Here is a 57,671-nt window from a genome sequence, read left to right as displayed (position 1 = left end):
TTGAGGGGCAGTTGGGCGTCACCTTTGGTAAATTGCTGCATTTACTGGAGAAGTTGGCTAGCTATGGTGATTCCATTAAACGTTCGCGTACTATGGATGAATGGAAAGTGTTTCTCTTTGCGATGAGAGATAATTTATTTGATGCCAGCACTGTCGAGCAATACGCTTCGCAAACCATTACAACAACATTGGGTCAATTTTTTGAACACTACCAAATGTCATTTTTTGATAACCTAGAGGTCTCTGCAACTGTCGATATAGAGACAGATAATGTTGCCCCGCCAGATAGAAAGTGGAGTTACCAAACACTTCGTCAAGCCCTGCAAAACGCATTTACCTCGCCGGATAGTCAAAATCAGTTCATGACCGGGCAAGTGACTTTTTGTTCGATGATGCCAATGCGCAGTATACCGTTTAAAATTATTGCGGTTTTAGGTTTGAACGATGGTGAATTCCCTCGGCAATCGACCTTTGTCGATATGGATTTGGTTAATCATTTAGGGCGTCAAATTGGTGATAGATCACGCAGAGGCGACGACAGATATTTGTTTTTAGAAGCCATCTTGTCAGCGCGCAACGCTTTATATCTTAGCTACCAAGGCAAAGGGATACGAGATAACAAAAACAGAGAGCCCAGTTTGGTATTAAGTGAATTTTTAGTTTACTTAAAAAAATACCATCAATTTGATCAAGTCAGCCAGCAGCCGTTGCATCCGTTCAGTATTAATGGTTTTTTGTCACAACAAAGTAGCAGTCAACATTTGTCACAACAAGCACAACAAGCACAACAAGCACAACAAGCACAACAAAACTTTGATAAGGGTTGGTATAGATTGATGGCCAGCTTGCATTCAGCAGATAATGCGCTGCCGGCGATCGTGCATGCTTTACCTGCTGATCCAGTCCAGCAGGTAAAGCATGATCAAGACGTGTCAACAATACAGGCAACTATGGATGAGCCTGACCAAGGGGAGTTGATTGTAAGTAAAAGCCCTCTATTAGCCGCCAAACTATACTCCAAACTAGCCGTCAAACAAAAAGTGAGACTGGCTGATTTGGTGAGATTTTTCAAAAAGCCTGTCGAGTTTTTTGCAAATAATAGCCAAGGCCTTTGGCTGGATGATATTGAATCAAGATTATCTGATACTGAACCCTTCATTGAAAATGGACTGGATGTTTATTTAATGAAGTCTGATTATATTGACTGTTTGCTGGAATGCGAGAAATTTGGTTTCCCACAGGAACAAAAACAAGACGTTTTGAATACAATGAAAACCAGCTTGATGTTATCAGGCAAGTTTCCTGATTATCCTAATTCGGAGGTACTCATTGATGAAAACGCCGAGCACAGCCAAAAACTGGTTAAGGAGTTGTCTAAGTATGTATCAGAGGAAGTACTCAGTGGGCAATTGAGTATTTCAAATGCGTTGATTGATTTCCATTTTGATTTATCAAATTTGGGCGGTGCAGTCGACTATAGCCTAACTGGTAATAGTACTCGCCATCTTATCGGTACATGGATCAAGCATCTTATTGTGTGCGCATTTGCTCAGCCGATTAGTTCATCTAGCAACAAATTGGCTAACCAAATCGACGTTGCTGGGCTCAACTTAAGCAGTTATACAATTTGTATTATCAAAAACCCACAGTCGAAAGTAGTGTCAATAAAAACAGAACAATTTACCTTTATCGAACAAGAGGAGGCAAGCGCATATTTGTCTACTTTGCTAGATGTTTTTAATCGTGGCAATGCAAGTCCTCTGCTCATTTCGCCTGACCTTGCGGACAAATTAATGTCAGGTATAAAATCAGATCCTGATTTTATACCTGACACTGCAGGCACTGACAATTATTACCAACACCCTGAAATCGCAAATAGATGGTCAACGTTTTTCGATGCAGGCAATTTTCCTTCACAGTTTGTGATTGATAAATATTTTACGCATTATTTTCCTCATTATGTTGAAAAAGATAAACAAACTATACGCGACCTGTTATCTATCTATCAGCCTTTAAAAAAACACATGGTCACTAGAAGTGCCAAAAAGGCGAGGACATAATTTATGTTGCAACTTGATCCTCTTAACCTTGAATTACACAGTCGCCATTTAATAGAAGCGAGTGCAGGGACAGGTAAAACCTTTAATATCACGCGTCTGTATGCTCGGTTAATCCTTGAAAAAAGGTTGTCAGTGCAAGAAATCTTAGTGATGACATATACGCGAGCAGCCACTGAGGAAATAAAGGGCCGAGTCGCCGCATTTTTGCTGGAAATACACGATGAATGGTATGCCGACAAGCAATCTGATTTCACACAAACGCTAATCAGTAGAGTGGGCCTTGAAGAGGGGGATGCTTTGCTAACGGCAGCACTTTTATCACTCGATGAAGCCTCTATTTTTACTATACATGGTTTTTGTCAACGTGTATTGAAGCAATTTGCGGTCTCACTAAAAGCCGATTTAGAATTGGAGTTAGTCACCGATTCAACAGAACTACTGTTGCAAGGTGTGCAAGACTATTTAAGAGTAGCGACCAAAAATAAAGCCAGTTTTGCGTTGTTATCAGCAAAGAATTGGCACATCCCTGATAATTTCTTTAACGAATTCAGGTCAGCAATTTCTTCAGATCTAGCATTGACTCAGGTGACAATGGCTCAAGTGCAGACAGATGAAAATGCAAACTTAGCACGTCAACTGCATGAGCAAGTTGATTTTATTAAACAGTTGTTTAAGCACTTACAACAAAACCAAACTGTGCTTTTTGAGGCAGCCGTTGTCGGCCATAAGGATGAATGCAAACGCACACAAGAGTGGCATTTGATCATGGCTTGGTTTGAAACGTTATTAACTTACATAGCCCTCAATGAGAGCGCGGATATTACTGCAACTATAACAAAACAATCATCGCAACAAGGTGCTGGCTGTTTAGAGAATGAGAATGCAGAGGATGAAAGTGTCGGAGATGATAGAGTCGAGGATGAGAGCGTTCAGGATGAGAGCGTTGAGGATGAGAGCGTTGAGGATGAGAGCGTTGAGGATGAGAGTGTCGATTTACTGCAAGTGTTAACTATGCCGCCAGAAATGGGCGATTTTATTAATGGCAATCGCTTTCGATCCTCACCTGAGGCTAAAGCCATGTTGGAGCCACTAAAAGCACTTCGATCTGAGATTAAAAGGTGGCTTGAACAAAGCACCAAGCAATTAGAAAGAAATGCGCAATTGACGGCAGTGCTTGGGGTTGTGAAAGAGGGAGTTTACGCTATTCGTGAACGGGTTGAGATGGCAAAGAAGAAGGCACATGTTGTGTTATTTGACGATCTCATTAGTGTGTTTTCAAATGCCCTACAAAGTCAGGATGTAAATTTACTTGATTCAATCCGACGTCAATTTCCAGTTGCATTAGTGGATGAATTTCAAGATACGGATCGCCATCAGTACCAGATACTTGACAAACTTTATCCGAAGGCAGACAAAAATAGTTTGTTATTGATGATAGGTGATCCCAAACAGGCTATTTATGGTTTTAGAGGCGGTGATATTTTTGTTTATCTTGCTGCCAAGCAAGACGCTGATCATGTTTGGTTGATGGACACCAACTGGCGTTCTAGTGCACAAATGGTAACGGGTTATAATCGATTATTTTACGGACATTCATTGCTACAAGAACAATCACGACCGGTGTTTGGTTTTGACATTGACTATGAAGTTATAAAATCCACGCCATTCTCAAAAGCGGCCAGTTCACCTCTGTTTGACCCTTTAGCTTCAAGAACAGCAATGACCTATATGTTATCTTCGGACGGCGCTGAAACCTCAATTGGTAACAACAATACAAAGAGGAAAAAGGTTGAGTTAGAACAACAAGTATTAGACTGGAGCTCACTTGAAATAATGCGCTTACTCGGTGACGCTAAAATTGGTGATAACAAGGTTGTGCCAGCCGATATTGCGGTATTAGTTAAAGACAGGATAGAGGCAACACTGGTTAAAAATAGCTTGGATGCGGTTGGCTTAAAGTCGGTTTATTTAAGTGATAAAACGCCACTGTTTTCAAGCCCTCAAGCGACGGAGTTGTATCGAGTATTGGATGCGATTTTACACAGTACAAACAGATCAACTTTAGTTGCGGGCGCGAATAGCTCGTTGTTAAGTGGAGTTATTGCTAACCATATGTCACCGAAGGATCAGCAAAAAACATTGCTTGAGTTACACAGCGACTTAATGCATCCCGAATGGGAAAAACTGGTCGTTAGTTGCTTTGAATTTAAAGCAAAGTGGGCACAACTTGGTATTTTTAGTCTTTTGCTGACACTAATAAAAGAAAACTATGAACCACAAACCTCACCAGAGCGAAGTTTAACAAACATGATGCATTTGGCTGAGGCGATGGCAAAAAATGCTGTTCTCAATAAGCTGCCCGAACAACAACTGGCTTGGTTGAGCCACCAAATATTTGATCACGTTGCCGATGAAGAGGTGCAATTACGTCTTGAGAGTGATGCCAATTTAATAAAAATTGTGACTCAACATGGTTCAAAGGGATTGGAGTATCCTATTGTGTTCGTTCCTTTTGGCAATAAATATAAAGATCCACGTAGAAGAAAAACAAGCACCATTCAACATTTTAAATACCAAGATATGCAAAGCGCACAATCGATTTATCAATTAGGTGCAACGCACGCGAGCTTGAATGAATATGCTAAGCAAGAGCATGCCGAAAAAATGCGCTTAATGTATGTCGCGGTGACTCGAGCAGAGTATCGCTGTTACTTGGGGGTAGTAAACGACATCAGTAATAGTGAGTCAGCGCTAAATTCAGCCTTGGGCATTCCAAATGAAAGCCTGAACGATTGTAAATCTGAAGACCCTGCTCATTCAAAGATAATGAATTGGCTGACTACGCATGTGTTTGAAACCAACGATGCAGCATCTGTGAATGGCGCTTTGCACAGCAACAGCAGTGCCGTGAATGTTGATATACCCCCCGTCATGTCAAGTGCTTATCAAGCCGATGATGAAATTATAGTGCCTGCTTTTGTGGACGCAAAATTAGCTAAACGGTCGGCATGGATAATCAGCTCATTTTCAAATTTGTCGCGCTTTCACAAAAGCGATAATAACAGTTATTATGATGTGGCATCGCCGAATCAAATTTCCTTGCATGCAATTGAAACAGCAAGCGAACATAAGATTGTTAGCATTGAGACGAGAACAGATGAGCTGCTAGATCAGGCCTCAGCGCAAACATCACAGAATATCAGTGAAAATTCGTTGGTCATAAGGTATCAAATCGAAAAAGGTGCGGATACCGGAAACCTGTTGCATGATATTTTAGAGCAAGTTGATTTTCATTCACCCGATTGGGAAAGTGCGTCAATTGTCGCATTGTCAAAGTATAAGGTCTTGCAAGAAAAAGAGCTTGTGGCACTTTTTGAGTGGCTAGATAGCTGTCTAAAGACGCCGCTTATTAATGACTTCTGTTTGGCAGACTTAACCGTTAAGCATACGTTACGAGAAGCCGAATTTTATTTCCCAATGCCGCATTTAAAAGTGAGGCACGTGGCAAAAGTACTGCAACAATACCGCCAGCACTTACGGAAAAGTAGAGGCTTGTCTGCGCTAAGTATATCAATGGCTGATATTCCTGAGCTCAGCGGGATGATGCATGGGTTTATTGACCTCATATTTGAGCATGACGGTAAGTACTATGTTGCCGATTATAAGTCGACTCATATGGGGGATTCGCCAAGGCACTACAGCACCGAGAAACTGCATGAAAACAATCAACAGCATTTGTATGACTTACAATACTTACTGTACTCATTGGCTCTGCACAAGTATTTAAAGCAGCAGCTTGGCGACTATTCTTTCGAAACCCATTTTGGCGGGGTTTTCTATTTATATCTGCGTGGTATGTCGCCCGACAGTCAATTCGACGGCGGATCTAGCGGAGTGTTTTTTGATAAAGTAGATAAGCAGTATATCGACTTGCTCGAAAACCTGTTTAAGCCAACTAAAGAAGAGGCTTAAAAGCATGTTGTTTTCTCTTCCTCCGTCCATAGCAAAACAGACCGGTTATTCGTCGTGCTCTGATTGTTTGCTAGCGTTGCATGATATTCAATCTATCGACTATTATTTTGCTAATAATGCAATCATCCAACGGTTTGAGCTCGATGCCGAGAATGACTTTTTCAACGATCAAAAATCACTTGGGCAACTCTTTCATGTGCTGTTGGCTCTCTCCTATTTCCAAAGGCAAGGGCACAGTTGCCTTAACATTGCAGCCATCGCAGAAAAGACCTGTTGGTCAGAGGCCGATGTTACTCAATATGGATCAAGTTTCAGCAAACAGAATGCCAAATTGAAAGCTGGTTTTGTATTTGTAAGTGCAGCAAAGCTGAGCGATGTTATTCAACGTTTTGATAACATTTGTCCATCAAGAAACGATATACAATGGGATGAACCCAATTTATATAGTGGACGATATGCAAATTACGAAAATGAAGTCGCTGATTTTTTTAGGCAACAACAAACACAGCTCTTAGTTGATTTTGAACCCGCGTTTGCAAGCTTACAACAATGCGCCGATGAGCTTTGGCCAACGTTATTCCCTGCGAAAAATGGGCAGGATATTGACTGGCAGCAGGTATCTGCAGCCAATGGACTTATTGCACAAACCTCCATTATAAGTGGGGGTGCAGGAACCGGTAAAACCTACACGGTTGCTCGACTATTATTATCTTGGCTGTATACACAAAAGAAGGACTCATCAACTCAGGTAAAGTTGATGCTAGCGGCCCCAACAGGAAAGGCAGCACAACGCTTAAATGAATCTATTTTGGCCGAATTTACGCAATTACTTAATTCGAATAAAGAAAACCAAGTTGCGACATTGATTACCGACTTAATGCCGATGATCCAAGCAAAAACAATTCATCGTCTACTCGGTATAGGTATGTATGGCATAGACCCAAAATATAACCACAAAAAGCAATTAGATTGTGACTTTTTGGTAATAGACGAAGTGTCTATGATTGATTTAGCCATGATGGCTAAGTTGTTACGTGCACTGCCTAAAACGGCAAAATTAGTATTAATTGGAGATGCAAATCAGCTTCCGTCAGTTGAGAGTGGCGGATTGTTAAAGGACTTGGTTAATCAAGCCGATTGGCAGTATGCTGCAATATTAGGCGATTATTCAGGAGTTTATAGTCAATCACATAGGCAATTACTGAATAAATTACTGCCTGGTTTTGCAACTAACAATAGTCAGAACAAAATGAATGCGAACGACCATAGTGAACTTGAAGTGAATAGTGAAGCGAATAATGAAAGTTTATTCCACTATAATCACGTTACGTTTTTACAAAAAAGTATGCGTTCGCAAAATGAAATCACGCAACTGGCACACAACATATTACTGGGTCAGTCAGCACAGTTTGCAGGGCTGTTGACAAGCGCTAAAATTAACAGTGAAACGTCAAATTTGGAAAACAAGAAAACAACACAGCAATTATCACTGCTAATAACAGAGCCAGAAACATCCGTTATAACATGGCATGAAGATGCCTACACGCAGGCAGGGACATTAAAAACCATATTATTAGAGCAAATTGCGCAGCGTTACGCGTGTATATTTGAAAGTCGTGATGTTGACCAAGCGATCCAGCAATTAAAGCAATATAGATTGTTGTCTGCGACTAAAAAAGGTCGCTTAGGTACAGAATTTCTGAATACTCAAATTGAACAACAACTAAGAAAACGTTTTTCACACATTGATGCAGGGCAGATGTACCATGGCATGCCAATCATGATTGTTCAAAATGATTACCGTTTACATTTATTTAATGGCGATATTGGTGTTGTTTGGAGCAATGACGATGGTCAATTGCGTGCATGCTTCCCAGATCCAGATATTCCCGGAACTCACTTGGCATTCAGTTTTATTTCGTTACCTGCGTTTGAATTGGTTTATGCAATGACAATTCATAAGACTCAGGGCTCGGAGTTTGAGCATGTTGATATTTTACTACCCAATATAGTGGTCAACAACGCTATGTTTTATACTAGCCAGCATTTGAGCCGAGAATTACTTTATACAGGGGTCACTAGAGCAAAACAAAGTATTGGCATTATCGCTAGCTTACCGGCGCTTAACGATTGCATAGAAAAAACATCAACGCGATTTAGTGGCTTAAAACGAAAGTTGACTAGCTAAGTTTAGAGACTGATTTGGCCGCCTAATTAAACTCCTAACCTTTTATTTTTACCACTCCTAACCTTTTATTTTTACCACTACTGGGCTCTTCGATGCAGGCACAATGGAAAAGGTAAGAATTTTTTTAGAATTATTTAAGTCAGTGTTCACGGTATGCACTTTCACGGTTTTAGAAAAGAATAATTGGTTTTGTTTAACTCGCATAAAGTGCTGAGCATCAAAATAGTGTTGTTGGTTTAAACAAGCCAATTTAGTCAAGGACGAGCAATCTATCCAACCGATAAGTTGGCTTGGGTCAACAATACTATTTTGTAAAGTAGCGATATCTTCTCTGAAGGTTAGACTAGCGCCAAACACAGGTAGATCTGATAATGTTATCTCGGTCGTTTCGTCTGCAACCAAAGATAAGATTTTGCATTTTGACTTTTCTTCTAAGTTGTCATTAGCTTCTGAGTGAGGCATAGTTTCTATCCCTTAGACACCTGTGATTTTACTTCTAGGCATACGCAGTCAGATTTGCGACAACGCATCTTAGTTGTGAGAGTAAATAAAAAGGTGTTGTTAGCGTCATAAGTGAGATTAAATTCTAGGTTAAATATCCATCTTTGCTGATGATTCAGATCAAGCAATGTGCAGACAAAATAATAAATAATAAATAACAAAAATATAGAAAATATAGAAAATATAAAAAATATAAGGAGTGGTAACAAATGAGTTTGACGAAGTGCATGAGTTCTGTCTTTTTTTTAGTTTTGCTATGCTTATTACAAGTAGTTCAGGCGCAAGATAAAGAAGACTTTTTACAGGCTAAACAAGCAATGTCTGGCTTTGTAGAAATTGTATATTCTAATAGTGACGACAAAGTTTACTTGGCATTGGATGTTGCGCAACTTAATCAACAAATGCTATTTCAAAGTAGCTTACCGCACGGCATTGGTTCAAATGATATTGGACTAGACCGAGGTCAGTTAGGAGACACTCGTTTAGTTGAGTTTCAACGTTTTGGCAATAAAATATTATTAAAGCAGCTTAATACTGATTATCGCGCAAGTTCAAGCAACGTTGCCGAACGTAACAGTATTGATGAAGCTTTTGCTGATTCAGTCATCGCTGGGTTTGAAGTGGCACATGAAAGCGTTGGTAAAATCTATATTGATTACACCGCTTTTTTGTTATCCGACGTGCATGGTATTACCGAGCAGTTAAGTCAAACTGGACAGGGTAGTTATTCGATAGATAGTGCTCGTTCTGGCATTTATTTACCCAAAACAAAAGCATTTGAGCGTAATACTGAACTTGAAGCACTAGTGACTTTTGCCGGCACGCCAAAAGGTCGATATATTCGACAAGTAACGCCCGATGCAAAAAGTGTTTCTGTGCATCTACACCATTCGTTTTTCGCTTTACCTGACGATGGCTATAAAACACGTGTTTTCCATCCTTATTCAGGATTTTTGAAACACAGTTTCTATGACTATTCAGCACCTTTAGATGCTGAAATGGAACAGAAGTTTATTCCACGTCACCGTTTGTCAAAAATGAATCCTAATGCAGAGGTAAGTGCACCGGTAGAGCCGATTATTTATCATTTAGACCCGGGGATCCCAGAGCCAGTTATGACCGCATTAAGAGAAGGTGCGTTGTGGTGGGATCAAGCATTTGCGGCTGCCGGTTATAAGAATGCATTTCAAGTCAAAGTACTACCTGAAGGTGCCGATCCTATGGACGCGCGCTATAACGTGATCCAATGGGTTCACAGAGCAACGCGAGGTTGGTCTTACGGCAGTTCTGTTATTGATCCGCGAACAGGTGAAATCATAAAAGGACATGTGACTTTAGGCTCGTTGCGAGTAAGACAAGATTTCTTAATTGCACTTGGTATGACAAGTCCTTTTGATGATGAAAGTACAGGAAAAGCCAATACAAATGCACAGCTAGCGATGGCGTTGGATCGTATTAGGCAATTATCCGCGCACGAAGTTGGCCATACCTTAGGCATCGCACATAATTTCGCCGCAAGTGAAAATGATCGTGCGTCGGTGATGGACTATCCACATCCACTTATCAGTTTGGAAAATGGTGAAATTTCACTCAAAAATGCTTACGACAAAGGGATCGGTGATTGGGACAAATATGTCATTGCTTATGGTTATCAGGATTTTGCTGATGCCGATGAAAATAAAGCGTTAAGCGCATTAATCTCGCAAGCAAGGAAAACCGGCTTTTTATATAAATCAGATCCTGATACTAGAACTAGCAAAAGAGCGTCAAGTGATGGCCATTTATGGGATAACGGTAAGAGCCCAGTTGACGAATTTGCAAGAATAAGTGCGGTCAGAAAGTTTGCGCTAACGCGTTTCGGTGCTAATTCATTACCAGTCGGTGCCGACTTGTCTTCGCTCGAGGAACGCCTCGTTCCGATATATTATTCACACCGATATCAGTTGGATGCGCTAGTAAAACAAGTATCTGGCGTTATCTATGAATATGAACAAAAAGAGCTAAACTTACCACTCAAAGGCAGTGCGTTTGTAACCGGGGAAACGCAACTTAAAGCAGCCGAAATGGTTGTCAATGCAGCGTCAGCCGATTATCTAGCCATACAACCATCGCTAGCAAAACTGATTAACCCCAAAGCTTACGGTAGCAGCCGAAACAGAGAAAGTACCAATGGTAGAATGGGGATTGTGTTTGACCCAGTCAGCGCAGCAGAGGCAGCATCAGCTTATGCGATCACGACTTTGTTGGAGCCAATAAGGTTGAACCGATTGGCATATCAACATTCTTTGGATACTCGCATTCCAAGTGCTCAAAAAGTGCTTAGCTTGGTATTTGAGACTTTAGTGAAGACGAGCTCTAAGGATATTTTAGAACAACGTATTAAGCACGTTGCGCTAAATATTTTCTTTGATGTGCTGAAAGCAGATGAATTGTCACCCGAAGTCAAGTTAGCGATGCAAGGCGAATTGTTAAGTTATCAGAGTTGGTTAGCCAAGAAAGACAGAAGTGCTCAAGGCAAGGTATTACTGAAGTACATTGAGCATTATTGGACGTCGAACGAATGGTTGGGGAGTTTTGCGGTTAAGCAATTGCCACCGGGTTCTCCCATTTAGTCGTTTTGAGCACTCAAATAACTCGGCTGTAGCGCATATTATGCGTAGGCTGAGATAAGTGTTGATCAAAACTCATACAAATATTGCGGACCAAGAGCCTGCCGCGGTCTGCAATTCTGATATGAGTGTCATTCATTGAAACTAAGCCATCAAGCTCAAATCCACTTAAATCTGCAATGGATTTAGCAAAGTAATCATCAAAATTAATTCCAAACTGTTCAGATATTTCTTTTTTACTAAGCTGAAAATTACACATTAAGGAATGAATGACAGCTCTGCGTGCTTCATCATCAACATTTAACACTAGTCCTTTTACTAACGCTGATTGTTTGTTTTCAATTGCCTCGTAATACGTTTTTAGATCCTTGCTGTTCTGCGCATACATGTTCTCAATGCTACTGATTGAAGACACGCCTAAGCCCAACAGTGCATTATGTTGTTTTGGCGTATAACCCTGAAAGTTTCGATGCAGGTGACCCGCTTTTAAGGCTTTACTTAATTCGTCATTGGGTTTTGCAAAATGGTCCATGCCAATAAACACATAACCTGCTTTAGTTAAAAACTCGATACCGAGGCGCAATAAATCAAATTTTGCATGTGCGTTAGGTAACCATTCATCTTTAATTTTGCGCTGTGCAGGGAACTGCTGAGGCATATGTGCATAACTAAAAAGCGAGATTCGGTCGGGGTCAATTTCGATGACTTTTTGCAAGGTCGTTAAAAAGGTATCGAAGGTCTGCATAGGTAAGCCATAAATCAAATCTAAATTGATTGATGCAAAACCAAACTCTTTCGCTCTAGTCACTAATGCGGTAATAAATTCAGTGCTCTGTACCCGGTTTATTTTTTCTTGCACTTGTCTATTCGTGTCTTGCACACCGATACTTAAACGGTTGAAGCCAACGTCAGCTAAATCATCAATGTAACTCAATTTAATCTCGCGAGGATCAATTTCAATACTGGCTTCGACATCTGCATTAAAACGAAAGTTATGTTGCAAGTGCGCCATCAGTCTGGCTAATTGCTGTTTGTCTAAGAAACTGGGTGTACCGCCACCCAAATGCAATTGACTTACTTTATAGTTAGTAAACTGAGCACCACGGTGGCTAATTTCTTTAAACAGAAATTCAAGATATTTGTCTGCCTTATCCTCGTGACGGGTCACTATTTTATTACAGCCACAGTAATAACAAAGAGAATGACAAAAGGGAATATGTAAGTATAGGGATAAATGCTGGGCGCTTTTACTGTTGGATTTTTGCTTAATCTGAAACTCAAAATCGGCATCAGTAAATTCGTCATGAAATGACAATGCGGTAGGATAAGACGTGTATCTTGGTCCTGCTGTATTGTATTTATTCAGTACTTTTTTATCGAAATACTCAAGATCTGCCATATCATCACCTACATTATCAATTGATTGATGCAGATTATAGGTCAAGACTGTTAGTATGAAATTGATCTCAAGCAAGTTTCCATACAATTCATGAATAACCCTATATCACAACAATCAATTACCCTTATGCCACCAAAGCACATAACATTTTGTTTACACTTAAAAGGAATAATACATGGCTCAATTATATCTCGTTCGTCACGGTCAGGCGTCCTTCGGTGCAGCAGACTATGACAAGTTAAGTGACATCGGACATAAACAGTCGTTGTTATTAGGACAGTACTTTGCCGAGCGCGATATTACATTTGATAGCGTGGTAACAGGCGATATGCGCAGGCACAAAGAAACGGCCGCAGGCATACAGAAAGGTGGTGAAACTGCGATACCTGTTATTACCGACTCGGGTTGGAACGAATTTGACTTTGACGCAGTTGTGAGTGCCTATTTAGCCGTTAATCCTCTGATACGTCCTGCCGCTGATGCGCCAAGATCCGAGTTCTATCGCTTATTAAAGAGTGCGATGTTCGCTTGGTCTCAACAGGAAATTGGTAGCAACCTACCTGAATCATGGGATCAATTTACAGGCCGCGTTGCAGAAGCAGTAGAGCGTATTTGTGCATCAGGCGCTAAGAATGTGTTGGTGGCAAGTTCAGGTGGTGCAATTGCGATAACGATGATGAATATGTTGGGGTTAACTGTAGATAAAACGGTTAACTTTAATTTGCAAATTAAGAACACGAGTATTAATCACTTTTTCTTTAACCGTGATGGTATTCAACTAAGCAGTTTCAATAATGTGGGGCATTTAGATTTGCCTGGACATAAATCATTAATTACATACAGTTAATAAACTAAATAACCAGCTTAAGCATGGGGCGAATATGAACTTTGATTACACTGAAAAAACGCAAAATTTGATTGATAAATTGCAGGCCTTTATGGATGAACATATTTATCCAAATGAAGCGATTTATCATGACTTGGTGCACCAATCCGAAAATCCATGGGTCACTCCGCAATTGATGCATGATCTAAAGGTAAAAGCCAAAGAAGCCGGTTTATGGAATTTGTTTTTGCCAAGCGAATATCTACCTTATGGTGCAGGGTTAACTAATCTTGAGTATGCACCACTTTGTGAATTGATGGGCCGTGTATTATGGAGCTCAGAAGTATTCAACTGCAGTGCCCCTGATACCGGTAATATGGAAGTATTGGCAAAGTATGGAAATTCAGAGCAGCAAAAAAAATGGCTAGAGCCCTTGTTAAATGGTGAACTGCGTTCGGCATTTGCGATGACAGAACCCGCAGTGGCATCTTCTGATGCAACTAATATTGAAACGTCAATTCAGCGTGACGGCGATGAGTATGTTATCAATGGTCGCAAATGGTATACCAGCGGTGCAATGAACGAAAATTGCAAAATAATGGTGGTAATGGGTAAAACCGATACCACAGCGGCGAGACATGAACAGCAATCTCAAATTTTAGTTCCATTAGATACCGCCGGCGTGACTATTGTTCGCCCGATGTCCGCGATGGGCTACCTCGATCAGCCAGTTGGTCATGCCGAAATCCTTTTTGAGAACGTACGGGTGCCAGCCAGCAGTTTACTCGTAGGTGAAGGTAAAGGTTTTGAAATTGCTCAAGGTCGTTTGGGTCCGGGTCGTATTCACCATTGTATGCGCCTTATTGGTTGTGCTCAACGAGCACTAGATGAAGCATGTGCGCGAGTTGAAGAACGCATTGCTTTTGGTCAGCCCTTGAGTAAACAGCAATCTGTACGCGAAAGTTTAGCGCTGATGTATTGCAAAATTGAACAAGCTAGATTACTGACCTTAAAAGCGGCAGACCATATGGATAAGTATGGCAATAAAGTTGCGAAAAATATTATTGCCGCAATTAAAATTGTTGCTCCTAAAATGGCCTGTGAAGTTATTGATGAAGCGATTCAAATTCACGGTGCAGAGGGGACGTCACAAGACACAACCTTGAGTGAAAAACTAGCCTACGCGCGCACTATTCGATTGGCTGATGGCCCTGATCAAGTGCATATGATGCAATTGGGTAGGAATTTAGTTCAGCAAATGTCAGCTAAAAGTCAGTAAATAAAATTGATGAGCTTTAAAATCACACCAAACCTAACGACTCTTCAGGCATATTGCACTAGCAATGTACCTGAGGTCGGCAAGTTATTAACCCTCGAAAAATTCAGTGGGGGCCAATCTAATCCAAGTTTTAAACTGACAACAACGACAGGTGAATTCGTATTACGCAGACAACCATTGGGACATTTGTTAAAGTCAGCGCATGCTGTTGACCGCGAGTATAAGGTTATTTCTGCTTTGCAAGGTAGCGCCGTCCCGGTGCCAAAAGCAATACATCTTTGTACCGACAACGAGGTTATTGGAAGCCAATTTTTTATCATGAGCTTTGTGTCTGGTGATATATTTTGGAATGCCGCATTAGCGATACTGGATGAACGCCCCTGTTTTGGTGAATCGCCTAATTCAAAACGTGCAAAGATATACGATCAAATGAATTTAGCATTGGTGAGTTTACATAGTCTGAACCCAGAGGATGTTGGGCTAGCTGACTTTGGTCGTCCGGGAAACTATTTTGCTCGTCAGTTAGATAGATGGACAAAACAATATATTGCGGCAAAAACAGAAGAAAATCACAACGCAGAATTTCTTATTAAATGGTTAGGTGAAAATTTACCAGATGATGATGGTTTAACTTCGATTGTGCATGGCGATTTTCGTTTGGACAACATGATATTTTCGCATGATAGTCAAGACCTATGTGCGATCCTTGATTGGGAATTATCAACGCTCGGCCACCCTTATGCAGACTTAGCCTATCAATGCATGCAATTAAGGCTACCTGCAAATATGGGTAATGTGCCTGGTTTGGGTGGAGTATATAGAGAAGAGTTGGGTATACCGAGTGAAGAAGAGTATGTGGCGCTTTATTGCGAACGTGCCGGTATCGATAAGATAGACAATTGGCAGTTCTATATCGCATTTAGCTTTTTTCGACTACTCTCAATAGTCCAAGGCGTTGTGAAACGTGGTAAAGACGGTAATGCGTCAAATCCAAAAGCATTAGAACTAGAACAACTATTAACACCATTATCAAATCTCGCTGTGCGAGCTATAAAGGAAGACTATTAACATGAAAGCGATTGTTTGCAATGAGTTTGCGCCTGTTTCACAACTAACACTACAAGATATGCCTGACCCTAAAGCATCTAGAGGTAAGGTTGTAGTTGATGTCGCTGCAGCGGGTGTTAATTTTCCTGACAGCTTGTTAGTTCAAGGTCTGTATCAGATGAAACCTGATTTACCTTTTATTCCTGGTAGTGAAATTGCAGGGACTATATCTGAAATCGGGGAAGGCGTTCCACACTTGAAAGTGGGTCAAAAGGTCATTGGTTTATGCATGTTAGGTGGTTATGCTGAAAAAGTTGTATTGCCTGCATCTCATGTCATTCCATTACCAGATGGCATTCCGTTAGATGAAGCGTCAGCTTTAGTAACAGCTCATGCAACGGCGCATCATGCGTTAAAACAAAGAGCTGATTTATCAAGTACTGATACATTATTAGTCACGGGTGCTGCTGGTGGAACGGGTTTAGCAGCGGTCCAAATCGGTAAGTTGATGGGTGCTACAGTTATTGCTGTTTGTTCAACTGACGAAAAGTGTCAAGTAGCAAAAGACAATGGTGCTGACATTTGTATTAACTATACTGGCATAGATTTAAAAGCCGCTATTAAAGAGCATACGAAGGGCAAGGGTGTCGACGTTGTTTATGAATGTGTAGGTGGCGACATGTTCCATATATGTTCTCGCAGCATGGCATGGAACGGCCGACTGCTGGTAATTGGTTTTGCTGGTGGTGAAATTCCTAAATTTCCAGTTAATCTTTCGTTAGTAAAAGGGTTTTCAGTGGTTGGCGTATTCTGGGGATCATTTACCCAACACCAACCGCAAGACTTTATGGCGAATATGAAAGAACTTTTAACATGGTATGTTCAAGGTAAAATTAAAGTCATTGTAGATGAGCGATTTGCATTAGCGGATGCAGTTGATGCAATTAATAAAGTGACAGATAGAAAAGTAAAAGGAAAAGTGGTTATTACACTTTAGGTTAGCCGTTAAACCGTTGAGTAAACAAGCAAAAAAAGCATTGGTTTAATTGCTTAGTAAAAAAGAACATAAAAAAGGGCGACTCTCGCGAGTCGCCCTAAGTGACGAAGTAATCTTCGTCTACCATGTTGAACTGGTCTCCAAAATGGCTACTAAAAACGTATTAGATACGTTCTTGAAGAGCGATGGCAATTGGATTGTCAGCCAAGCCCTGTTCATTTATCCATGCTTGTAAAGTTTTGCCATCTTCTTCTGGAGACGATAAATCTTTCTTCGGCATTTTTTTAACTAATAGCGTTCCTGCTTCAACTGAATTGTTTAGCACAGCCTCACGTATCATACTATTACCATTGCATTTTATACCCGTATAGTAATCTTTTAGCTGGAGTCTGAAGTTAGAACGTACAATTTTAATCTTTTTACGTAATTCACTTTTATCGTCAGCAACAACGATATTACAAATATTAGCCAATGCTTCTTCAACCTCACTTGCTTGAGATGGTGCTGACACTAAAACAAACGGCAGAGCCACTGCAAGTGCGTATAATTTCGTTTTCAACATGATATTTACACCTTTTCAATAAATTATTTCCGCCTGAATATACTGACTAAGAACGGATCGTTCAGTCAGTAGCTGAATACTATAGTATTAATATCCATACTTAATATTTAAACTTTAGTATAAAAAACATATAATTAACAACGTCTTATGTTTTTAATTAAATCTAGACATAAGTCTAGTATTTGTCATTATTAATGCTTTCAGGCTAGTAAGGACGTGACTTTAGTAGAAACTTACATAACTTGTAAATTCGTATACGTATTTGCAATGTTAGTAGTAAAACACTGTGTTGACCCTTTTTGCGGATAGCCCAAAAACGTCATTGGTGAGGGTTTGGCTAGCACAGCTCGTTATGCTTCAGTATTTATTTCTGCTAAATACATAATAAAGCTTGGCTAAATAATGGGCATATCGCGTCAACGGTAAATCGACTATCAAAAATGGATCTGCCAATTCAATATGCAAACTTAATCAGTCAAACTTATTTTGCTATATAAAATCAATAAAGTGGGCTGATAGCAACATTTGCCATAGTCTTACCATATTAGTCAAATTTGGGAAAAGTCATGTCGAACGAATCTACTTCAGTAAGTCCAATTACTTATGTTCAAGATCAGCATCTCGCACTCGTAGGGTTAAACAGCGCTCCTGTAAACGCTTTATCAAAAGCGGTAAGAGTCGGTATTATTGAAAGCGTTGAGAAAGCCTTGAGTGACGATAAGGTAAAAGCAATCGTACTGCATTCGCACTTACCTTTATTTAGTGCTGGCGCGGACATCTCAGAATTTAGCGGCGGTGACTTGTCTCCGATGTTGCCAGAAGTTCTGGAGGTAATAGAACAATCAACCAAGCCAGTTATTGCGATTGTGGGGGGAAATGCATTCGGTGGTGGACTCGAACTCGCGTTGTCGTGCCACTATCGAATAACTCACGCTAAAAATAAAGTGGGTTTGCCTGAAGTACATCTTGGTATTTTACCCGGTGCCGGTGGAACGCAGAGATTACCTAGATTAACAGATCCGAAAACCGCATTAGATATGATTGTATCTGGCGCACCGACCCCAGTTACTGCCCTTGGTAATGTATTCGATCTTATTGTGGATACTGCAGACGAACTGCAAAGCGCCGCAATGAGCTTTGCGAATGAGGTTGTTGAAAAGCTTATGCCAGTGAAAAGAGTGTGCGATATTGACTTAGAGATGAGCAGCGATATCGAAACATTGTTTGCGCAATATAGCCAAGGTGTTGCTGCAAAATCAAAAGGGTTTTTTGCGCCAGGTCAGTGTGTATTAGCAGTGAAAGCTGCTTTTACGCATGATTTTAAAGCCGGTCTTGCTCGCGAAGCGGAATTATTCATGGAGTGCATGACAACATCCCAAGCCCGAGCACAACAGCATTTCTTTTTTGCTGAAAGAGCGGCATCGCATGTTCAAGGGATTTCAAGGGACGTAAAAGCCCGTGATATTAAACAAGCCGCAGTGATTGGTGCCGGCACAATGGGTGGCGGTATTGCGATGAATTTTGCCAATGCAGGTATCCCGGTGATAATGCTTGAGTTACAACAAGCGGCTCTGGATAAGGGGCTTGCGCTTATTCGTCGAAATTATGAAAATTCAGCTAAAAAAGGAAAGTTAACTTCTGAGCAAGTTGAGCAGCGTATGTTGCTATTAACGGGCACGACCAGCTATGCCGATTTGTCTGATGCGGATTTAGTTATTGAAGCGGTATTTGAAAAAATGTCGGTTAAAAAAGAAGTGTTTAGTATGTTGGACAAGGTATGTAAACCGGGCGCCATCTTAGCTTCAAATACCTCTACACTTGACTTGAATGAAATAGCTGCTTCAATCTCTCGTCCGCAAGATGTCATTGGTTTGCATTTCTTTTCACCGGCAAACGTCATGAAACTGCTTGAAATCGTACGCGGAGAGAAGACCAGCGATGAGGTTATCAAAACAGCAATGAAATTAGCTAAAACGATCCGTAAGGTTGGCGTTTTAGTTGGTGTTTGTTTCGGTTTCGTTGGTAATAGAATGATAGAGCCATATGGCAGAGAAGCTAACCGCCTCATGCTTGAAGGAGCAACGCCTGAGCAAGTTGACAGAGTCATTGGTAAGTTTGGGCTTCCAATGGGGCCTTTTACTATGGGAGACATGGCAGGTTTAGACATTGGTTATTTTGTGCGCGAGTCGCGCCGGGAATTTATTGCGCATGATCCAAGCTATTGTATTGTGGCTGACAAGTTGGTTGCACAAGGTCGAGTTGGATTAAAAGTAGGCAAGGGTGCTTATTTATACGAGCACGGAAGTCGTCACCCAATACCTGATCCTGACGTTATCGAGATGGCGAAGCAAGAAGCTAAGCGATTAGGTATTGAGCAACGTGAAATTTCAGATCAAGAAATTTTAGAACGTTGTATATACCCATTGATTAATGAAGGAGCAGATATTCTTAAAGAAGGCATCGCCGCGAAATCCAGTGATATCGATGTTATTTACGTATACGGTTATGGATTTCCGGTGTTTAGGGGCGGTCCAATGCAATTCGCTGATGAGATTGGCCTAAAGCAAATTCGTGAGCGCATGAATCATTACAAAGAAACACTAGGTGAGTATGGACAACACTGGTTTACGCCTTCACCACTATTAAATGAACTTGCTGATGCTGGCAAAACGTTCGCTTCAGTGAAGTAAGTTAAGTAAAATAAGATGAATAACTGACATTAGTAGTTATTTAAAAGAACACAGAGGATATTATGCAGAATTTTAAAGCACCACAAAGAGACACCTTATTTGTAACCAATGAATTATTCGGTTTTGAAGCGCATTACCAACGTCTAGGCTTCGAAGATGCCACTGATGACTTAGTTCGTGCAATTTACGCTGAAGCAGCTAAATTTGCTGAAAACGTGCTAGCACCGATTAACGCGTCAGGTGATGAAGAAGGTTGCCAATTTAACGATGGTGTAGTGACCACACCAACAGGCTTTAAAGAAGCTTATAAGCAATATGTAGACGGCGGCTGGCCCTCAATGTCTCACCCTGTTGAGTACGGTGGTCAAGGGCTTCCGTATTCACTTTCTACTTCAATGGCAGAATGGTTTTCGGGTGCTAACCACAGTTGGGCAATGTACCCAGGCCTGAGCCAAGGTTGTATGGAAACACTTAAAGCTCATGGTACTGAAGAACAGAAAAAAATCTATCTTGAAAAGTTAGTAGAAGGTAGCTGGACCGGAACGATGTGTTTAACTGAATCACACTGTGGTTCTGATTTGGGTATGCTTAAATGTAAAGCTGAACCAGCAGAAGACGGTACTTATAAGCTGACCGGAACGAAAATTTTCATTTCCGCAGGTGAACATGATATGTCTGACAATATTGTGCACATTGTATTGGCTAGATTGCCTGATGCGCCAGCGGGGACGAGAGGTATTTCATTGTTCATTGTACCAAAATTTAATGTTGACGCGAGTGGAAATATTACCGATCGTAATACGGTTAAATGTGGCTCAATTGAGCACAAGATGGGTATCAAAGGCAGTGCAACTTGCGTTATAAACTTTGACTCAGCAAATGCTATTTTGATTGGTGAACCTAACCGTGGTTTAAACTGCATGTTCGTTTTCATGAACATGGCAAGAATCGGCACCGGTGTTGAAGGTTTGTCTGCAACTGAAGCCGCTTTCCAAGGTGCATTGGCTTATGCGCAAGACAGAACACAATTTCGTTCAATGTCAGGTGTGAAAAATCCAGATGGACCTGCTGACCCTATTATCGTTCATCCCGATGTTCGACGTATGTTGCTAACGCAAAAAGCATTACGTGAAGGTAACCGAGCACTTGCCATTTATTGTATGCAACTTGTTGATATAACGCAGCATGATCAATCGGTAGAAGAAAAGAAATTAGCAGAATCAAAACTGGCATTATTAACGCCTATCGTAAAGGCGTTTTTAACTGAAACAGCACAAGAAACAACAAGTTATGGCATGCAAGTATTTGGTGGCCACGGCTACATAAAAGAATGGGGCATGGAGCAGTTGGCTCGCGACACTCGTATTTGTACAATGTATGAAGGCACAACGGGTATCCAAGCTATTGATTTGTTAGCGCGTAAGATTATGGGTTCAAAAGGTGAACTTTTGAACGTATTCACTAGTGAAATTAAGAGCTACTGCGCGACTATTCGTGATAAGAAGCAATTTAATCATTGGTCAAATGCAATTGAATCACACGTTGATGAATGGCTGCAAATGACTCATGACATCGGTTTGACCGCGGCAAAGAATCCAGATGAACTAGGCGCAGCGTCGGTTGACTATCTTATGTATTCTGGTTATGTGACTGTGGGTTATTTTTGGTTAAAAATGGCAGTAGTGGCACAGCAGAAAATTGACGACGGGACTTCTGAGGTCGATTTTTACAATGCTAAATTACAAACTGCAAAATTTTATTTCGATAGAATGTTAACACGCACTAGATCATTAGTTTCAGCGATTAACTCAGGCTCAGAAAACCTAATGCAGATGGATGCCGAGCACTTTTATCAAGGCTAAGTAGGCTTTTGTAAAGAGCTTTTGTAAAGAGCTTTTGTAAAGAGCTTTTGTGAATAGCTTTTGTAAAGATAATATAAAAAGACGAACACGTTAATGTGCTCGTCTTTTTTTTAAACTCAAATACGTTGGCTTTGTTTTTGGTCAAATTTAAAGGTGACCCAATGATCTCAGAATATGAAGTCGTATTCCCAACCACGACTATTCAATACCTTAGTGCCAACATCGACGATATTACCACTAAGCCTATGCTGTTATTTTTTCATGGTTTTCCAGAATGCAGTTGGGCTTGGGAAACGTATTTGCACGCTATGTCTATCGATTACTGTGTCATTGCGCCTGACTTGCCTGGTTATCGATACTCCAATGGTTTCGAAAGCGCGGATGATTACAATATAGGAAATCTTATTCAGTTGATGGCAGCGTTCATTGAGCAGATGGTAATTAAGAGGGCACAGAAAATTGATTCGAGACCACAAAAAGTCCATCTTGTTGCGCATGATTGGGGAGGCGCAATTGCGTGGCCACTAGCCGCTTTTCATGGCGCATTATTACACAGCCTCACCATTATTAATGCAGCGCACCCAAGCGCTTTTACGCGTGAAATGAGGGACAACACAATTCAACAGGAAAAGAGTGAATATATTGCAGATTTTATGCACCCCGATGCTGCAAGCAAAATAAAAGCCAATGACTTTAGTATGTTCAAAAAGTTGTTTGGCCCTCAATTTTTTGCACCTGAACTCGAAGATACGTGCACTATTGCCGCGAATTCGAATAACAATGTGTCCAGCAGTAAAAATAAGACACATGGTTTATTTTCTGGGCGTCAACTTACTCAATATATCAGCCAGTGGAACCACCCAAAATCACTTGAAAATATGCTTAACTATTACCGTAAAATGCCGCAAATTAAAACTAAAGGTTATGTAAGCCAGCAAGCACCTTTAAAAATACCCAACATCAGAATTAACGTACCGACACTCGTTATTTGGGGGGAGAACGATTCGGCATTTGTTATCGATAACCTACTTGGACTTGATAAATGGGTTCCCAATTTGCGTGTTTTTAAAATACCAGGGGCAACGCATTGGGTGCATCATGAGCAACCAGAATACGTTATGAACCTGCTAAGTGAGTTTTTAACGGGCGTAGTGGTCGATAATGAGATTGATATATGAAGATTAAAAAAACGTAAGCGACTAATGAACCTACGTCCTTATGCTGCCTATTAATCTGCTGCATAATTTACTCATCATCAATCTATGAGTAAAACGAAGTGCAATCGATCCAAAATGCAAACCAAGCCCCACCGTTCTGGTCAGAGCATCTATCGAAATGGCGTGACTCAGGTTTAAGTCAAGCCAACTATTGTCGCCAGTATGCACTCTGTCAAGATAGTTTCAGCTATCACAAAAGCAAAATCTCCATTGGGTTGGTGCTAACCAAAGGCGAGTTAGCCGGTTTTGTTCGTGTTCGTGTTCAGGTGATACCCCAACTGCAAATCCTTATCCGACAAATTACCCCGCCATCATGTGTTGGCTTATTTGACCGAAGAAGAGAAAGTCGATGCCATTGACACGCTCAAAAGGGTGGGGGGATGGGCTGTGTAATTTAGGCACTGATTCTTCTCAAAGTCAGTGCCTAAATTGAACAATTACGTCGTTTCAGATTGCTATCATTTAATGACTAATAAACATTAGTCTAATAACTTCGGTGCTTTACCCGTAAAATCAATCCACGAGTTAGTACCTAAAAGTTTCGCGCCTTCAACACTTTGCTCTTCATATCGCATAACGAAGTTTTTAGGACCATGTGCGTGTGCCACTATAAGTCCGTATTCAGAATCCATATAGCCGCCATGTGGTACTAAGCCAGGGTAACTAATGCGCCATGCTTGTCCGCCAATGCCTACGTGACCTAATGTTAATTTACCGATTACATCATCAGGTAGTAAAAAGAACCAAGTCCAAGGGCCACCTGAAACAATAGTCATAACCTCATCAATGCCTACACCGTCTTCTGAACTATTTACATGAAGCTTGCCAAACTTGTCTTGTAGAAATGACATAATTTCTGGTGTCATTGCTTTCATGTCATACACTTTTGGATACGGTGCTAAACCAATTTCAGAGATTGATAAAAATCCACCTCGATGCGCTTCAGGTTTACGGCCAGCCTTCTCTATTTGTTCAAGTAATTGTCCTCTATGTAATGAGAAGAGAGAAATTAGCTTTTTGCTTTCCGCTTCAGTGATTGAGCGTGTTTCTGATGCTTCTAGTATTGGTGTTACTTCTTCTGGCAAAAGTAAGGTACTGACACGTATTCCAGCAGATTTTAATACCGAATTTACTTTGTCTACGCCCGTTGTTGCTTTTCTGCCATCGCTATAGGAAAGCCTTAACTGACCTTCTGTTGAAATTGTATTTGCAACACTTTGGGTTGCCGCTGCAGTGGATAGCACTGTTATAAATGCTAGGTTAAGCAATTTTTTCATGACTCGTTTTTCCTCAGGTAGATTTCAATGTTTTCATTTGTCTAAACTTGATTAACGAAGCAAAGTCTACGACACAAATAATTTTTGAAAAACACCATCTTAGTGAACTTATTGTCTACTCTAAGTAAACAAAAAGTTCAAATTAAAGCATAAGGCACTAAATAAGAAATAGTTATATTATTAAGAACGATAACGCTTTGAATCAAGAGCCTAATTATCAGCAGATAAAGGCTAGTTAGAGAACTCACCTATAGCAAAACAGTTCACTGTCAGTAGATTATAAAGCCACTGAAGTGATGTTTATCTCTCCTTTGAATGCATATACCTTTGTCTCTCAAGAATATATCAAGCTCCTCTGTGAGCAATTCGATTACCAAAATATAAAGAAGGTTGGTTATGAAAAATTTACGATACCATTTCCTATCATTACTGGTGACTCTCTTAGTTGCTGGCTCATTTCTATCATTGGCAAAATTGTCAGGTGTTATTAACTCCTTTTCGTTGACACTATTATGGTCTGCTATTGCAGCGACGATAATTTCACAATTATATGATAGAGAAATTAAAATTCCACCTAAACCAATTTCAATAATAGTGCTAAAAAGCGAGAAAACTTTATAACTGCAATAGTGAATTACAATTTAGTAATCACTATTTCTTATCTTTTCATTTTAAATACGTTTTAGGAGCATGCTATGAAAGTTATTGCCTTTGCTGCAACGAATCACTCTAAGTCCATTAATAAACAATTAGTTGAGTATGCAGCTAGTTTATTAACTAAAGTAGAAGTTGAAATAATAGACTTGAATCATTATGAATTACCCCTATACGGGCAAGACAAAGAAGAAGAATTGGGCCATCCCAAACTAGCCAAAGCCTTCATTGAAAAAATAGCCAATAGTGATGGAATCATTATTTCTTTTGCTGAGCACAATGGCTCTTACACGGTAGCTTATAAAAATATTTTTGATTGGTGCTCGCGCATTGAACCAAAAGTTTACCAAAAAAAACCAATGGTATTATTAGCTACTTCTTCTGGCTCTGCGGGCGCTTCAAGTGTTTTGACTACTGCGGTTCAATCTTCCCCTTACTTCGATGGAGAGGTGAAAGCTAGCTTATCGATACCCAGCTTTTTTGACAATTTTGATAGTAAAAAGCAAAAACTCAAACACGGAGAGCTAGATGAAAAATTAAGAGATGCGGTTAGTCACCTCAATCTATTAAGCGACAATCATTCGAAGTAATAAGGCTATCAAGATATCTAAGCAGTAATCTCTAGCTCATTGAGCAAAATAGTCGATCAGAAAATCAATAAAGGTACGCACTTTTTGCGATTGCTCTTTGTGATAAGGGTAAATGGCATAAAGTGCATGCGACTCTGCTTGCCATTCAGGGAGTAACCTAACTAATTCTCCTGATTTTAATTCTCTATCAACAAAAATCTCAGGGGTAAGAGTGATGCCAAGTCCCGCGATAACGGCTTGTTTTAGCGCTAAGCCATTATTAACAACATAAGAACCGGGTGCTAAGTCGATTGCCTTCTTTTCTTTTTGCTTGCGAAAGACCCAATGTCTTGGTGAGGACGATAAGCTGTAAATCAGGCTGTTGTGTTGATTAAGTTCATCTAGAGATAATAACTGTCCGGCTTGTTCAATATATTTAGGAGAAGCACACAGCACACGTTTCATATCGAGAAGCTTCCGCGATTTAAGGCTAGAGTTTTGTAACGCTCCTCCACCACGAATGGACACATCTAAACCTTGTTCAATGAGATCTACGTAGTGATCATTCAGTATAACTTCAATAGAGATTTCTGGATGAAATTGCATAAATTCGCATATTGCAGGATTTAATTTCAAGATCCCTAAAGACATCGGAACACAGACTTTTATTAAGCCGCTGAGTTGGTGTGAAGACTCAATAATAGATAAATCTGCATGTGATAACTCATCCAAGATGGTGCGCACATGGTCGTAATAGCGTTGCCCATTTTCAGTGATATGCATTCTTCTGGTGGTGCGATTGATTAAGGGGCTTTTAAGATAAACCTCTAATTCATTGATATTTTTGCTGATAGCTGCCTTTGATAACCTCATATCTTCAGCAGCCGCTTTAAAGCTACCCAATTCAATAACACGACGAAAAATAGTAATAGCTCTTAATTTGTCCATGTTTGCCTCATAACCACAGAATAGTTTACTAACAGTAAATTATAATATCACTGAAGCGATTTTTATCCACTAAACAAAGCCAGCTAGAGTTAGTTCAAGTTAAAACAATTTGTAAATACTTTAAATAAAAACAAATAAATTAGTGAGTTTATTCCTATGGCTGTTTTAGATAAAGGGATATGGTATTCAAATAAAGACGTACATGAACTAGCAGAAGAAGATAGCTTCCATCTTCCAGAGGTTGAAGCAGCTGACAGATATCACTTATACATGTCATATGCATGGCCGTTTGCACACCGTTCTTATTCAGAGATTCATTTTCTTGGCTTAGACCATGTGATCACCACGTCATCAGTTGCAGCAAAACGCTATGAAGATGGTTGGTGATGATTCATCTTTTATGGCGATGGATTTAGCGACAAATTAGTTGCCTCTAGCGAAGAGTTTAATTGAGCTTGTGCCCGATAATCTAAAAGGTGAAATCACATTCCTAAATGATTGGCTGCACCAACATGTTAATAGAAAAGTCTGTCATGTGGGTTTTGCAACTAACCAATTTTCCTATGATGCATCCAGTGAAGTGCTATTTGAAGCACTCGAGCAATTGAACACCAGGCTAGGAAAATATCGATGATCTGCTACTTTGGAATTTCAAAAAGACCAAACCCACTTGTTTACCCGCGCACGTTCATTCAATGAGCGCTTACAAAAAAAGAGCTAAATAAGCTCGTTCTTTTAAGTCAGGCGCATCTATTAATGTTTGTATGTTTTAGCTACTTCCATGATTTGTTCACGCATCCAAATATGAGCAAGGTCATGATCGGCGCTAACGTGCCAGTACAAGTAATATTCTACGGGTGCAATTTCAAATGGCATTTCGTAAATTGCCAAATCATAATGTTTGGCCAAGTGATAGGGTAGACAAGCAATTAGGTCGGTTTTAAAAATGGTACTTGGAACAGTTAAAAAGTGTTGACCACGCATCACTTCTTTACGCTTTTTACCTAGTTTATCCAATTCCATGTCGATCGGGCCAGCTCCTTTCTTACGATGGGATACATTAATATGTCCCAACTGCAAGAATGTCTCTAAGTCCAAACCATTTTTAAGTAAAGGATGGTTTTTTCTCGCAAGCACGACAAAACGATCGGATGCAATTTTCTGCTTCAGTAAATGCGGGTCGGTGAATGCAGACGCGTCAGCAAAAAAGTCTAGGCTACCACTTGCCATCGCTGAGACCACGCCGGTTCTTGCAATCTCATAGTTAGTTAGCGTGATGTTAGGGGCGCGATCCTGCAAAAGACCCATGAGTCGCGGCATAATACTCACCTCTAATAAATCACGACTAGCAAAGTTGAATGCCTTGTGAGCTGTAGATGGTTCAAAGGTGTGTGAATCTTGCACGCTTTTACGCAAAAGACCGAGCGCCTCGCGCGCAGGTCCAATGATATTCTGTGCTACTGGTGTTGGGGTCATACTATGACCTGTTCTTACAAACAACGGGTCGTTCAACATTTCTCGAAGGCGGGCGAGGGAGTTACTTACCGCGGGCTGGGTAATACACAACACGTCTGCAGCCTTAGTTAAGCTGCCAGCGGTGTAAATGGCATCAAATACACCAAACAGGTTGAGGTCAATACGATTCAAATTCATCTTATAATTGTTCCCTATAATGCGATATTGTTATTTTCTATTCGACAAAACTAATTAAATCTATCATTAATGACCATATACATTAATATAATTGATAGTATAAATCGAAATCAATACAAATTAGTAATAAAAATAGGAATAATATGGAATTTTCACAATTAAGTGTTGGTGACAACTTACCTGAAACTACTTGGTTTAAAATTACACAGCAACAAATTAATGAATTTGCAGTGGCCACAGGGGACCATCAATGGATCCACATTGACCAAGAACGATGCGCAAAAGAAAGTCCATTTGGCACCACGATCGCACATGGGTTTTTGTCAGCGTCATTAATGCCAATGATGTTTGAACAAATCATTACTCTCGATCCGACACGTAATACAATGCTTAACTATGGCATCGATAGTTTACGATTTCTTGAACCGGTTAGAGTTGATGATTATATAAAATATCAGTTTAAGGTGGCAGATGTAGAGCAGAAACCGACTGGGAAATTGTTCAAAGTTGCCGCACAAGTGGATATAAAAAACAGAGATAAACCCGCTTTGGTAGGTACGTTTCTTACTTTATTAATAGGTAAGTAACATATCTTTTTGTACCGAAGCTTACATATTATAGCCTGAGGCTGTTGCTTAACCCAGAAGCATAATGCCATATTGCATTTTTTTGGCGCCCACTATGTCGAACAGGGATTTTTTATTAACTTGACTATATACAATAATAATTAATAGTATATTTCCGTCAATCTGGCTTCAAATCTAGTAGCGCGAAATTTGGGGGGACATATGAAATTTACTGCCAAAAACACAGCAATAGCTGTTTTGTTGCAACACAATTATTTGCAGATCCATCTATCGTACTAGCACAAGAGGTTGAAGAAGAAAAAGCCAGAGAAGTTGAATTCATTTTAATAACAGGAAGTTTTGTCCAACGCAGCAAAAACTTCGATTCATCTGCGCTATCAACGATTGCAGACAGTGTTGCAATAGACTCGATGGGTGCAAAAAATAATGGGATATTACACAAACACTGACCATCAATACAGGGACTGAGAATACACCCGACGCCTTTACGCAAAATGCCACAGCAGCTACATCAAATATTAATTTACGTGGTTTAGCTGTGTCCTCAACCTTAATATTATTGAATAATAAACGTCAAGTAGTGAATTCTCAGCCCAACAACGGCGGAGTAAACCTCGTTGATGCTAGTTCACTCGGTAATCCGGGCTCATTTTTCATGTTACCTCCGATAACTGCTAGACCAACGCCTATTGTTGACCCGGGTTGTTCGACGTTTGATGGCTCAACAATATTGCTGGCGGCCAGTGGTGCTGGTCCAAGAGGAACTGATGTTGTCTATCGTGGGCATGACTTTGGTGAAATACTTTAGCGCAGCAATTCCAAAACGCATTGAGTAGATTTGGTGGCGTTGATTGTGACCCGGTTACCGGTTCAGCAGGTCAGGGTGAATGTGAGTATTTCAATCCATTCTCATCGTCTTTTGTTATACCAAACACGCAAACCATTATTTATTGCTGCTATGTAAATCGCTTTGCGAGTGACGCTGCTTCTAATTGGTTGCCCATTTAAACTATAAACAACTAGTCCTTCGATTGTATCAAACGTAATGTCTATTCCTAGTCGCTCCGTGTTTTGATATGTCCGAAGGTCGTATTGATTTTATTCAGCAGCGAGGAAAACATTCGCTGGCATCAAAACGCCAAATCACAGTACTTGTGCAGCAACAAATTATCCTCTTTAAAATCATCAAAATGGTCAAGTATAAACATCTAAATAATACCTATAAAACAATGACCACGTCGAATTTCAGGTAAAAAAAAACCAACAAATAATGTTGGCTTTTTAATATGGTTGCGGGAGCAGGATTTGAACCTACGACCTTCGGGTTATGAGCCCGACGAGCTACCAGACTGCTCCATCCCGCGATTGTTCTGGTTTGAACCGGCTTTGCCGTTTCAGGAGTGGCATATTATACATAGCTAATTTTGCTTAGCAACCCTTGTGTACGTGCAAGTTCATCATTTAGCCTTTATCCATTAATGGTGTCATCATTAATGTGTCTTTAATGTGCGTTGATACTTGCTAAAAGAAATAAAAAAAAGCCAACACAGTGTGTTGGCTTTTTAATATGGTTGCGGGAGCAGGATTTGAACCTACGACCTTCGGGTTATGAGCCCGACGAGCTACCAGACTGCTCCATCCCGCGATTGTTCTGGCCTGAAGCGCTTTGCGTCTCAAGTGGGGCGTATTATATATAGAAAATTCTGCTTGGCAACCCCCGTTTTACAATTTTATTAAAATAAACCGTAAGTGCATAAAAAAGGTACGGAAAGGATTCATATTGTTTTTTTATTAAGCGTTTTTTTATGTAGCGTTTTCTTATTTGCTCGTTTCTGTTATGCCTAGTGCTTTCTTAAAATAGACAAATAACCTGATAATTTTAATTTATGTGTTCCTTATGTTTTGTAAAGGTCCATTTTTTCTGCCAATTTGAAGTCCAGTTCACTAATGCCACTGGCGTCGTGAGTTGTTAGCTCGACTTTAACTTTATTATAAACATTAAACCATTCAGGGTGATGTTCGAGCTTTTCTGCACATATCGCGATTTGTGACATCCATCCAAACGCACTAATAAAATTTTTAAATTTGAATGTTTTGCAGAGTTTTTCATTTTTTATAGCCCATTGATCATCAACAGGCAAATTTTGATTCAGTTGCGTTAAAGCCGATTCGACTTGTTCGATAGTATATTTTGCAGGCATAGTAAATGTCCTTTATTAGTTAATGGTTTGACTAAGCTCCCTAAAGACTGGTACAGCTAGAGTAAAATTTCAAGTAATTGACACAAATAAGAAGTGAACACTTATATTTGCGTATATACAGCAACGCAGTTATACTCATTGCAAGTTTTGAGACGGGCTCCCTGCATTAAAGTAAATTATTGGGTTTTATTGACCTAAGAATTTTCTGCATAGTAGCGTCTAGGTCAAGCGTCTGAAGGGCTGTAGGCATTTTGGGCATTAACATGAAGTATTTGTGAGCTCCGCTTGACCGGGGCTTTTCTGTATCTAGCGTTTAGTAAAGTAGATGCGATAGATTGAAGTACGGGCTATATGCCCTTTTTTTGTTTTTGGAGTGTTAACTTGTCGCAACTTGAGCGAAAACTGACTGAGATGCTAATTGCCCCCGTTGAGGCCTTAGGCTTCGAGTTGGTTGGTGTAGAATTTGTGAGAGCAGGAAAGCATTCGATTTTGCGAGTGTTCATTGATCACGAAGATGGTATTGACGTAGATAATTGTGCGGATGCGAGTCATCAAATAAGTGCTGTATTGGATGTTGAAGACATAATTACAGCTGAATACAATTTAGAAGTATCATCACCCGGTATGGACAGGCCGCTATTTAATTCTGCTCATTATGCGTTGGTTGTTGGTGAGACTATTACTGTGAAGTTATCAATACCGCAAGACGGCAGACGTAATTTTAAAGGACTTTTATTAAAATGTGAAAATGACACTATTTTAGTAAAGGTTGATAATGATGAGTTTTCTTTGGCGATTGCTAACATAGAAAAAGGCAATTTAGTTCCAAATTTTGATTAACTATTGGGGAGTGTTTGCTTCTACTCGGAGCAATCTGTGAGGCTTATAAAATGAGTAAAGAAATTTTGTTGGTGGCTGAAGCCGTTTCAAATGAAAAACAAGTACCAAGAGAAAAAATATTTGAAGCATTAGAGTTTGCTTTAGTTAGCGCCACTAAAAAGAAAAATGAAGGCGATATTGAAGTTCGTGTCGCTATTGATCGCGAGACAGGTGATTTTGATACTTTTCGTCGTTGGCTAGTGATTGAAGACGATAGAATACAAGAGAACCCGTATGCTGAAATGACAATTTCAGCTGCGCAAATCGACGAGCCCGACATTCAGCTAGGTGACTACGTTGAAGAGCAGATCGAATCAATTTCGTTTGACCGAATTACAACGCAAACAGCGAAACAGGTTATTGTACAAAAAGTACGTGAAGCTGAACGCGCTCAGATGATTGCTGAATATGAAGACAGGGTCGGAGAGTTAGTCACCGGAACAGTTAAAAAAGTAAATCGTGATAATGTTATCATCGACTTGGGTAATAATGCTGAAGGTGTTATTTACCGGGATGATATGCTGCCTCGCGAGACGTTCCGTCCAGGCGACAGAGTGCGTGGATTACTTTACGTTATTCGACCTGAAGCAAGAGGTGCACAACTTTATATTAGTAGAACACATCCTGATATGTTGGTTGAGTTGTTTAGACTAGAAGTGCCAGAAATTGCAGAAGAAACACTAGAAATTAAAGCTGCTGCGCGTGATCCGGGTGCGAGAGCGAAGATCGCTGTGAAGACAAACGACAAACGTCTAGATCCAATTGGCGCTTGTGTCGGCATGCGTGGTTCTCGGGTTCAAGCCGTATCCGGTGAATTAGGCGGTGAGCGAGTTGATATCGTATTGTGGGACGAAAATCCTGCCTCCTTTGTTATCAACGCAATGGCACCCGCCGAAGTTGCTTCAATCGTTGTAGATGAAGATAATAAAACCATGGATGTGGCTGTTGAGGCAGATAATCTTGCTCAAGCAATTGGTCGCAGCGGTCAAAACGTTCGCTTAGCGAGTCAGTTGACTGGTTGGGAACTTAATGTAATGACAGTTGAAGCCCTAAATGCTAAGCATGAAGAAGAAAATTCGAAGGTATTAGGGATATTTACCTCAGGTTTAGATATTGACGAAGAGTTTGCATCGATTTTAGTTGATGAAGGCTTCACGTCATTGGAAGAAATTGCTTACGTACCAGTGAGCGAATTATTGGCAATAGATGGTTTAGATGAAGACACCGTTGAAGAGTTGCGTGGCAGAGCGAAAGCTTGGTTAACGACTCGCGCACTAGCAAACGAAGAATCATTAGAAGCATATGAGCCAAAACAAGAATTACTCGACCTCGAGGGCATGAATAGACATGTTGCGTATGTTCTTGCGAGTAGAGGCATCATCGATTTAGAAGGGCTTGCAGAGCAAGGTACCGACGAAATTAGTGATATTGAAGAATTAGACGACGAAAGTGCGGGTAAGCTAATTATGGCTGCACGTAATATCGTTTGGTTCAGTGAAGAATAGGTCAACAGGGGATAGTAAAGAATATGGCAGAAGTATCCATAGAAAAACTCGCCACAGATATTGGCACAACCGTTGATCGTTTGGTTCAGCAGTTCAAAGATTCTGGTGTAACGAAAGCCGCAGGTGAAGTTGTTACTGAGGAAGAGAAAAAAATATTGCTTGATCACTTGAGTAAATCTCATGGTGGTGCAGGTGTCGAAGGGCCCAGGAAAATGACACTTCAACGCAAGACGACTAGCACGATTAGCTTAGGCAAATCGAAAGCAGTCAAAGTTGAGGTTCGTAGAAAGCGCACTTATGTTAAACGCACTGACTCTGAAGAGCAGCGTTTAGCCGAAGAAGAGGCGGCAAATGCTGCCACTGCGGCACTGGCTCAATTAGAAGCAGAGAAGAACGCAGCAGACGCTGCTAAAGCAGCTGCTGAAGAGAAAGTTGCGAAAGCAGCCGAAGCACGAAGAGTGCAAGAAGTAGAGCGCGCAGCGAGAGTTGAAAAAGCCAAGAAAGAAGCTGAAGAACGCAAGAAGAATGAGCCGACTATGTCCCCAGAGGAAAAGAAAGCTCATGATTCAGCCCGTTCGGAAGAAGAGCGTATTAGAAAACAGCAAGAAGAAGAGATCCAACGCAAACTTGAAGAAGATGCGAAGAAGGCGGCTGAAGAGGCGCGTAAACTTGCTGAAGAAAATGACATGCGCTGGAAAGAAGAAGAAATTCGTCGTAAGAAGCAAGAAGCGGAAGATGTTCACGTTCATTCCAACCGTTACGCACAAGAAGCGGAAGATGAGCAAGATATGAAAGTGGAACGCACTTCTCGTCGTCGTAAGAAGTCGAAGAAGAATGCGGGTGAAGATCTTAAGCACGGCTTTAACAAGCCAGCACAGCCGGTTGAAAGGATTGTTAAGATTGGCGAAACCATTACCGTTGGTGAGCTAGCCAGCCGTATGGCTAAGAAAGGCACTGAAGTCATCAAAGCGATGATGAAAATGGGTGAGATGGCGACAATCAATCAAATACTTGACCAAGACACTGCCGTATTAGTGGTTGAAGAAATGGGTCATAAATATGAGCTTGTTAATGACAATGCACTTGAAGATGAGTTGATTGCTGATTCAGCGCAAGGTGACAAAGAAACACGTGCTCCGGTAGTGACTATTATGGGTCACGTTGACCATGGTAAAACATCCTTGCTAGATTACATTCGACGCGCGAAAGTTGCTGACGGTGAAGCTGGCGGTATAACTCAGCATATCGGTGCCTACAGTGTTGAAACCGATAACGGTCGTATCACTTTCTTGGATACACCAGGACATGCCGCGTTTACTGCAATGCGTGCACGTGGTGCGGTTGCAACGGATATTGTTATATTAGTTGTTGCGGCTGACGATGGTGTCATGCCTCAAACAAAAGAAGCGGTTCAACATGCCCGTGCTGCTGGCGTACCTTTGATTATTGCCGTCAATAAGATGGACAAAGAAGGTGCCGATCCTGACAGAGTAAGAAATGAGTTGTCACAACTCGAGGTTATTTCTGAAGAGTGGGGCGGTGAGCATCAATTCGTGTCTGTTTCAGCGAAAACAGGTATGGGTATTGATTCATTACTTGAAGCTATTTCATTGCAAGCTGAATTGCTTGACTTGAAAGCGGTATCAACGGGTCCTGCTCGCGGTATCGTTATTGAGTCACGCTTGGATAAAGGTAGAGGCCCCGTTGCTTCTGTTCTTATTCAAGAAGGTGAATTAAAGGCGGGCGATATCTTATTATGCGGTGAAGAATACGGTCGTGTTCGAGCGATGCGTGATGAGCATGGACAAGAAATAAAACTTGCAGGTCCTTCTACTCCAGTTGAAGTTCTTGGCCTGTCTGGTGTGCCAATTGCTGGCGAGAATGCGCTTGTAGTTCAAGATGAACGTAAAGCACGAGAAGTTGCTGCAAAACGCCACACTAAACAGCGTGAAGTTAAATTAGCCAAGCAACAAAAAGCGAAGCTAGAGAATATGTTCGCGAATATGGAATCGGGCGATGTGAGTGAATTGAACGTGGTGCTTAAAGCCGATGTTCAAGGTTCAATTGAAGCCATTGCAGAAAGCTTAATTAATCTTTCTACTGACGAAGTTAAAGTGAACATAGTGGGTAGCGGTGTAGGTGGTATTACTGAAACTGACGCCAGTTTAGCTGCGGCATCAAGTGCCATTGTGGTTGGTTTTAACGTTCGTGCTGACGCTTCTGCGCGCCGTATTATTGAAACTGAAGAAATAGACTTGCGTTACTACAGCATTATTTATGAACTGATTGATGAAGTCAAAAAAGCGATGAGCGGAATGCTTGCGCCTGAATTCAAGCAGCAAATCATGGGTCTTGCACAAGTACGTGATGTATTTAAATCGCCGAAGATTGGCGCAATTGCCGGTTGTATGGTCACCGAAGGTGTCATTAAGCGAGCAAATCCAATCAGAGTACTTCGAGATAACGTGGTTATTTACGAAGGCGGACTTGAATCATTGCGTCGCTTTAAAGATGATGTTCAAGAAGTTAAGAAAGGTATCGAATGTGGTATCGGTGTTAAAAACTATAACGACGTTAAAGTTGGCGACCAAATAGAAGTATACGAAGTCGTTGAAGTCAAAAGAGAGCTCTAGAAGACCGCTTAGCGAAAAAAAATCATGCATTGTGTTTGTAGCTTATTGTTATAAATAATGCAGGGAAACCAAATACGGGGGCTTTTTAGCCTCCGTTTTTTTCATTGCACAATGTGTGTGTAATTGAAATCAGGAGAATAAAATGGCGAGAGAATTTTCTCGGACAGATAGAGTAAGTCAGCAAGTCCATAAAGAGATTGCTAGTATCTTACAAAATGAATTTAAACATCGTGAACCTGAAGTAGGTATGATCACTATATCAAGTGTTGAAGTTTCTCGAGACCTCGCACACGCTAAAATATACGTGACTTTCTACCATAATGACGAAGACAAAATAAAGGATGATCTCGTTAGACTACAAGATGCAAAAGGTTTCATCCGTACTTTGCTTGCCAAGCGTATTCGTATGCGTGCTGTTCCAGCTGTTCATTTCTTTAGAGATGAATCTATAACTGAAGGGATCAGAATTTCGACCTTGGTTAATCAAGCCAGAGCTAAAGATGAAGCAAAGGCAAAAGATGCCCCTGAAGACGAGTAGAGATAAAAGTAGAACATGGCAAGAATAAAAAGAGGCAGGGCGATTAATGGCGTCGTACTTGTTGATAAGTACACCGGTGAGTCATCTAATTTTATCTTACAGCAAGTCAAACGGTTATACGGGGCAGCGAAAGCGGGTCATACAGGTGCGCTTGACCCACTCGCAACGGGTATGTTGCCCATCTGCTTAGGAGAGGCAACTAAGTTTTCTCAATTTTTGTTAGATGCAGATAAAACATATATCGTGACCGCAAAACTAGGGGAACGCACCGATACCTCAGACTCAGAGGGCGACATTGTAGAAACTAGGCCGGTTAATGTTACACGGGATCTAATCGACTCTGCTGTAGAGGCGTTTCGAGGGCCAATTAAGCAAGTACCATCGATGTTTTCAGCACTTAAACATAAAGGTAAACCGTTATATTCTTACGCTAGGCAAGGTATCGTTATTGAGCGCGAAGCTCGTGAAATTACCGTTCACTCCTTAGTTGTGCTACGCTATGAAAATAACCAGTTGGACATGCAAGTAGCCTGTTCAAAGGGCACATATATTCGCACTTTGGTGGATGATTTAGGCCAAGCACTTGGTTGCGGCGCGCATGTTACAATGCTTCGTCGTACCAAAGTGGCAGACTACCCAAGTCAAAACATGATTACCGTTGAGAAATTACAATCCCTGTCTGAAGATTTATCAATAGACAGGCAGTTTCGTACGTTCGATAAGTTGGATGCCTTGCTATTACCAACAGATACTGCAGTCGCAAATCTTCCTGCTTTTAATGCAACTGATGCTAGCATCGAGCGTTTTTTGCATGGACAGGAGATCCTCGAAGAAAATCAATTTCCTAAAAACGATCTGGTTAGAATTTATAGAGACTCTGACAAGCGCTTTTATGGCATGGCAGAAGTTGACAGTGCTGGAAATCTACAACCCAAACGAGTGGTTGTTTATAAAGAAAGCTATTTCGGCGAAAACTAAGCTAAAGCACTTGTGTATTATCGCTTCACGGGTATAATACGCCCTCTTTTTGGCATGACTGAATTAGTGATCGGCATGCTGTTGTTTAAACCATCTATCTATATTGGAGATAACTATGTCACTAACTACAGAAGAAATCGCAACAATCATATCTGAGTTCGGCGTTAAAGAAGGTGATACAGGTTCACCAGAAGTTCAAGTTGCTTTGTTAAGTAACAACATCAACAAACTTCAAAGCCACTTTAAAGAGCATAAGAAAGACCACCATTCACGTCGTGGTTTGCTACGTATGGTTAGTCAGCGTAGAACATTACTTGATTACCTAAAAGGTAAAAGTGTTGAGCGCTATCAAAAGCTTATCAAGCGTTTAGGCATACGTCGTTAATTCGATAGTTTAACGTTAGATATAAAAAAGCACCCGTCGGGTGCTTTTTTTGTGTTTGGTAAAGAGTAAAACATAAAACCATTATGACCAATTGGCCTATAAACCTAGCTACTGGAAGTCATACAGAATACGTTACAGGCTCCTTATCGGCTCTCCTGAGTCAACACCTTTAAACTGTTCTTTTGGCAATTTCTTGTAATAGAGATTCTAAATCCTCAATCTTTTCAAGCAGTGTTGAATTTCTTGCCTCTACATTCTTAACCTTATCGCTCAGCGCTTTTATTTGTTTCATCTGATTACTTACTCTTTCACCCGTCTGCTCTGCATTAACATTTACTACCAACATATCGTTGGCTTGGGTCGTTAGTTTTTCATTCAAGCCGTTTACGCGGTTCAACATCTGTTGAACATTAGTTGTTGCGTCTGTTAGCGTCACTTGAATACTTTTAATATCGGTACCCAGGTTTCCCCTTGTACTTGCCAAGTCATTATTTAAGGTCTTTATTTCTTCTTGATTGCGTCTCCAAGCTGAAGCCCACAATTTATCCATTTGCCCCCATAACTCCTCAGTCCTTTCAGCTAACTCAGTGACCTTAACGCCGAGCGCGACAGTTGAGTTACCCATTTCTTCATCAGTTGCAGATAAACGTTGTTCAAGTGACTTTAGTCTGTTGTCAGCATCAATCGCTATCATGTTAGCTTGTCCAAGCTGCATATATAGATAAGCGCACGCCGCACAGGCGGCGATGGCGACAACTAATACAATTGATGTAAATAGATGTGAACCACTTGATATTGAATGAGATACTTGTGGCTCTAAGGTGGCTTTACCTATTGGACGACGCTCATCTACTTCTATATTAATGGGCGCAAAATCTTTATCATTTTGTGACATATCTATGCTTTCTTCTCGTGTTAATCTACTGCTGTCATGGTAAATCAAAATGTCAAAATATTCATGTTTAAATTCATTCAAATTTCACAGTTTTGATTTAGTTCCACGGATTTATAGGTATATTTTTGGTGTCGTAATCATGACCAACAGGTGTAGACACATATACTACAATGACATATATTGCATGCCGAGTTCTTTAAACGTCGAATTACTATATGAAGTTGACCAGTAAAATATCGTTTACCTTAGGTGTGCGAACGCTGATCTTGGTATTAATGCTAGGTTTAGTGATGTCTTTTTTGCAAACCTATATCGACTTTAAGAATCGACGAGCTGAAGTGAATTCCTCGATTGAATCAATCATCGATGCATCAAAGGATTCTGCTAAAAATGCGGTTTGGAATCTAGACAACGATTTAGCCGCATTAGTCATTAAAGGCTTGACCTATTTCAATCACTTTTCATATGTCGCGATCTTAGATGAAAATGATAATGTTTTAGCCGAGTCAAACAAAGATCAGTTGGAGCAATCCAACAAGGTTCTTTCCTTTTTCTTAGTCCCTAATATCAGGGAATACGTTGTACCATTATCTATTGCTGAGCTGTCTCCGGTGAACGCCAATGAATTGCCATTGGGATCAGGGAAAATGCGGATTCGAATTAATATCCATTCGTCACTTAATGATGTATATGACCGCGCGGTGGTTACCTTTATTATCTCGCTTGCTGGCTATATCGTTATATCGTTTGCATTGGGTTTGCTCTATCACTTAAGTCTAGCTGCTCCCCTTATGCGCTTAGCGAGTCGCTTCGAAAGAGTAAATACGTCTTCGTTTACTGAGCAATCCATTAGTAAACTTAAAGGCCACGGGTCGGATGAATTTGGTAAAATCATTGATTCAGCCAATGATTTATTAGGTCGAATAGCATCAGGGCAAATTCTTCTCACTCAGCGTAGTCAGCGCTTTCGACTTATACTAGATACTGCTCCGGCAATTATTTATTCATTGGATAATGAAGGTAAATTTGTCTTTGCCAATAAAGCGACAGCCTTGTTCTATGGTTACTCAATATTTGATTTGAAAGGAAAGCTGGCGTCTGAAATTATTGAGCCTGTTGACTCAGCGTTAATGGAAGTCTTGAACACGTTTCTCGATGACAATTCTCGACAGATGAATAAAGTGTTTGAGGCCTACGATTCTCAAAAAAATAAATGTGTAATGGAAATGTCGTTCGTGAAGTTTCATACCTACGACGGACAAAGTATTTTGGTTGTGGGTAACGATGTTACGAAGCGCGTTGAGGCCGAAGAGAAAATTGAAAATTTAGCTTATTGCGATTCACTTACAAATTTACCCAACCGCAACAAAGTGTATGAAAAGTTGAACTCGCAAGAAGTTACGATTTCAAACAGCCAATACCAAGTTGCCATATTGGCAGACTTAGACCAATTTAAACGCATCAACGATACTTTAAGCCACAGTGTAGGCGACCAACTTATAGTGAAGCTAGCTGAGCGCCTAACAATAGAATTTAAGGATATCGGCTTTGTTGCTCGCTTAGGTGCTGACGAGTTTTTACTGCACAGCGAACAACTATCTAATAATCGAGAAATTGCAAATACCACCGCCTTTGAACTTGCTGAAAAACTCAGAAGATGTATCAATCGAGAAATCGATATTGGTTTACATCGATACAATTTATCCGCAAGTTTAGGCGTAGTAGTTTTCAAGCCTGGTTTTGAAACAGCTGATGAAATCCTTCAGTATGCAGACACTGCTATGTACGAATCTAAAAAATCGGGGCGTAATTGCTCAACATTGTTTATTGATAAAATGGCAACTGAAGCTGCTGAATTACTTAAATTGGAACGTGATATTAGCAACGCCATTTTCAAAGACGAATTCTTCTTTGTTCTGCAGCCGCTTATATCCTCTGTAACCATGGAAGTGACCTCAGCAGAGGCGCTAATTCGCTGGCAGCGTGGTGATACGATCGTTGCGCCTAACGATTTTATTCCGTTTCTTGAAGAAAGCGCAATGATCATTGAGGTTGGTGATAAAATGCTGACAAAAGTATGTGAATTCTTAGTGCAATTGAAGCAGCGGGGATTGTTAACCGCCTCGTTTAAAATTGCAGTCAACATCAGTGGAAAGCAATTATCGGAGGCTGATTTTATCGATAAAGTAACCACTGTATTGAGAAAATATCAGATTGCTGGGCACTATCTTGAATTTGAAATTACCGAGAGTGTTGCCTTAGATAATCTAAAAGACACCATCAATAAAATAAATGAATTAAAACAAATTGGTATTAGTTTTAGTCTCGACGATTTTGGTACTGGTTATAGCTCACTGAGCCATTTAAAAGATTTACCAGTTGATAAATTAAAAATTGATCAATCTTTTATTAATGACATTAATGTTGATAAACAAGACGAGAACCTAGTTAAGTCAATTCTCCAATTAGCTGTTAATTTAGGTATTGTTACTGTTGCTGAAGGCGTAGAAACAAAGGAACAAGTAGAGTGGCTGAAAGAAAATGGCAGTATGTTGTTGCAAGGTTATTACTTCAGTCGCCCGATTTTACCTAACGAATTTATTGAAAAGTATTTAATTTCAAAAGATGAAGTAACGACGTTATCACAGCGGTAATAAGACAGCGCAAGACGGTCTTTTTGGCGAACCGCTGGCTACCTTACTACCTGATGAGTTAGTCCATCAATCAGTTAATTTATTTAACGTTGATTGGTCGCTCTAAATATGGTTTTGATCGCATTTGCTAGCGTGATGCGTCTGATTGGTTTGGTTAAGTACTCATTCATACCACTTTTAAGAGCGATGTCACGATCCTCCTGCATTGCATGTGCGGACACACCAACAATGGGTACTGTTGTATTACCGCTTTGCCTAATAAGCTTAGTCGCCTCGATACCATCTAAAACAGGCATTTGAACGTCCATTAAGACCAAATCATATGCTTTGTTTGCTTCCACCTTCTCAACAGCTTCCTTACCATTGTTAGCAATGTCATGGGTAAGTCCTAAACTTTTTATCATTTCACCCATTAACATTTGATTGATCGCGTTATCTTCAACTAACAGTATGTGTCCTGCGAATTTGGTTGTTTTTGGCGTAACCGATTGTTCTTGTGAAAGTAGAATTGGTTCATTATCAATATTGGTATGACCATTCAAAATCGAAATAAAGTGATTAATGTCGCTAAATGAATAAGGGTGAGTTAGCACTGGGCATCCCCACTGTGCTTCTAGTTCCTCCGCTAACCCTGATGGATAGGTTTTTGTTATACAACCAAAGGTCTCATGGTGTTCATGCAAACGTGTAAATATGGAATTTAGAGACTGTGCATGTGCAAAATCATCAATATCAAATATAAAAACAGTTTCCTCTTGATTAAGCATTTCATTAAACTCTTGGAATGACTTATACAGCGACCTAGGGGCAATGAATTTGAGGTATTCTTGATAGAGTAGATGCGAAGAATCTTTAGACACATAAATTAACGACTTTTTAAGTCCTGTTAACGAATTACAAAATGTATCACTACCTTCGGGAATAAGTTTGAATGAGCAAGTAAAGGTGCTACCTAAACCCAATGCCGAGGTCGCTTTTACGTCACCATGCATTAAACAAGTTAATTGCTTCACAATAGAAAGACCAAGACCAGTTCCGCCATATTTTCGACTTATCGAATTGTCACCTTGCGTAAATGGCATAAATATCGATTTGAGCCTACCTTCCTCTATACCAACACCGGTGTCCTTTATTTGTACCTCAAGAAAACAGACTCCTTGCTCTGTACTTTCTTTCTTTAAAAAAGAAATAGATATTTTGCCTGAATGCGTAAACTTGATCGCGTTATTGGTTAAATTTAAAATCACTTGTGAAATACGCAGTGGATCACCAATGGCCCGAATAGGCAGGGTCGGTTCGATCAATATCTCTACGTTAAGTTTTTTCTCTGCTGCTGGTGACACTGAAAATGCGGTGAGACTATCAAACAGTTGAGTCAGACAAAATGACGTGTTCTCAATTTCCAGTTTACCCGCTTCAATTTTTGAGAAGTCTAAAATATCATTGATGACATTCAGTAATATCTGACTTGAATACGCGACTTTTTCTAAGTTATCTCTCACTTCTTTAGAGAGGGGCCGTTGTAGCAACATATCGACCAATCCTATAATGCCATTCATCGGTGTTCTAATTTCATGACTCATGTTAGCTAAGAATATACTTTTCGAGGCATTGGCTATTTCAGCTTGATTTTTTGCGTCAGCTAAGTCAACGTTAAGTGCTTGTTGTTCCTCATTTAATTTTTGCGATCCTTCTAATAACTCTTTTTTTTGTTTGTTTTTTTCATTAAATACACTTGCAGCACGCGCAAGCTTACCAAGCTCATCTTTGCGCTTAACAAAAGGAATATTAACGTCATCTTGACCTTCAACCAAACGTTCGAACACGCTAGTAATTGCATGTAGTGGTATAAATATCCGGTTAGCAGCAATAAATGCAAGCATGAGAGTTATAAAGATGCCGGCAAGTGATGACACATTCATTTGATCCTGAGATTCGTCAATATTGATTTGTATTTGCTGATTAGTTTGGTTTGCCAACAAGGCAGATTTTTGCGCCATTTCTTTGGATAGATATAGAAATTCATTAGCTGAGCCAGCCATGACCACATTAACAAGATAAATGTAGCCTTGGGTTACGTTGGTCAGTTGAATGAATTTTCTATCAACGTTGTCTATTGCATTAGTAACCCATGCTTTTTCTTGAGTAAATCCCGCGATATTTTTTACGATTTCGTTGGCAGTAATGAGTTTATTAGAAAATTGATCCTTTAACACCGAACTTGGATTTAACAGATATCGATAGGCTAGGTTTTCAGCAGAATAAAAATACACTTTTAAACTATCATTTCTTTGCGTTAAGCGAATAAATGCATTATTCGCAAGCAGCGCTTCAATATCGGCTATTAGCCCTTCCTCAAAATATTTATCTCGCAGTTGACGACCATTTACAACACTGGCAAAATTTGTAAAATAATCCTCTATATGGTGCTGCATGGCTTCGACTTGGGTGCGAGATTGTTCTGTCTTCTCATCCTCGGCAATACCAAGCTGAATTTTATTCAGTCTACTTTCGACTCCTACAAACAAAGTATTAAAGCGTTTCACTGCGGAATCACTTCCGGTATCTTTAAATATGAGGACTTGTCGTTGCAAGTCTAAAATATCTCTTTCTAATTCGCGGACTAGCTTTTCTTCGGTAATGGTTTCTTGATAATTAGAAAACGCGCCAATTAACTGATCTTGATTGAGTTTTGCAAATAATACTTGGCTTAGTAAAATTAGTATAAACATTAACAAAAACAAAGTTACTTGGGCCTTTAAAGAAAGTCTCATATTATATTTTCATTTTTCTAGGGGCTAAAAACTAAGAACTAAGAAATTCATACCACTTTTCCAAAGTGTATTCGTAGGTAGGCATAACTGTGTTCCACACTGCAACGTTTTCAAATCTTTTTTCATAACTTCCACCTGATCTCACATCGCCTTTTTTCACAGACACCTTTCCATCAGTACCGGTTAAATCCTCTAATGTTGCTTTGCCGTTATACCAATAGTCGTATTCATTCGCCGTTAAAAACTGTTTAGACCTGTTCGGGTTTGAAATATAGTAACCCTGACGTGCAATGAAAGCGCCAGCCCAGCCGGACAACCACCAGTTCATATATTCATATGCAGCGCTTTCCTGACGCTTGGCTATTTGTGATGATAAGCACATTACGCCATGCCAGCCTCTATATCCCTCTTTAGGGGCAGCAAAAGTCACCGGTACATTTTGACCATTTAAGCTTGAAACCGCAGGTGAAAACATACTTTCTATTACCACTCTTTTTGATTTCATGAATCGCACGGATTCAGGAACTGATGTCCAGAAACCGCTAAAGTGTCCTTGTTGCTTATACCTAATCAAAATTTCAAATAGCTTATCTAACTCGAGGGTTGTCATTGAGCCGATATTTTCAAAGGTTATTAACCCTCGCGCTTGTGCTGACAAGGCTAAATCAAATAGGCCGATGGTGGGTGCATTTACAACAGCAACCTTGCCTCTATATTTTTCATCAAGCAGCCAGCCCCAGCTTTCGGTTTCATAGGGAATGCCTTTCTTTATAACCGAGGTGTTGTAACCAAATGAGTCAACATTATGTACGTAAGGTAAGTAACTGAGCTGGTTTGTATCATTGTCACTCAAGGTCCCATCTGTTTGAATATGCAATAATTTGTATGGCGCGTCTCCTGCGCCAATTTTAGCTTGTGGTGTAATTCGGCCAGTTTTGGTCAACGAATTGATCTCGTCCCAATGGCGTATACGACTTTTATTAATCGGTTTAATGCTACCAGAGCGCCATAATACATTAATGCTATTGGACCATTGTTCATACAAATCAAAGCTGTCTGGCGCCATTGAGGCCTTTTGCAAAACCGCAGCGCTGCCTTTGGGTTCGAAAACAAGATCGATACTCAAATCCTCCATGGCTTTTTTACGTAGGTCTTCTTGCAGGGTTACATGAGTCCCTAAAATACGAAGTTTCGGTCGCGATTTGCCAATAGCAAACGTTGAAAAGGGAAGCACGGTTGCAATACTGCCCACCGCAGCGGTTTTGAGTATGTCTCTTCGTTGTTTGTTTACACTGTTATACAAATTATTCATAAAGCCTCGTATGGGCTACAAAACTCAATTTGAAGATAACTGCATAGTATAAATTCTAGGCAAGCTAACATGCTTTAATTTGCTTAAGTTTCATGTTGGTGCATATCTATTCAGATAAATAGTAATATTTGTCTAATAATACTGTAAGTTTTTTATAGTAAAATATCAATGTATAAATATTGTGTCTTTCTTCTTGTCATCTGATGTTGAGGGTTTTAATTAGCCTGGCACACCTAAACCGCCATTGGTTTAAGCGGACTGTAGGTGAAGATGCAGAAGAAAGATTCAGAGACATTATCTTTTGCATGTAAGCACACATATGAAGTTATTTTTATGGATATAATTGTGTTACTTGACGTTCTTATCGAACACTGGGCAATGAAATAGATTGATTCAGTTTAGAGCGTATTGAGTTCGAACATAAAAAAAGACGCTTAAAAGCGTCTTTTTCGAATTGGTGGAGCTGGCGGGAATTGAACCCGCGTCCAGAAAGCGTCAACCTTTGGTACTACATGCTTAGTTTGTCATTTATTTAATCCTATGGACCCCGACAAACAGGGTTCCTTCGGACTGGCCTAATACTATTTCGCGGTTCAACCTTAGACAAGTATCCCTCGCTATTTCACTAGTATGACCTTCCGTACCTCAGTTAGTGAAAAGAACTTGAGTGGAAGGGCCTATGCAGGGTATTAAGCTGCTAGTGCGTAGTTTTCGTCGTTTGCGACTATTTTTTTGCGGCTTTTTTAAGAGGCCAGCCGCACCTCTGCATGCACCTCCAGCATCATTGAATCCTGTCGAATCCAGAGCAGCCCCGAGATAAGTGTAGATTATAGCACGCTTATATTAGCAGAACAGTGATATTTCATTGATTTTGATTTGATAGAAGAATAAATCAACAACTATTCAACGCTTTATAGCAAACTATTCAACGAGGTGACTTGAAATGTCAACCTATGATGTCATTGTATACAACATAATAAATTATACAGACCCACTTGCTATGAAAGCGTTCGCGCCACTTGTTCTTCCAAATGGAATAGAAATAAAAAACCGTTTTGTAAAAGCCGCTATGGAAGAAAATATGGCGCAAGACCATCAGTTACCTGGAATTGCGCTGAAAAACTTGTACGCTGCTTGGGCTAAAGGTGGTGTAGGTATGATCATTACGGGCAATGTAATGGTCGACAAAATGGCAATGACAGGTCCGGGCGGTGTTGTACTTGAGGCTGATACACCCATTGAGCCGTTTCGAGCTTGGGCTGAAATAGCTAAGCAGAACAACACAACCGTAATAATGCAAATTAATCATCCCGGCCGTCAGGTATTTAAGAAGATGGGTGGAAAAGTGCTTTCGCCATCCGACGTTGCTTTAAATTTAGGTAAACATAGCGGTCTATTTTCACAACCCAAGGCCATGTCCGAAGGGGAAATTGAAGATGTTATCGCGCGCTTTGTTATTACCGCAAAGCGCGCTGAAGAGGCCGGCTTTGATGGTGTTGAAATTCACGCGGCTCATGGTTATTTGGTAAGCCAATTTTTGTCACCGTTAACCAACGTTAGAAAAGACCAGTGGGGCGGTGAACTGCAAGACAGGGCCAAACTACTTTATGACATCATTCGTGAGGTAAAAAATAGCTGCGGCAAACGGTTTATTGTTTCGGTTAAGCTCAACTCTGCTGATTTTCAACGTGGTGGTTTTGATGTTGCCGATGCCATTGAAGTCGTTAAAGCTCTGAACACTAAGGGACTGGATTTTATAGAATTGTCTGGGGGCTCATACGAAGCGCCAGCCATGCAGGGGAAAAGTGGAGATGAAAGAACACTTGCCCGAGAAGCGTATTTTCTAACCTTTGCTAAGCAGATTGCGCAGCACAGCCGTATCCCAGTAATGACAACCGGAGGTATTAAACGCCTCGCTGTTGCCAATGAAGTATTAGCAGCCAACATGGACCTAGTAGGCATTGCCTCGGCATTGGCCTTTAATCCGGCATTGATTAATCAATGGACGGTTGACCAAGATACCTTAGGACATATCCCCGCGACCCCGTGGAAAGATAAAACACTCAGCGGATTAGCTAATATGGCACTCGTCAAGCGTCAACTAAGGCGGTTAGGAAAAGGTGATACGCCAAACGTAAATGCATCACCGTTGCTCACCCTGATTATGGACCAAATAAGAGCGGCTAAATTGACAAAAAGGTACAGAAAACAATACATAGATTAATGTTGAGTACTGACATGCTACTGACTGTGTTTTTAATTTAAGGTATCAACCCTGTTTTATTTGCAGGGTTAATACCTTATTCATTAAGCACTGTGTTTCATCATACGTTCTTTCTGACGTGCCCAATCTCTGTCTTTAACGGTGTCGCGTTTGTCATGTTCCTGCTTGCCTTTGGCTAGCTGAATTTCAAGCTTCACCCAGCAGGCTTTCCAGTACATCGCTGTCGCGACGATGGTTAGACCTTGTCTATCAAGTCCTCCCATAAGCTCTTCTATCTCGCGTTTTTTTAACAATAGTTTGCGTATACGGGTAGGTTCACTAATCACATGTGTCGAGGCCTGGTTTAAAGGCATGATATTAATATTACTGACATAAGCTTCACCGTCTTTAATAAAAACGTAGCTATCGGTAATATTCGCCTTTCCGGCTCGTATTGCTTTAATTTCCCAGCCCTGTAATTGCATACCTGCTTCGAATTTATCAATAAAATGATATTCGTGGCGAGCTTTTCTATTCAGTGCAATGGTGTCGTTGTTGTTTTTGGATTTTTTCATAGGGGGTATTATACGTAGACTTGTTTGCTTTGTCTTTATGTCCTTTATTTTTCGTCACGAAAATTACAAATATCGTGATAGAATAGCGTGTATTGTAACCTGAGGTTGTGTTTTATTAATGCCGAGTATTAAAAGAAATGCATTAGTGGCTTATAGTGCAAGCCAAATGTATGACTTAGTCAACGATGTTGAAAAGTACGAAAGTTTTTTACCGGGGTGTGTGAAAAGCGAAGTATTAGAAAGTGGTGAAAATTACATGCTTGCTTCACTTGTGCTTTCTAAAGCGGGTGTAAAGCAAACACTGATTACATCAAACACACTAATTAAAGATACGGCCATTGAAATGGACCTGTCCGATGGCCCATTCAAATCACTTTCGGGTGGCTGGCGATTTACGCCTTTGTCCGATGAAGCGTGCAAAATTGAACTTAACCTCCATTTTGTATTTTCCAGTAAGCTAATGGAAATTGCTTTTGGCAAAATATTCAATGCACTGGCAAATAATATGGTGAGTGCATTTGGTAAGCGAGCAAAGCAGGTGTACAAATAATGTCGAGTGCTATTAATATTGAAGTTGTTTATGGCTTACCCCATAAACAGACCTTGCTAAAGTTAAAGGTAGCTGCAAGTAGCACTGTTTTACAAGCAATAGAAGCGTCAGGAATACAAAAAATATATACCGAAATTGATTTAAATGAAAATAACGTCGGTATATGGAATCGCACATGCAAGCCTACCGATACCTTGCTTGAAGGTGATCGTGTTGAAATTTACCGGCCCATGGTAGCCGACCCTAAAGAAGTTCGAAAACGCCGTGCTGAGAAGGCAAAAGAAGAAGGGCGTGCTGATAAAGTCACGGGTGGTCGACCTAATCCAATGAAAACCAATAAAGTAAAAAATAGTGATTAGCGCGAAGCTTGCTAATCACTTTCAAATACAATCGGTCATGTTATAAAAAAAGCATCATAAAAGAACAAAGCAGACTCAGTATTTTCTCCTTTGTAAGCCAGTTTTAGCGAGTATTTTCGCTGATATTTCTTCGATTGAAAATTTGGTACTGTTTAAATATGGGATCTTTTCTTTTCGATATAAATTTTCAACTTCACGCAATTCCATTCTGCACTGTTGCATTGATGCATAGCGGCTGTTGGCTCTTCGCTCGGAACGAATTTGATGCAATCTATTGGCGTCAATAGTGAGTCCGAATAACTTCTTTTGAAACCCCTTTAATGACGGTGGTAATTTCAAAATATCGCCCATATCGTCTTCTGTAAATGGATAATTAGCTGCTTTAATACCGTATTGAAGCGCTAAATATAAGCTGGTTGGTGTTTTACCTGAGCGTGAAACCCCGACTAAAATAATGTCAGCTTCATGATAGTCTTTTAGGTTTGAACCATCGTCATTTGCAAGGGCGTAGTTAACTGCTGCAATTCGTATATCATAGGTTTTTTCATGAATGCTATGGGTACGATGTTTTTCAGGTTTGGACGGAACGCCAATTACTTTTTCGAGAGGGGCTACAAATTGGTCGAGAAAGTTATAATTAATTCCAACTGATTCACTCATCAATTTGCGAATTTCAAAATTTACCATGGTGTAAAATACCAATGGCCGCTGTCCGCTTTTTTCAAAATGCGCTTTGATTTGTTCTAGTACTATTTTAGCATGTTGTTCTGTTTCAACAAAAGGGATCGTAATATGTTGAAATTCAACCGGGAATAAAGACAGCAATGCATGCCCGAAAACCTCTGCAGTAATGGCCGTACCATCGGATATATAAAAAGCAGCTCGCAAAACATCTCCTCAACATTGTTGTAAATTAATTACGAAATAAAATTAAATTTTACTTAGCATACAGGTCAATTTAGAATCCCACGTGTGCATTGTAAATAAGTGTTTACTAGTGTGTACTAATGATCGTAATCAATCATACCTTGTTACAACAAACCGTGACAAAACTTATCGGCAAATAAATGAGCTGGAGGCTTTAGCAGTGCAAGAATTCATACTTTGGTATCAAGAGTTAGGCATGGACGATGTTAGTCGTGTTGGTGGTAAAAACGCGTCATTGGGTGAAATGATATCAAATCTATCAAATGCAGGTGTTCAAGTGCCTGGTGGATTTGCGACAACATCACATGCGTTTAATCAGTTTTTAGAGCAAAGCGGCGTTGAAACAAAAATACATGAAATACTAGATGCACTTGACGTAGATGATGTGAATGCATTGGCTGAAGCGGGTAAAACCATTCGTCAGTGGATATTAGATACCCCATTTCAAACTGAGTTAGAAGACGAAATTAAATCTGCATTTATTAAATTGCAAGGTGAAATGGGTGACAAAGCGTCATTCGCAGTGCGTTCTTCGGCAACAGCTGAAGATATGCCAGATGCATCGTTTGCAGGGCAGCAAGAGACATTTCTTAACGTAAAAGGTTATGAATCCGTACTTGTAGCAATTAAACATGTTTTTGCCTCATTGTTTAACGACAGAGCGATTTCCTATCGTGTGCATCAAGGGTACGATCATAAAGGCGTTGCGCTGTCCGCAGGTATTCAGCGCATGGTACGCAGTGACTTATCTTCTTCCGGCGTTATGTTTACGATAGATACCGAGTCCGGTTTCGAAGATGTCGTGTTCATTACCAGCTCATTTGGCTTAGGCGAAATGGTTGTTCAAGGTGCCGTTAATCCTGATGAATTTTATGTGCATAAGCCTACTTTAAGTAAAGGTAACCCTGCTATTGTACGGAGAAACTTGGGGAGTAAATTAATCAAAATGATTTACTCCGAAGACTTGGAACACGGTAAGCAGGTAGAAATTGTCAATATTGAAAAAGCGGATAGCATGCGCTTTTCGTTAACTGACGATGAAGTAATGGAATTAGCTAAACAAGCTGTCGTTATCGAAAAACACTACAAGCGTCCAATGGACATCGAATGGGCTAAAGATGGCTCGGATGGCAAATTGTATATTGTTCAAGCGCGTCCAGAAACTGTGCGAAGTCGCGAAGACATGCAAGTTATAGAGCGTTATCAGCTGAAAGGAAATGCAACTAAAATAGTTTGCGAAGGTCGCGCTATCGGTCATAAAATTGGTGCTGGTAAAGCCAAAGTACTTACCTCTATTTCTCAAATGGACATGATTGAAACAGGTGATGTGCTGGTTACTGACATGACTGACCCAGACTGGGAACCCATTATGAAGAAGGCATCTGCGATTGTGACAAATCGCGGTGGTCGCACTTGTCATGCAGCGATTATTGCCCGTGAAATGGGTATACCGGCGGTTGTTGGTTGTGGTAATGCCACCGATAGCATTAAAGCCGGTGATGCTATTACGGTGAGTTGTGCCGAAGGTGATACGGGCTTTATTTATAATCAAGAACTTGATTTTGAAGTAATTACATCACGCGTTGACTCTATGCCTGATTTACCCTTCAGTATTATGATGAACGTGGGTAATCCTGACCGAGCGTTTGATTTTGCTCGCTTACCACATGAGGGGGTTGGTTTAGCTCGTTTAGAATTCATCATCAACCGCATGATAGGTGTGCACCCAAAAGCATTACTTAACTTTGATGAGCAACCTATAGAACTTAAAGAAGAAATCACTGAAATGATTGCAGGCTATGCATCGCCTGTCGAATTTTATATAGAAAAACTAGTTGAAGGTATCTCTACTATCGGCGCCGCTTTCTCTCCAAAGAAAGTAATTGTTCGTATGTCAGACTTTAAGTCGAATGAATACTTTAATCTAGTGGGGGGCTATCAATATGAGCCCCATGAAGAAAATCCAATGTTAGGTTTCCGCGGCGCGAGTCGTTATATTTCTGAAGATTTTAGAGATTGTTTTGCGCTTGAATGTGAAGCAATAAAACGAGTGCGCAATACGATGGGTTTAACCAATGTTGAAATTATGATCCCTTTCGTAAGAACATTGGAGGAAGGTGAGAAGGTTATCGAACTGCTTGCTGAACAAGGCTTAGTCAAAGGGGAGAATGGTTTACGTGTCATTATGATGTGTGAATTACCTTCAAACGCACTGTTAGCTGATCAATTCCTCGACATATTTGATGGATTCTCAATTGGTTCAAATGATTTAACACAACTAACCTTAGGTCTCGATCGTGACTCTGGTCTTATCGCGCATTTATTTGACGAAAGAAACCCAGCAGTCAAAGCGTTGCTAGCAATGGCAATAAAAGCAGCTAAAGCAAGAGGCAAGTATGTTGGTATATGTGGTCAGGGCCCCTCTGATCATGAGGACTTTGCCGCTTGGTTGGTAGAACAAGGTATTGATTCAGTATCGTTAAATCCAGACACGGTAGTGGAAACTTGGTTATATCTTGCTGAGAAGCATGGTTAAAAGGTACTAGATACAAAAATGGCTACAGCTGTAGCCATTTTTATCGTTTATACCGGTTTATCTGTCGGTATGGTTTTTTAAAGCATAATATCAGAGACTTAAGAGCTTATTCAGCAATATGAATAAGCTTTTTTTATTTGTACTTTCGGTTCAGCACAAACAAATCCAACTTTCTGGCACTGCCGGACATTGCACGTTGTTCTTTGGCTAGGAAACGTTTACTTGGAGCGAGGTCTATGCTTAGCAACACGAGTTCGCCTAACAGAAATAGTATAGAACCCAGTAGAATAGTAAATGTCATGCCAAACAATATCAAGACATGCTTATGAACGTTATAAATAGTCGCACACCTGTGCCATTCCAGTTTGTTTAACATGCTGGTAAAATCAGCATGGTACAAACTAGGGCGACGCCGTATGTCAACGTGTTACAAGTTGTGATTAACCGTATTACCCGTATTAACTAATTTAGCGTGGATTGACTATTAAGCCTGCTATTAGCTGTTTTCTCGTTCGGCTTGTATGATTTTATATAACTTTTTCGTTTTCACAACTTTACAGCCCATAGAGCCTTCGACCGCTTTTCTGCCGAGGTATGCGACAGGTGCATAAGGGTGGCGTTTCTTAAATAACTTCTTGAAAAATTTCTTCATTTGTAACTCCTAATTATTTGTTGCTCACGCGTGTTTTTTTACGTCGTATGGTGGCAACAAGATATATTATCCTCTTGATTAATGTTATCGACCAAGCAAGTATAACCTATATAGGTATTAATTGCTATATGTTAATGCCATTGTATTTTAGGTGCACATGGTATTTAGTGGCTTGCAAGGGAGTTAGTCTGTTTTTAAACATCAAATACATCGCCAACTGTTTGTCATTAAATAATCCCTTAGGCTTTCACATTCGATAACAGTCGAATGGCGTTGCGATAAAAGAAATATAAATCATACTTAAACCCTCTAGAGCATTTGCCTCGTAGTCTATATAATGGCATCGCTAACTAAGGAGAGCTCAGTTGACCGAATTGACAGCTATTTTAGATAAAAAATTGACACAAACATTACCCCTGTTAGTGCCACAAAGTGCGCTAAATCAAGATGTTCAAGAATATATTGTTGAATTAGAAAACTCAGCATATGCGGGTGATATTGAAGTCAGTTATTCAAGCCGTTTAGCTGTGGCAACAGATAACAGTATTTACCAGCAACTGCCACAAGCGGTATTGCACCCAAAGTCAACAGAAGACCTTAGTCTTATTGCAAAAGTCGCTAATGCATGGCCTAAAGTCACTTTTAGTGCAAGAGGTGGAGGTACTGGTACAAATGGCCAATCGCTCACGCCTGGTATCGTCGTGGATACGTCTAGGTACATGAATAAAATTTTGGCGCACAATATCGAAGAGGGATGGGTTAAAGTGCAGGCAGGTGTCATAAAAGATGCTCTTAACGATTTTTTAAGACCTCACGGATACTTTTTCTCTCCCGATCTATCAACCAGTAACCGAGCTACAGTGGGAGGCATGATTAGTACGGATGCCTCTGGTCAAGGTTCGTTAGTTTACGGTAAAACCAGTGACCACGTTCTTGCCCTAACTTCAGTATTAGCAAATGGCGATGTTATTGATACTGCGCCTATGCCGATGGCGGATGCAGAGGTTAGAGCAGAAAAAAATGATACGCTGGGTATTATTCTTCAACAGATCCTGCAGACATGCGTGCAAAAGCGTGAACAGATTATTGCTAAATTCCCGCGGCTAAATCGTTTCCTTACCGGCTATGATCTTGAACATGCGTATAATGAAAAGGAGCAATCGATTGATGTTAGCCGATTGATCACCGGTGCAGAAGGCTCACTGGCATTCGTTTCAGAAGCCAAACTTAATATTACGAAAATTCCAAAATACACGGCCTTAGTCAACGTTAAGTACGACTTGTTTGAGTCTGCATTACGTCATGCACCAAGTATGATTGCGGCGAACGCGACTTCTGTCGAAACGGTCGACAGTACCGTATTGAATATGGCTCGTGCTGACATTATCTGGCATAGCGTTTCTGATCTTATAACTGATGTAGAAAATAAAACAATGCTGGGCCTCAATATGGTTGAGTATAACAGCGATGATCAACAAGAGATTGAAGCTAAAATTGCAATGCTTTCGGAGCGTCTGCAAACTGCTGCCGAGAAAGGCACTGGCGGTGTCATTGGATTTCAAGTGACTTATGAGCGAGCAGAAATTAATAAGATTTACGCGATGCGAAAAAAATCAGTTGGCTTGTTAGGTAAAATAAATGGTATTAGAAAGCCCATTGCATTTGCCGAAGACACCGCGGTTCCACCCGAAAATTTAGCTGACTTTGTTATGGAATTTAGAGATCTACTCGACGGTCATGGCTTAAAATACGGCATGTTCGGTCACGTCGATGCCGGTGTATTACATGTTCGTCCAGCGCTTGACTTGTGCGACATAGAACAAGAAAAGCTAGTTAATCAAATTTCTGACCAAGTGGTTGCATTAGTCGCTAAATATGGCGGCTTAATGTGGGGAGAGCATGGCAAAGGATATCGCAGTGAATATGCACCTGAGTTTTTCGGTGAAGAACTTTACGCAGAGTTGCGTAAGATAAAATCTGCTTTTGACCCTCTGAATAAAATGAATCCGGGTAAAATTTGTACGCCATTTGACTCATCAGCAATTATGGTCAAGGTTTCTGATACCAAAAGAGCCACGTTTGACCGTACTATTCCAATTGCATTTAAAAATGAATTTGCACCGGCAATGAGTTGCAACGGCAATGGTTTGTGCTTCAACTATGACACTACCTCGCCGATGTGTCCGTCGAGTAAAATAACTCATGATAGACGGCATAGTCCGAAGGGCAGAGCGGGACTAATCCGTGAATGGTTGCGCCTATTGAGTAAAGAAGATGTAGACACATCAGCCCTCAGTTATCATCAATTTCAGAGTAATTGGTTTACTAAGTTAGGCAACTCAAAGACTAAAAAAGACGACTTTTCGCATGAGGTTTTCGAATCAATGAATGGTTGCTTGGCGTGTAAGTCTTGCTCGAATCAATGTCCTGTTGGTGTTGATGTTCCTGATTTTAGAGCGAAATTTTTATCAATTTACTATCAACGCTACACGAGGCCATTAAAAGACCATTTTGTTGCCAACGTTGAAATTTTAGCTCCGGCTATGGCTAAGCTACCACGCTTTTTTAACTTCTTCTTAGCCTCATCGGTTGTGAAGGCCGGGATTAAGAAAGTCATCGGTTACGTTGATGCGCCATTGCTGTCATACCCAACACTAGTGGAACGAATTAAAAGTATCGAATGTAAGCACGATATGGCTGCCTTACGACAACTTAACGATGCCCAAAGAGCAAACTACGTAGTTATAGTTCAAGACCCATTTACCAGCTTTTATGATGCGCAGTGCGTTGAAAAAATGATTAAAGTGGTGAAAAAGCTAGGTTACCAACCGGTATTATTACCGTTTTCACCGAATGGTAAAGCTCAGCATGTTAAGGGCTTTCTTGAGCGTTTCGAGAAGACAGCCAAAACTACCTCAGCATTACTAAACAGTGTTGCTTCCTTAAACATTACGATGATCGGTGCGGATGCCTCCCTGGTGCTATGTTATCGCGATGAATACGCGAAAATATTAGGTAATCAAAGAGGTAACTTCACAGTTAATACGCTAACAGAATGGTTGTCGACAGTGCCAAGTGAACGTATTTCATCGCTAGCGAAGCAAGCTAGTGGTGCAGATAGCAAAACAACTTACAAACTGCTTGCGCATTGTACTGAAAAAACCGCCTTGCCAAAAACTGAATCACAATGGCAAGATCTATTTGCCTTGCTGGGCATGACGCTTGAAATAGTTCCCGTAGGTTGTTGCGGGATGGCAGGGACCTATGGACATGAATTTGAGCAGTTTGAAAACTCTAAGGGCATTTACGATTTGAGCTGGTCCAAACCGGTGAAAAGTGCAGCGCAGAACAACAGCAAGATACTAGCAACTGGGTATTCATGTCGAAGCCAGGTTAAACGTTTTGATAACGAAAGGCCGCAGCATCCGATTGAAGCGATTTGTGATGTGTTGATTGAATAATTTATTGAAGCGATACGGCAGTGAGTAACGGAAGTTACTAATCGACGCTATTAAAGACCTTATGATATTAAGGACGTTATAAAGACACGTTATAAAGGCACGTTATAAAGAAACGTTATAAAGAAACGTTATAAAGAGAAATGATTAACAACACGGGAGGTTAACTAATTAACTTCCCGCATTATAAATTATTATTCTTCTGATTCAGCCCTAGTTGCAGGGAGAGTGCCAGTGATGCGAGCGAAGAAGCGTTGCTTCGGCATGTACGGTTTTTCAGCCAAAAGTGCTTTTACATCGTTCTCGAAGTCAGCTTTGTCTATAACTAAGCTGTCTCTTTCAAATGACTCTTTGATAAATTGCATGGTGATTGCTTTATCAGTGACTAAATCTGTGTTTGCACTTACTGTCCCTGTAAATACGCTAAGTGTCAATATTAGAAATATTGATTTGTTCTTGAGTTTCATTTTGTTTTCCTTAAGTTAGTTTGTTACTTTTAAGTTGGTAATGTTAATAATTTATTAATTTGTTGTAAAATTCTTATTCCTTTAAAATACAACAGCTTACTTCTACTAACAGAAAAGTATATTAGGCTAAAATTAGCAAATAATATAATGATAAAAACTTTTCTTAATAATTAGAAAAACTAATGTATAATTTCCAAAAATAAATGAGCGGAAATTGTTGATGGCAAAAAGATTACCCCCACTAAATGCCCTGAAAGCCTTTGAAACTGCAGCAAGGCATTTGAGTTTTACAA

General features: G+C 40.3%; 43 protein-coding genes, 2 tRNA genes, 1 other RNA gene and 1 pseudogene (2 of these 47 running past the window's edge). 29 read left to right on the top strand and 18 right to left on the bottom strand.

Annotated features, from left to right (window positions below):
- The 3 genes in view from recC to recD are tightly spaced (at most 4 nt apart) and all read left to right on the top strand, a layout consistent with a single transcriptional unit that may run on beyond the window.
- A protein-coding gene (gene recC, locus G399_RS0103520; RefSeq protein ID WP_006012269.1) for an exodeoxyribonuclease V subunit gamma crosses the window boundary here: on the top strand, positions 1–2,060 show its 3' portion. The gene continues 1,669 nt to the left of window position 1, outside the view; the window shows 2,060 of its 3,729 coding nt (coding positions 1,670–3,729); its start codon lies off the left edge, out of view; its stop codon occupies positions 2,058–2,060.
- Between the two features lie 3 nt (positions 2,061–2,063).
- On the top strand, positions 2,064–6,032 hold the full coding sequence (locus tag G399_RS0103515) for a UvrD-helicase domain-containing protein (protein WP_006012272.1): 3,969 nt from the start codon (positions 2,064–2,066) through the stop codon (positions 6,030–6,032).
- A 4-nt stretch (positions 6,033–6,036) separates the two neighbouring features.
- Positions 6,037–8,220: an exodeoxyribonuclease V subunit alpha gene (recD, locus tag G399_RS0103510; protein ID WP_006012275.1), complete on the top strand. Its 2,184-nt coding sequence runs from the start codon at positions 6,037–6,039 to the stop codon at positions 8,218–8,220.
- Between the two features lie 57 nt (positions 8,221–8,277).
- Here recD and G399_RS0103505 read toward each other — a convergent pair whose 3' ends face one another.
- On the bottom strand, positions 8,278–8,682 hold the full coding sequence (locus tag G399_RS0103505) for a hypothetical protein (protein ID WP_006012278.1): 405 nt from the start codon (positions 8,680–8,682) through the stop codon (positions 8,278–8,280).
- A 248-nt stretch (positions 8,683–8,930) separates the two neighbouring features.
- Here G399_RS0103505 and G399_RS0103500 point away from each other — a divergent pair, with 248 nt between their 5' ends.
- Positions 8,931–11,333 (top strand): zinc-dependent metalloprotease, encoded by a 2,403-nt coding sequence (locus G399_RS0103500; protein ID WP_006012280.1) that lies wholly within the window; start codon positions 8,931–8,933, stop codon positions 11,331–11,333.
- A gap of 13 nt (positions 11,334–11,346) precedes the next feature.
- Here the strand turns inward: G399_RS0103500 and hemN are convergent, their stop codons facing one another.
- Positions 11,347–12,729, bottom strand: a complete 1,383-nt coding sequence (hemN, locus tag G399_RS0103495; protein WP_006012282.1) for an oxygen-independent coproporphyrinogen III oxidase — start codon at positions 12,727–12,729, stop codon at positions 11,347–11,349.
- A gap of 175 nt (positions 12,730–12,904) precedes the next feature.
- On the opposite strand from hemN, the gene G399_RS0103490 reads away from it, so the two are divergent.
- From G399_RS0103490 to G399_RS0103475, 4 genes are read left to right on the top strand one after another with little or no spacing between them, the layout of a single operon-like run.
- Positions 12,905–13,576, top strand: a complete 672-nt coding sequence (locus G399_RS0103490) for a histidine phosphatase family protein (protein WP_006012284.1) — start codon at positions 12,905–12,907, stop codon at positions 13,574–13,576.
- A 34-nt stretch (positions 13,577–13,610) separates the two neighbouring features.
- The gene (locus G399_RS0103485; protein WP_006012286.1) at positions 13,611–14,834 is read left to right on the top strand and encodes an acyl-CoA dehydrogenase family protein; all 1,224 of its coding nucleotides are present in this window, start codon (positions 13,611–13,613) and stop codon (positions 14,832–14,834) included.
- A gap of 9 nt (positions 14,835–14,843) precedes the next feature.
- Positions 14,844–15,902 carry a phosphotransferase family protein gene (locus G399_RS0103480; RefSeq protein WP_006012289.1) on the top strand — a complete coding sequence of 353 codons (1,059 nt, stop codon included), beginning with the start codon at positions 14,844–14,846 and terminating at the stop codon, positions 15,900–15,902.
- Between the two features lies 1 nt (position 15,903).
- Entirely contained in the window at positions 15,904–16,878 is a 975-nt protein-coding gene (locus G399_RS0103475) for an NADPH:quinone oxidoreductase family protein (protein WP_006012291.1), read from the top strand.
- A gap of 163 nt (positions 16,879–17,041) precedes the next feature.
- Here G399_RS0103475 and G399_RS0103470 read toward each other — a convergent pair whose 3' ends face one another.
- Positions 17,042–17,440: a DUF3718 domain-containing protein gene (locus G399_RS0103470; RefSeq protein WP_006012295.1), complete on the bottom strand. Its 399-nt coding sequence runs from the start codon at positions 17,438–17,440 to the stop codon at positions 17,042–17,044.
- Between the two features lie 566 nt (positions 17,441–18,006).
- On the opposite strand from G399_RS0103470, the gene G399_RS0103465 reads away from it, so the two are divergent.
- The 4 genes from G399_RS0103465 (at position 18,007) to tnpA (ending at position 23,568) form a co-directional block, all read left to right on the top strand.
- Positions 18,007–20,130, top strand: a complete 2,124-nt coding sequence (locus G399_RS0103465; RefSeq protein ID WP_006012298.1) for a 3-hydroxyacyl-CoA dehydrogenase NAD-binding domain-containing protein — start codon at positions 18,007–18,009, stop codon at positions 20,128–20,130.
- A gap of 62 nt (positions 20,131–20,192) precedes the next feature.
- Positions 20,193–21,992: an acyl-CoA dehydrogenase C-terminal domain-containing protein gene (locus G399_RS0103460; RefSeq protein ID WP_006012301.1), complete on the top strand. Its 1,800-nt coding sequence runs from the start codon at positions 20,193–20,195 to the stop codon at positions 21,990–21,992.
- A gap of 161 nt (positions 21,993–22,153) precedes the next feature.
- Positions 22,154–23,170 carry an alpha/beta fold hydrolase gene (locus G399_RS0103455; protein WP_006012304.1) on the top strand — a complete coding sequence of 339 codons (1,017 nt, stop codon included), beginning with the start codon at positions 22,154–22,156 and terminating at the stop codon, positions 23,168–23,170.
- A 98-nt stretch (positions 23,171–23,268) separates the two neighbouring features.
- Positions 23,269–23,568, top strand: coding sequence for an IS66 family insertion sequence element accessory protein TnpA (gene tnpA, locus G399_RS22905; RefSeq protein ID WP_425304066.1), 300 nt, complete (start codon positions 23,269–23,271; stop codon positions 23,566–23,568).
- Positions 23,569–23,688: 120 nt separating this feature from the next.
- On the opposite strand, the gene G399_RS0103450 is transcribed toward tnpA, so the two are convergent.
- On the bottom strand, positions 23,689–24,486 hold the full coding sequence (locus G399_RS0103450; protein WP_006012307.1) for a hypothetical protein: 798 nt from the start codon (positions 24,484–24,486) through the stop codon (positions 23,689–23,691).
- Positions 24,487–25,181: 695 nt separating this feature from the next.
- On the opposite strand from G399_RS0103450, the gene G399_RS0103440 reads away from it, so the two are divergent.
- On the top strand, positions 25,182–25,730 hold the full coding sequence (locus G399_RS0103440) for an NADPH-dependent FMN reductase (RefSeq protein WP_006012313.1): 549 nt from the start codon (positions 25,182–25,184) through the stop codon (positions 25,728–25,730).
- 36 nt (positions 25,731–25,766) lie between these two features.
- On the opposite strand, the gene G399_RS0103435 is transcribed toward G399_RS0103440, so the two are convergent.
- Complete coding sequence (locus G399_RS0103435) at positions 25,767–26,657, bottom strand: LysR family transcriptional regulator (protein WP_006012315.1); 891 nt, start codon at positions 26,655–26,657, stop codon at positions 25,767–25,769.
- A gap of 156 nt (positions 26,658–26,813) precedes the next feature.
- On the opposite strand from G399_RS0103435, the gene G399_RS21195 reads away from it, so the two are divergent.
- Positions 26,814–27,044, top strand: coding sequence for a hypothetical protein (locus tag G399_RS21195; RefSeq protein ID WP_026843419.1), 231 nt, complete (start codon positions 26,814–26,816; stop codon positions 27,042–27,044).
- A gap of 366 nt (positions 27,045–27,410) precedes the next feature.
- Here G399_RS21195 and G399_RS0103420 read toward each other — a convergent pair whose 3' ends face one another.
- Entirely contained in the window at positions 27,411–28,310 is a 900-nt protein-coding gene (locus G399_RS0103420; protein ID WP_006012316.1) for a LysR family transcriptional regulator, read from the bottom strand.
- Between the two features lie 143 nt (positions 28,311–28,453).
- Between G399_RS0103420 and G399_RS0103415 the strand changes: the two genes are divergently transcribed.
- Together G399_RS0103415 and G399_RS23065 are read left to right on the top strand one after the other, a co-directional pair.
- Complete coding sequence (locus G399_RS0103415; RefSeq protein WP_026843417.1) at positions 28,454–28,897, top strand: MaoC family dehydratase; 444 nt, start codon at positions 28,454–28,456, stop codon at positions 28,895–28,897.
- Positions 28,898–29,098: 201 nt separating this feature from the next.
- Positions 29,099–29,531 (top strand): annotated as a pseudogene (locus G399_RS23065) (TonB-dependent receptor); the annotation flags it as partial.
- Between the two features lie 653 nt (positions 29,532–30,184).
- Here G399_RS23065 and G399_RS0103400 read toward each other — a convergent pair.
- The 3 genes from G399_RS0103400 to G399_RS0103390 form a co-directional block, all read right to left on the bottom strand.
- Positions 30,185–30,261, bottom strand: a tRNA-Met gene (locus G399_RS0103400).
- 204 nt (positions 30,262–30,465) lie between these two features.
- Positions 30,466–30,542 (bottom strand) — tRNA-Met (locus tag G399_RS0103395).
- A gap of 250 nt (positions 30,543–30,792) precedes the next feature.
- Positions 30,793–31,098: a 4a-hydroxytetrahydrobiopterin dehydratase gene (locus G399_RS0103390; protein WP_006012328.1), complete on the bottom strand. Its 306-nt coding sequence runs from the start codon at positions 31,096–31,098 to the stop codon at positions 30,793–30,795.
- 381 nt (positions 31,099–31,479) lie between these two features.
- On the opposite strand from G399_RS0103390, the gene rimP reads away from it, so the two are divergent.
- The 6 genes from rimP (at position 31,480) to rpsO (ending at position 38,016) form a co-directional block, all read left to right on the top strand.
- Complete coding sequence (gene rimP / locus G399_RS0103385) at positions 31,480–31,938, top strand: ribosome maturation factor RimP (protein ID WP_026843415.1); 459 nt, start codon at positions 31,480–31,482, stop codon at positions 31,936–31,938.
- Positions 31,939–31,988: 50 nt separating this feature from the next.
- The gene (gene nusA / locus G399_RS0103380) at positions 31,989–33,482 is read left to right on the top strand and encodes a transcription termination factor NusA (protein ID WP_006012335.1); all 1,494 of its coding nucleotides are present in this window, start codon (positions 31,989–31,991) and stop codon (positions 33,480–33,482) included.
- A 23-nt stretch (positions 33,483–33,505) separates the two neighbouring features.
- Positions 33,506–36,115 carry a translation initiation factor IF-2 gene (infB, locus tag G399_RS0103375; protein WP_006012337.1) on the top strand — a complete coding sequence of 870 codons (2,610 nt, stop codon included), beginning with the start codon at positions 33,506–33,508 and terminating at the stop codon, positions 36,113–36,115.
- A 142-nt stretch (positions 36,116–36,257) separates the two neighbouring features.
- On the top strand, positions 36,258–36,653 hold the full coding sequence (rbfA, locus tag G399_RS0103370; protein WP_006012340.1) for a 30S ribosome-binding factor RbfA: 396 nt from the start codon (positions 36,258–36,260) through the stop codon (positions 36,651–36,653).
- A gap of 15 nt (positions 36,654–36,668) precedes the next feature.
- Entirely contained in the window at positions 36,669–37,631 is a 963-nt protein-coding gene (truB, locus tag G399_RS0103365) for a tRNA pseudouridine(55) synthase TruB (RefSeq protein WP_006012343.1), read from the top strand.
- Positions 37,632–37,746: 115 nt separating this feature from the next.
- A complete protein-coding gene (rpsO, locus tag G399_RS0103360; protein ID WP_006012346.1) occupies positions 37,747–38,016 on the top strand; it encodes a 30S ribosomal protein S15 in 270 nt (89 codons plus the stop codon).
- Positions 38,017–38,185: 169 nt separating this feature from the next.
- On the opposite strand, the gene G399_RS20090 is transcribed toward rpsO, so the two are convergent.
- On the bottom strand, positions 38,186–38,911 hold the full coding sequence (locus tag G399_RS20090) for a hypothetical protein (protein ID WP_006012349.1): 726 nt from the start codon (positions 38,909–38,911) through the stop codon (positions 38,186–38,188).
- 215 nt (positions 38,912–39,126) lie between these two features.
- Here G399_RS20090 and G399_RS0103350 point away from each other — a divergent pair, with 215 nt between their 5' ends.
- Entirely contained in the window at positions 39,127–41,565 is a 2,439-nt protein-coding gene (locus G399_RS0103350; RefSeq protein ID WP_006012351.1) for a putative bifunctional diguanylate cyclase/phosphodiesterase, read from the top strand.
- 83 nt (positions 41,566–41,648) lie between these two features.
- On the opposite strand, the gene G399_RS0103345 is transcribed toward G399_RS0103350, so the two are convergent.
- From G399_RS0103345 to ssrA, 3 genes are all read right to left on the bottom strand, one after another.
- Entirely contained in the window at positions 41,649–44,297 is a 2,649-nt protein-coding gene (locus G399_RS0103345; protein WP_006012354.1) for a response regulator, read from the bottom strand.
- Between the two features lie 73 nt (positions 44,298–44,370).
- Complete coding sequence (locus tag G399_RS0103340) at positions 44,371–45,651, bottom strand: ABC transporter substrate-binding protein (protein ID WP_006012356.1); 1,281 nt, start codon at positions 45,649–45,651, stop codon at positions 44,371–44,373.
- A gap of 455 nt (positions 45,652–46,106) precedes the next feature.
- Positions 46,107–46,464: a transfer-messenger RNA gene (gene ssrA, locus G399_RS21470) on the bottom strand.
- A 187-nt stretch (positions 46,465–46,651) separates the two neighbouring features.
- Between ssrA and G399_RS0103330 the strand changes: the two genes are divergently transcribed.
- Positions 46,652–47,875, top strand: a complete 1,224-nt coding sequence (locus G399_RS0103330; RefSeq protein ID WP_026843413.1) for an NADH:flavin oxidoreductase/NADH oxidase family protein — start codon at positions 46,652–46,654, stop codon at positions 47,873–47,875.
- A gap of 83 nt (positions 47,876–47,958) precedes the next feature.
- Here the strand turns inward: G399_RS0103330 and smpB are convergent, their stop codons facing one another.
- On the bottom strand, positions 47,959–48,429 hold the full coding sequence (gene smpB / locus G399_RS0103325) for an SsrA-binding protein SmpB (protein WP_006012362.1): 471 nt from the start codon (positions 48,427–48,429) through the stop codon (positions 47,959–47,961).
- 118 nt (positions 48,430–48,547) lie between these two features.
- Here smpB and G399_RS0103320 point away from each other — a divergent pair, with 118 nt between their 5' ends.
- Entirely contained in the window at positions 48,548–48,979 is a 432-nt protein-coding gene (locus G399_RS0103320; RefSeq protein WP_006012364.1) for a type II toxin-antitoxin system RatA family toxin, read from the top strand.
- Positions 48,979–49,338 carry an RnfH family protein gene (locus G399_RS0103315; protein ID WP_006012365.1) on the top strand — a complete coding sequence of 120 codons (360 nt, stop codon included), beginning with the start codon at positions 48,979–48,981 and terminating at the stop codon, positions 49,336–49,338. Before G399_RS0103320 ends, G399_RS0103315 begins: the two co-directional genes overlap by 1 nt.
- Positions 49,339–49,413: 75 nt before the next feature.
- Here G399_RS0103315 and ppsR read toward each other — a convergent pair whose 3' ends face one another.
- A complete protein-coding gene (ppsR, locus tag G399_RS0103310; RefSeq protein ID WP_006012369.1) occupies positions 49,414–50,226 on the bottom strand; it encodes a posphoenolpyruvate synthetase regulatory kinase/phosphorylase PpsR in 813 nt (270 codons plus the stop codon).
- 199 nt (positions 50,227–50,425) lie between these two features.
- On the opposite strand from ppsR, the gene ppsA reads away from it, so the two are divergent.
- Positions 50,426–52,801 carry a phosphoenolpyruvate synthase gene (gene ppsA / locus G399_RS0103305; protein ID WP_006012373.1) on the top strand — a complete coding sequence of 792 codons (2,376 nt, stop codon included), beginning with the start codon at positions 50,426–50,428 and terminating at the stop codon, positions 52,799–52,801.
- A gap of 133 nt (positions 52,802–52,934) precedes the next feature.
- On the opposite strand, the gene G399_RS0103300 is transcribed toward ppsA, so the two are convergent.
- Both G399_RS0103300 and G399_RS22235 read right to left on the bottom strand, forming a co-directional pair.
- Positions 52,935–53,102, bottom strand: coding sequence for a tellurium resistance protein TerC (locus tag G399_RS0103300; protein WP_085949249.1), 168 nt, complete (start codon positions 53,100–53,102; stop codon positions 52,935–52,937).
- A 195-nt stretch (positions 53,103–53,297) separates the two neighbouring features.
- Positions 53,298–53,453, bottom strand: coding sequence for a hypothetical protein (locus G399_RS22235; RefSeq protein ID WP_006012380.1), 156 nt, complete (start codon positions 53,451–53,453; stop codon positions 53,298–53,300).
- A 365-nt stretch (positions 53,454–53,818) separates the two neighbouring features.
- On the opposite strand from G399_RS22235, the gene ydiJ reads away from it, so the two are divergent.
- A complete protein-coding gene (ydiJ, locus tag G399_RS0103290) occupies positions 53,819–56,914 on the top strand; it encodes a D-2-hydroxyglutarate dehydrogenase YdiJ (protein WP_006012382.1) in 3,096 nt (1,031 codons plus the stop codon).
- 191 nt (positions 56,915–57,105) lie between these two features.
- Here the strand turns inward: ydiJ and G399_RS0103285 are convergent, their stop codons facing one another.
- Entirely contained in the window at positions 57,106–57,378 is a 273-nt protein-coding gene (locus G399_RS0103285; RefSeq protein WP_006012384.1) for a hypothetical protein, read from the bottom strand.
- A 220-nt stretch (positions 57,379–57,598) separates the two neighbouring features.
- Between G399_RS0103285 and G399_RS0103280 the strand changes: the two genes are divergently transcribed.
- A protein-coding gene (locus G399_RS0103280; protein ID WP_006012386.1) for a transcriptional regulator GcvA crosses the window boundary here: on the top strand, positions 57,599–57,671 show its 5' end (the start). It continues 821 nt past the right edge of the window; 73 of the gene's 894 nt are visible here — the first part of the coding sequence; its start codon is at positions 57,599–57,601; its stop codon lies beyond the right edge, outside the window.

This window comes from Brumicola pallidula DSM 14239 = ACAM 615, from assembly GCF_000428905.1.
GTDB lineage: Bacteria > Pseudomonadota > Gammaproteobacteria > Enterobacterales > Alteromonadaceae > Glaciecola > Glaciecola pallidula.
This window is presented reverse-complemented; position numbering and strand designations above follow the sequence as displayed.

Excerpts from the sequence above, each read along its gene's own strand:
- G399_RS0103515 (WP_006012272.1), top strand. The coding sequence starts at position 2,064 with ATGTTGCAACTTGATCCTCTTAACCTTGAATTACACAGTCGCCATTTA.
- recD (WP_006012275.1), top strand. The coding sequence starts at position 6,037 with ATGTTGTTTTCTCTTCCTCCGTCCATAGCAAAACAGACCGGTTATTCG.
- G399_RS0103505 (WP_006012278.1), bottom strand. The coding sequence starts at position 8,682 with ATGCCTCACTCAGAAGCTAATGACAACTTAGAAGAAAAGTCAAAATGC.
- G399_RS0103500 (WP_006012280.1), top strand. The coding sequence starts at position 8,931 with ATGAGTTTGACGAAGTGCATGAGTTCTGTCTTTTTTTTAGTTTTGCTA.
- hemN (WP_006012282.1), bottom strand. The coding sequence starts at position 12,729 with ATGGCAGATCTTGAGTATTTCGATAAAAAAGTACTGAATAAATACAAT.
- G399_RS0103490 (WP_006012284.1), top strand. The coding sequence starts at position 12,905 with ATGGCTCAATTATATCTCGTTCGTCACGGTCAGGCGTCCTTCGGTGCA.
- G399_RS0103485 (WP_006012286.1), top strand. The coding sequence starts at position 13,611 with ATGAACTTTGATTACACTGAAAAAACGCAAAATTTGATTGATAAATTG.
- G399_RS0103480 (WP_006012289.1), top strand. The coding sequence starts at position 14,844 with ATGAGCTTTAAAATCACACCAAACCTAACGACTCTTCAGGCATATTGC.
- G399_RS0103475 (WP_006012291.1), top strand. The coding sequence starts at position 15,904 with ATGAAAGCGATTGTTTGCAATGAGTTTGCGCCTGTTTCACAACTAACA.
- G399_RS0103470 (WP_006012295.1), bottom strand. The coding sequence starts at position 17,440 with ATGTTGAAAACGAAATTATACGCACTTGCAGTGGCTCTGCCGTTTGTT.
- G399_RS0103465 (WP_006012298.1), top strand. The coding sequence starts at position 18,007 with ATGTCGAACGAATCTACTTCAGTAAGTCCAATTACTTATGTTCAAGAT.
- G399_RS0103460 (WP_006012301.1), top strand. The coding sequence starts at position 20,193 with ATGCAGAATTTTAAAGCACCACAAAGAGACACCTTATTTGTAACCAAT.
- G399_RS0103455 (WP_006012304.1), top strand. The coding sequence starts at position 22,154 with ATGATCTCAGAATATGAAGTCGTATTCCCAACCACGACTATTCAATAC.
- G399_RS0103450 (WP_006012307.1), bottom strand. The coding sequence starts at position 24,486 with ATGAAAAAATTGCTTAACCTAGCATTTATAACAGTGCTATCCACTGCA.
- G399_RS0103440 (WP_006012313.1), top strand. The coding sequence starts at position 25,182 with ATGAAAGTTATTGCCTTTGCTGCAACGAATCACTCTAAGTCCATTAAT.
- G399_RS0103435 (WP_006012315.1), bottom strand. The coding sequence starts at position 26,657 with ATGGACAAATTAAGAGCTATTACTATTTTTCGTCGTGTTATTGAATTG.
- G399_RS21195 (WP_026843419.1), top strand. The coding sequence starts at position 26,814 with ATGGCTGTTTTAGATAAAGGGATATGGTATTCAAATAAAGACGTACAT.
- G399_RS0103420 (WP_006012316.1), bottom strand. The coding sequence starts at position 28,310 with ATGAATTTGAATCGTATTGACCTCAACCTGTTTGGTGTATTTGATGCC.
- G399_RS0103415 (WP_026843417.1), top strand. The coding sequence starts at position 28,454 with ATGGAATTTTCACAATTAAGTGTTGGTGACAACTTACCTGAAACTACT.
- G399_RS0103390 (WP_006012328.1), bottom strand. The coding sequence starts at position 31,098 with ATGCCTGCAAAATATACTATCGAACAAGTCGAATCGGCTTTAACGCAA.
- nusA (WP_006012335.1), top strand. The coding sequence starts at position 31,989 with ATGAGTAAAGAAATTTTGTTGGTGGCTGAAGCCGTTTCAAATGAAAAA.
- infB (WP_006012337.1), top strand. The coding sequence starts at position 33,506 with ATGGCAGAAGTATCCATAGAAAAACTCGCCACAGATATTGGCACAACC.
- rbfA (WP_006012340.1), top strand. The coding sequence starts at position 36,258 with ATGGCGAGAGAATTTTCTCGGACAGATAGAGTAAGTCAGCAAGTCCAT.
- truB (WP_006012343.1), top strand. The coding sequence starts at position 36,669 with ATGGCAAGAATAAAAAGAGGCAGGGCGATTAATGGCGTCGTACTTGTT.
- rpsO (WP_006012346.1), top strand. The coding sequence starts at position 37,747 with ATGTCACTAACTACAGAAGAAATCGCAACAATCATATCTGAGTTCGGC.
- G399_RS20090 (WP_006012349.1), bottom strand. The coding sequence starts at position 38,911 with ATGTCACAAAATGATAAAGATTTTGCGCCCATTAATATAGAAGTAGAT.
- G399_RS0103350 (WP_006012351.1), top strand. The coding sequence starts at position 39,127 with ATGAAGTTGACCAGTAAAATATCGTTTACCTTAGGTGTGCGAACGCTG.
- G399_RS0103345 (WP_006012354.1), bottom strand. The coding sequence starts at position 44,297 with ATGTTTATACTAATTTTACTAAGCCAAGTATTATTTGCAAAACTCAAT.
- G399_RS0103340 (WP_006012356.1), bottom strand. The coding sequence starts at position 45,651 with ATGAATAATTTGTATAACAGTGTAAACAAACAACGAAGAGACATACTC.
- G399_RS0103330 (WP_026843413.1), top strand. The coding sequence starts at position 46,652 with ATGAAAGCGTTCGCGCCACTTGTTCTTCCAAATGGAATAGAAATAAAA.
- smpB (WP_006012362.1), bottom strand. The coding sequence starts at position 48,429 with ATGAAAAAATCCAAAAACAACAACGACACCATTGCACTGAATAGAAAA.
- G399_RS0103320 (WP_006012364.1), top strand. The coding sequence starts at position 48,548 with ATGCCGAGTATTAAAAGAAATGCATTAGTGGCTTATAGTGCAAGCCAA.
- G399_RS0103315 (WP_006012365.1), top strand. The coding sequence starts at position 48,979 with ATGTCGAGTGCTATTAATATTGAAGTTGTTTATGGCTTACCCCATAAA.
- G399_RS0103300 (WP_085949249.1), bottom strand. The coding sequence starts at position 53,102 with ATGACATTTACTATTCTACTGGGTTCTATACTATTTCTGTTAGGCGAA.
- G399_RS22235 (WP_006012380.1), bottom strand. The coding sequence starts at position 53,453 with ATGAAGAAATTTTTCAAGAAGTTATTTAAGAAACGCCACCCTTATGCA.
- G399_RS0103285 (WP_006012384.1), bottom strand. The coding sequence starts at position 57,378 with ATGAAACTCAAGAACAAATCAATATTTCTAATATTGACACTTAGCGTA.